The organism is Streptomyces sp. NPDC039430 (genome assembly GCF_055639435.1).
The window spans coordinates 402,331-456,591 of record NZ_JBVKAK010000001.1 but is presented as its reverse complement, the minus strand read 5'-3'; the positions used below and the strand labels follow the sequence as shown (position 1 = coordinate 456,591).

The window sequence follows — 54,261 nt, the reverse complement described above, 5'->3', positions numbered from 1 at the left end:
CGTAGCCCTGTCCGGGGATGCCCGGCTGCCCGCCGTACGGCTGCGGGGTCGCCGGCTTCGGGGCGCCGATGAGGGCGACCTTCAGGGCCGGGACGACCGGCGTGGCGACGGCGGCGCCCGCCAGGACCAGCGCGGCGATGAAGCCGAGGATCAGACCGCTGCCCGCGCTGCCGTCACCGAGCAGGTACCAGAGACCCGTCCAGGCCGCGAAGACCGACAGGGCGACACCGAACTGACCGAGGTCGAGTCCCACGACCTTCCGCGGCTGGGGCAGCGCGCGGGCGGTGACGATCAGTGCCGCGGCGATGACCCCGGCCAGATGGATGCTCATCACGACGCCCAGCAAGTCCCAGGCATTCACGCCAGTGCTGAAGCTGGACTCGTAGAAATTGAGGAACGAGGCGATGAAGAGCAACACCGCTGCTCCGATCACCACGCCGTCGCCTCGAGTGAGGGAGCGGATGTTCACGTGAAAAGTCCTTCGTCTGTCGTCAAGGTCGGGGCGGTCGTCGCGGCCGCCGGTCCGGCGGTACACGGTGCGAAGCTCGGGGGCGGCTCCCTATCGTACGGATGAATGTATCGTCTCCCCGTTCCGGGCGTCTGCCGGGTATCGGGGGCCGGTATACGCCCGTTACGCGGGTCCGTGAGCGGAGTTCACCCCTCCTGTCTCTCGTACACCGCCCGTTTCATCGCTCCCGTTCGTCTCGCCCGCTCGCTCCTCCTGTCGCCACTGTTGTCAGTTCCTGTGGTCCTTCTTGAGGAAGCCGCGGATTCCGTCCGCCAGCCCCTGTGCCGCCTTCTGCCGCCATTCCGCGTCGGTGAGCAGCTCGGCGTCCGACGCATCGCGCATATTGCCGCATTCGATGAAGACCTTGGGCACGGCCGACAGATTCAGCCCGCCGAGGTCCGCGCGTACGTCGAGGCCCGTGCCCTCGCCCAGATAGTTGGCGGGGGCGCTGCCGGTCTCGCGGACGAAATCGCCCACGATGTGTTCGCCGAGATCGCGCGAGGGGCCCACGATGGCCGTGGTGTCCGCTCCTCCGCCCTTGACCAGGGCGGGGAGGATGACATGGAATCCGCGATTGCCGGAAGCCGATCCGTCCGCGTGGACGGAGATCGCGGCATCGGCCTTCGCGGTGTTTCCGATCCGGGCGCGCTCATCGACACACGGGCCGAAAGGACGTTCGTCGTCGTGGGTGAAGATGACCCTCGCGCCCGCTTTTTCGAGCAGATCACGCAGACGGTGGGAGACATCGAGGGTGAACTCGGCTTCGGGGTAGCCGGCGTCGGTCGAGGTGCCGGTGGTGTCGCATTCTTTGCTGGTTGTTCCGATATCCACCGGCTCATTGATCTCGGCGGTGTGGTCGCGATTGCGTGGATTATGACCGGGGTCGATGACCACGACCTTGCCCGCGAGCGGCCGGGCGGGGGCGGAGGGCTCGGCCGGGACGGTGCCACCGGGGACGTCGTCGTCGCGCGTGGCACCGGAGGCGGAGGAGGGGGCGGGCGTGCTCGCCGCGGAGGATGAGGCGGCGACGCCGGCCGCCGACGCGGCGTCCGGGCCGTCCGGGCCGCTCATCCCCTGCCAGACGAGCCACCCCGCCACGGCGGTCGGCACCAGTGCGGCGACCGCGAGGGTGAGGGTGCTCCGGCCGGAACGGCCGCGGGTGGGCTGCTGACTCTCGTCGTACGACACCGTCGCGATGGTAGACCGTCGGGCGATCGGGCCGTGGCGGAAGACACGGGCCGACGGCGCGGTCGCCCGGACCGTCCCCCGATCGCCGGACGCTCCGGTGCGTGGGCCCACGAGCGGGGTGCGACGGTCAGCCGCCCGGCGCCGTACGGCGCAGGACGCGCAGCGAGTCGGTCGCGGACACCTCGGTGAACGCGCCGGAGGCCAGGGCCCGGAGATAGACACGGTACGGGGCCTGCCCGCCGGCCGCCGGGTCCGGGAACACGTCGTGGATGACGAGCAGCCCGCCCTCGACGAGACGGGGGGCCCAGCCCTCGTAGTCCCCGTTGGCGTGTTCGTCGGTGTGGCCGCCGTCGATGAAGACGAGTCCGAGCCGACCGCCCCAGACCTTCGCCACCTGCGGCGAACGGCCGACGACCGCGATCACCGAGTCCTCCAGGTCCGCCGCCAGGAGCGTGCGGCGGAACGCCGGGAGCGTGTCCATCAGGCCGGTGTCCGGATCGACGACGGACGGGTCGTGGTACTCCCAGCCGACCTGCTGCTCCTCGCTGCCGCGATGGTGGTCGACGGTGACCGCGACCGTACCGGCCTCGCGCGCGGCGGCGGCCAGCAGGAGGGTGGAGCGCCCGCAGTAGGTGCCGATCTCCAGGAGCGGCAGCCCGAGGGCGCCCGCCTCGGTGGCCGCCGCGTAGAGGGCGAGCCCCTCGTGGACGGGCATGAACCCCTTGGCGGCCTCGAAGGCCGCGAGGATCTTCGGCGCGGGTGCCGGGGGCATCGGCTCTCCTCGTGCTGGTGCGATGGACGGTGCGAACCGGGGTACGGAGCGTGGCACGCACCGTGATGCGAACCGTGGTACGGAACGTGGTCGCCCATGCTGCCGTACACCCCCGGCCCGCCGGCTGCCGGGGGTGAGGGCGGGTCAGGGGGCGACGGTGGTACGGCGCTCCCGCGCGCCCTGCCCGAGCACCAGGTCGACATCGACCGGCACGCCGTCGCCGGGATACTCCGCGGGGAGCGCGTGCGGCGCGTACCCCGTGGCCGTTCCGGCCAGCACGTACCGTCCGGCGGACGGGGGCAGCAGCGTGTAGCGCCCCTCCGCGTCGGCGGTGGCCCGGCCCGCCTGCCGGCCCCGGGGGTCGATGAGCGTCACGTTCGCGCGCGCGACCGGCGCACCGTCCGTGTCCACCACCCGCCCGCGGAACCCGCCCGACCCGGCGACCAGCGTGGGCCGCGTGGCCGGGTCGGCGCCGGCCGCCAGGGGCCGCTGTTCCGGGGACTGCCGCGCGGACCGCTGCGCCGAGGCCCGTGACGGCAGGAACGCGGCCAGCACCAGGCCGACGATCACCGCGCCCGTCGCGATGAGGAACGAGATACGGAATCCGTCCATGCTGGGGACCGCGACGCCACCCGTCCGGATCGACGTGTGCGCCAGCACCATGCCGATCACCGCGCTCGACACCGAGGTGCCGATGGAGCGCATCAGGGTGTTCAGACCATTGGCCGCGCCGGTCTCCGACGGGTCGACGGCGCCGATGATCAGGGCGGGGAGCGAGGAGTACGCGAGTCCGATCCCGGCGCCCACGACGACCGAGATGACGATGGTCTGCCAGGCCGCGTTCATCAGGCCGAGGCCCGCTCCGTACCCGATCCCGATGATCAGCATGCCGAGCATCAGCGACACCTTGGGGCCGCGCCGGGCGGAGATCCGGGCGTAGACGGGCGCGGTGAACATCATCGTCAGACCGAGCGGCGCCACGCACAGACCGGCCACCACCATCGACTGGCCCAGTCCGTAGCCGGTGGAGGCGGGCAGCTGGAGCAGCTGGGGAAGGACGAGCGAGATCGCGTAGAAGGCGACTCCGACCATGATCGAGGCGAGGTTGGTGAGCAGCACCTCACGCCGGGCGGTGGTGCGCAGATCGACCAGCGGGGCGGCGCTCCGCAGCTCCATCACGCCCCACAGCAGCAGGATGGCCACCGCCAGGCCGAACAGCCCGAGTGTGGTCGGTGAACCCCAGCCCCAGTCGCTGCCCTTGGTGATCGGCAGCAGGAGCGAGACGAGTCCGGCGGACAGCCCGATCGCGCCGAGCCAGTCGAAGGTGCCGTTGGCCCGTACCGAGGACTCCGGTACGTACCGGACGGTCAGCAGCATCGACAGCACGCCGAGCCCGGCCGCGCCGAAGAACAGCGCGTGCCAGTCGGCGTTCTGGGCGACCAGGGCCGCGGCGGGCAGCGCGAGTCCGCCGCCGACGCCTATGGACGAGCTCATCAGCGCCATCGCCGAGCCGAGCTTCTCGCGCGGCAGCTCGTCGCGCATGATGCCGATGCCGAGGGGTATCGCGCCCATCGCGAAGCCCTGGAGCGCCCTGCCGACGATCATGATGACCAGGTCGTCGGTGAATCCGCAGATCAGCGAGCCGACCACCATGACGGCAAGGCTGGCGAGCAGCATCCGCCGCTTGCCGAAGAGATCGCCGAGCCGCCCCATGATCGGGGTGGAGACGGCGCCGGCGAGCAGCGTCGCGGTCATGACCCAGGTGGCGTTGGCGGGTGCCGTGTGGAGCAGGACGGGCAGGTCCTTGATGACGGGCACGAGCAGGGTCTGCATCACCGCGACGGTGATGCCCGCGAAGGCGAGGACGGGAACGATCCCGCCGGCCTCGCGGGGCGACGGATCCGGGAGCTCCCCGGCGTACTGATCGGTCGTCGTCTGTGGCATACGTGTGTCCTCCGGGCAGGAAGTAAGGGCAGCTGGGCGGGCAGCTGTGATGTGCGTGACAGGCGGCTGTGGGTGCGAGACCGCAAGTGGATGCAGGATGAAACCTTCCATCCGGCCGCGATATTCCGGCGAACGCGATGCGAACGGCGCCGGAAGACGACTCCGGTCCATTCCCCCGCTTTTCTGACGCTCCGTCACAAACGAGACACGCGCCCCCTGCTCTGCCCTGGGCGAATCTGCCACGGGCCGAGAACCCTTGGGCGGGCACTCCGCGGGACCGAGAGTGGGACGACCGCGGTCACCACACCGGCCGCGCCGCCCGACGACCTACGGAGGACCGATGCCCGCACTCCTCACCGGTGGGAACCCCGCCCTCGACCCACGGGCCACCGCCGACGACACGCCTCCGACCCGGTTCGACGACCAGCTGGCGGACCGGCTGCTGACGCAGCGGATCGTCTTCCTCGGCACCCAGGTGGACGAGGTCTCCGCGAACCGCGTCTGCGCCCAGCTGCTCCTGCTGTCGGCGGAGGACCCGCGTACCGACATCAGCCTCTGCATCAACAGTCCCGGCGGCTCCGTGACGGCGGGGCTCGCGATCTACGACACGATGCGGCTGATCCCCAACGACGTCTCGACCCTCGCCATGGGCTTCGCCGCCAGCATGGGCCAGTTCCTGCTGAGCGTCGGGGAGCGGGGCAAGCGGTACGCGCTGCCGAACGCGCGGATCATGATGCACCAGCCGTCGTCCGGCATCGGCGGGACGGCCGCCGATATCGCCATCCAGGCCGAGAACCTCGAATTCACGAAGAGGGCCATCGAGCGGATCACCGCGGAGCACACCGGCCAGACCGAGGAGACGATCTCCCGCGACGGCGACCGCGACCGGTGGTTCACGGCCGAGCAGGCGCGGGAGTACGGGATGGTCGACCGGGTGGTCGAGTCGCTCGACGACATACGCCCGGCCGGTTCGCGGCGACGGATCGGACTCTGAGATGAGCCGGTACACGAGCGGGAGCCGGCACGCGGTGGAGATGAGCCAGTACACGATCCCGACCGTCGTGGAGCGCACCCCGCAGGGGGAGCGGGCGTACGACATCTACAGCCGGCTGCTCTCCGAGCGGGTCATCTTCCTCGGCACCGAGATCGACGACGGCGTCGCCAACGTGGTCATCGCCCAGCTCCTCCACCTGGAGTCGGCGAGCCCGGAGCGCGAGATCGCGATCTACATCAACTCGCCGGGCGGCTCGGTCACCTCGCTCATGGCGATCTACGACACGATGACCTTCGTCGGCGCGCCGATCTCGACGTTCTGCGTCGGCCAGGCCGCCTCCACCGCGGCGGTGCTGCTCGCGGGCGGCGACCCCGGGCGGCGGTTCGTCCTGGAGCACGCCCGGGTGCTGCTGGGGCAGCCGGCGAGCGCCGGCCGGCAGGGGACGGTCTCGGACCTCGGTCTCCAGGCGAAGGAGATGCTCAGGATCCGCTCGGAGATCGAGGAGGTGCTCTCCCGGCACACCCGCCACGACCCCGCGACCCTCCGCGCCGACATGGACCGCGACAAGGTCTTCACCGCGCACGAGGCGGTGGCGTACGGGCTGGCCGACGAGGTCCTGAGCAGGCGGGTCGTGCCGGTCCCGGCCGCGTAGGGAGCGTCAGGCGGCGAGGAGACGTGCCTCGTACGACACCGGGCCGCCCCGTCCCGTGCCCCGCGCCCCGGGCCGCCCCGGCTGCCCCGGCAGCCCCGGCCGCTCCTGGCCGAGGGGGGCCGGACCGATCCGGGTCTGATGGGGATGGGCTCGGCGGGTGTGCCTCCCGCCGAGCCGGGTCAGTTCGCCATGGCTCAGGGCGAGCAGATCGGCCAGCCCGAGGCCGAGCGCGCGGGCGGCGGCCGCGAGGACTTCCGACGAAGCCTCCTTGCGGCCCCGCTCCAGCTCGGAGAGGTACGGCATCGAGATCCTGGCCGCCTCGGCGACATCCTTGAGCGTGCGCTTCTGGGCGAGGCGCTCGCGCCGCAGCACGTCACCCACGAGGTCCCGCCACAGCGGCTCTCTGGGTTCCCCGGTCCGCGCGGGCGGCGAGGCGGCGCCGTCCGGGGCCGGCGCGGCAGCCGCCGCCACCGGGCGCAGGGGAATGACGCGGGCTTGGTCGGTCGCGTGGCTGCTCACCTTCCCCAGGGTGGAGGAGGGGCGCGCCCGACGGGAAGAGAACGGCGTTCCGCCTTCGGCGAATTCGCGGAATTCGCCGAAATCGGGGAGACGGGGGAGACCAGGGAGGCCGGGGAGGCCTGGCGTCCGCGGAGACCGGGGCGTCCGTGGGCGCGGCACGGGCCGGGGGCCTACGCCGAAATCCCGATGTACGGACCGTTCGACGCCTGCGACCATGACCGCCATGGTCCGAGCCCCCGCAGAAACCGACACCGTCCACATATCCGCGCCCGCGGGACCGCCCCGTACCTGGGCCGTGCTGCTCGCCGCCTGCGCCGGGCAGTTCCTCGTCGTCCTCGACGTCTCCGTGGTGAATGTCGCCCTGCCGTCGATGCGCGCGGACCTCGGGCTCTCCGGCACCGGGCTGCAGTGGGTGCTCAACGCCTACTCGATCGCGTTCGCCGGATTCATGCTGCTCGGCGGGCGGGCCGCCGATCTCTTCGGCCGCAAGGCGATGTTCCTGACCGGGCTCACGGTGTTCACCCTGGCGTCCCTCGCGGGCGGACTCGCCCAGGAGGGCTGGCAGTTGCTCGCCGCCCGCGCCGTACAGGGGCTCGGCGCGGCCGTACTGGCGCCCGCGACGCTCACCATCCTGACGTCCGCCGTACCGGAAGGCGTCGCCAGGACCCGGGCCATAGGGACCTGGTCGGCGGTCGGCGCGGGCGGTGGCGCGGCCGGCGGGCTCGTCGGGGGAGTCCTCACCGACCTGCTGTCCTGGCGCTGGGTGCTGCTGATCAACGTGCCGGTCGGGGTGCTGGTCCTGGCGTGCGCGGCGCTCTGGCTGACCGAGTCCCGTACGGAGCGGGTACGGCGCCTCGATCTGCCCGGCGCGGTGCTGGTCACGGCCGGGCTCGCCACGGTCGCGTACGGCATCGTGCAGACCGAGGAGCAGGGCTGGGGCGCGGCGGCGACGCTGCTGCCGCTGCTCGGCGGAGCGCTGCTGCTCGGCGCGTTCGTGGCAGTGGAGGCGCGGGCGAAGGCGCCCCTGATGCCGCTCGGGCTGTTCCGGGTACGGGCCGTGTCCGCCGCCAACGCGGCGATGTTCGTCTGTGGCGCGGCGTCGTTCGCGATGTGGTTCTTCATGACGGTCTACGCCCAGAACGTGCTGGGATACACGCCGTTGGACGCCGGGCTCGCGCTCATCCCCAGCTCGCTGAGCATCGTGCTCGGCTCGAAGCTGGCGCCCCGGCTGATGCCACGGGTCGGTGCCCGGAATCTGGCGGTGCTCGGCACGCTGATGGCGGTGGCGGGGTTCGGCTGGCAGTCCACGATGACCGCCGACGGAACGTATCTCACGTCGATCCTCGGCCCCGGCCTCCTGATGATGACCGGCATGGGGCTGGCCTCCACCCCGCTGGCCGCGCTGGCGACGACCGGCGCGGCGGCCGACGACGCGGGACTCGTCTCCGGCCTGATCAACACCTCCCGGACGATGGGCGGCGCGCTCGGCCTGGCGGTCCTCTCCACGGTGGCGGCGTCGCGTACGGCGGGCGGCACGAGCCCGGAAGCGCTGACCGAGGGGTACGCGCTGGCGTTCAGGACGGGCAGCGGGGTGTTGCTGGCGGGTGTCGTTCTGATGGTGCTGTGGCTGCCGCGCGGCTCCTCGAAGCCGTGACACCGGCACGACCTGCGACGCCGAACCCGGACACGGGAAAGGCCCGCGCGGGTCCGCCCGGCTACAGCCAGCCCTGCCCGTGGGCCGTGCGGACGGCCTCCATGCGGTTGCGGGTGCCGGTCTTGCCGATGGCCGACGAGAGATAGTTCCGTACGGTCGACTCGGAGAGCCGCAGCCGGTCCGCGATATCGGCGACCGTCGCCCCGTCCACGGCCGCGTTCAGCACATCCCGCTCCCGCGCCGTGAGCGGGCTCGGCCCCGCGCTCAGCGCGGCGGCGGCCAGGGCGGGATCGATGACGGTCTCGCCGGTCAGCACCCGCCGGATCGCGGCGGCCAGTTCCTCCACCGGGCCGTCCTTGACGAGAAAACCGGCGGCCCCCGCGTCCATGGCCCGCCGCAGATAGCCGGGTCTGCCGAAGGTGGTCAGGATCAGGACCCGGCAGTCGGGCACCTCGTCGCGCAGCTCCGCAGCCGCGTCGAGACCGCTGAGTCCGGGCAGTTCGATGTCCAGCAGCGCCACATCGGGCCGGGAGACGAGCGCGGCGTCCACGATGGCGTCGCCCCGCCCGACCTGCGCGACCACCTCGATGTCCGGCTCCATGCCGAGCAGCAGGGCGAGGGCGCCGCGCATCATGCCCTGGTCCTCGGCGAGGAGGACGCGTACGCACGTGGTGGGTCTGTGGTCCCGCGGCATCTCCGTCACCAGCACAGCGTAGGGCGGGGCGGACGATGCCACGGGCCCCGGAGCGCCGAGTCCCCGGAGCGCGGGGTCCCCGGCCGCTACGGGCAGCCGGGCAGCTGCTGAGGAGTGCTGGACCGGGACGGGACGCTCACCACTCCGGGTACGCCGTGTCACGCACGCGTCCGGCGGCGGACGCGGCGCCGACCGGGAGTTCGGCCGTCACGCGGAAACCCTGCCCCACCGGGTCCTTCGCCCCCGTACCGGCCCCGGCCCCCGGGCCCGCCCCCGCGCCCGCCCCCGCGCCCGCCACCGGGCCCGCCACCGGGCCCGCTTCGAGTGAGCCGCCGGCCGCCGCGAGACGCTCGGTCAGGCCCTTCAGCCCCGTACCGCCGTACGGAACGGAGTCCTCGGCCGCCCCGGTCCGTATGGCCGCCCCGGTCCCCCCGGCCGCCCCCGCGCCGTCGTCCGTGACCGTCAGCCGTATCCGCTCCGGCGAGCCGTCCACCGTGATCAGGCACCGGGTCGCGGCGCTGTGCCGTACGGCGTTGGTGACGGCCTCCCGTACGACCCAGCCGAGCAGCACCTCGGCCCATGGCTCCAGCGGCGGCCCCGACTGCCGTACGACCGGCTCGATCCCGGCGGCGGCCAGCGCCGAGCGCGCCCGGTCCAGATCCGTGGCGAGACTGCCCTCGCGATAGCCGGTGACGGCCTCCCTGACCTCGGTCAGCGCCTGCCGCCCGACGGACTCGATGTCGGAGACCTGCCCCAGGGCCGCGGCCAGATCGCGCGGCGCCACCCGGCGCGCGGCCTCCGCCTTGACCACGATCACGGAGAGGGTGTGGCCCAGCAGATCGTGCAGATCGCGCGAGAAGCGGAGCCGCTCCCGCTCCACCGCCGAACGGGCCAGCTCCTGGCGGGTGTCGCGCAGTTGGACGACGGTCTCGGACAGGGTGAGGATCGCGGCCGTCACCATCATCGAGATGAACGTCCCGTACGCGACGCTGACCGCGCCCCACCCGTCGTGGTACGCGGCGACGCCCCCGGCCGCGGCGGTCAGCGGGAGCCCCACCAGAGCGAGAGCCCGGCCGCGCAGCACGCTGCCGCAGGCGAGCCCGAACAGCGGCAGGAAGAGCAGCCAGCTGCCGCCGTACGCGCCGGCCAGCCCGAAGGTCATCAGCCCCATCGCCACGAGCGTCCAGCGGGTGGCGCGGCTGTCCCGCGCCGCCCGGTCGAAGGACCTGAACACCACGGAGACATAAAGGGAGTTGAAGACGAGCAGGCCGATGGCGCCGAACCACGGGTTGGGCGTCTCGCCGCGGATGAGGTTGGAGAAGGAGCCGAGCCCCAGCAGCAGCCACGGCAGCATCGCGTAGCCGCTGGGCGGTCCCGGCCGCCTGTCTCGGTCCTGTGGGCCCGGCCGCCCGCACCGGTCCCGTGCCGGCTTCACGCGGTCCTCGCCGACCTGCGGTACGAATACACCGCGTACGAGCCGAAGACGAGGAACCAGCCCGCGAGCACCGCGACCGTCATCCCGTCCGGGGCCGCGCCCCGCGTGGTGGACCAGCCCAGGTCGGCGAAGCGGTTGGCGGGCGTGTACTCCGCGACCGTCCGCAGCCAGCCGGGGAAGGCCTCGACGGGGAACCAGAGCCCGCCGACCACGGACAGGAGCATCAGACAGCCCACGTTCACCACCCCGGTCGTCTGCGCGGTGAGCCGGTAGCCGTTTCCGATGCCGAGCAGGGTGAAGGGAAGTGCGCCGGCCCACAACAGCACGACCAGGGCGGCCCATTCCCACAGCGCGAGCCGTACGCCGTTGACCAGACCGCCCACGGCCAGTACGGAGAGCAGCGCGGGCAGGACGGTCACCGAACCGGCCATCGCCCGGCCCAGCACCACCTGGCGGGGCGGCATCGGGGTGACGCGCAACTGGCGCAGCCAGCCGAGCGACTTGTCCTCGGCGATCCCGGTGCCCGTACCGACGGCCGCGCCCAGCGCGCCGTACGCGGCCATGCCGACCATGGAGGCGGTCTTCCAGGCCATGTCGTCCGGGCCGGCACCACCGCCGATGTTGGTGAAGAGCAGATACATGAGCACCGGCATGCCGGTGCCGAAGATGATGAAGCCGGGATCGCGCAGCGTACGGCGGACTTCGAGCTTGAAGTACTCCAGCACGGCGGGCATCACAGGCCGTCCTTCATGTGGTCCTCGGTGTCCTGGACGTCCCGCGTCGTGTGCGTCAGCGTGAGGAAGGCGTCCTCCAGGGTGGCCGGGGCGACTTCGAGGCGGCGGATCGCGTCGAGTCCGGCGAGCGCGACGACGGTCGCGTCCGAGTCGTCCGTACGGAGCCGGGCGCGGCCCGCGCGTATCTCGGCCGAGACGACGCCGGGCAGGCGCGTCAGCTCCGCCGTGAAGCCCTCCGGCAGGTCGAAGGCGACGAGATGGCCGCCGACCGAGGACTTGATCAGCTCGCTGGTGCCGTCGGCGACGATCCTGCCGTGGTCGATGACGACGATCCGGTCGGCGTTGTCGTCGGCCTCCTCCAGATAGTGCGTGGAGAAGAGCACGGTGTTGCCGCGGTCCGCGTAGGCGCGCATGGACGCCCAGAAGGCGCGGCGGGCCTCCACGTCCAGGGCGGCGGTGGGCTCGTCGAGGACGAGCAGCTCGGGGCCGCCTGCCAGCGCGACCGCGAACCTGACCCGTTGCAGCTGACCGCCGGAGAGCTTGTCGACGCGGCGGCCGGCGAGATCCGTGAGCCCGGCGAGGCCGAGCGACTCGGCGAGGGGCAGGGGGCGCGGGTAGGTGCTGGCGACGAACGTGAGCAGCTCCCGCACGGTCACCCGCCGGATCGGCCGGCCGTCCTGGAGCATCGCCCCGACCCGTCCGGCCGTGACGGCGCGCGAGGGCGCCCCGCCGAAGAGGCGCACCGTCCCGGCGTCCGGCTCGTCGAGGCCGAGGAGCAGCCCGATGGCGGTGGACTTGCCCGCGCCGTTGCGGCCGAGCAGCGCGACGGCCTCGCCTCGCGGCACACCGAGATCGATGCCGTCCACGGCCCGGACCGCGCCGAAGGTCTTGACGACACCGGTGAAGCTCACGGCGTCCGCCGGGCCGCCGGGCCGCGCGGGCACGGGCCCTGCGGTCGCGGGCCCTGCGGCCGCGAGGTGTGCGGCCGTGGGAGGTGAGGCCGCGCGGCGCGTGTCCGTGTCCGGGCTGTCTGTCGCCGGAGTACCGGCTGTCTGGCTCATGCCCATGACGCTACGGACCCGGCCCGGAGCCCGACAGATGCGTGTGTACGAACTCACGCGGTACAAATGTCCCGGCCCCATGAGGAGAGGCCGCCACGGACGTGCCGTGGCGGCCTCTCCTCAGGTGCGGACGTTCAGACCGTTCAGGCCGCTTCAGGCCGCGTAGCTGCTCTGTTCCGGGCGGCGGTGACGGCCGTGGACGGGGGATGCCGAGTCCTCCGTCGATGCCGCACCTCCCCGGTGCTTTCCGTGTGTTCCGACACCGCCGGTGTCGCCCCGGTCGGCGACCGCCGTTCCCTGCGGACGCTCCTGGGACGTGTCGGTTCGGGCTTCAGACATGTGGGAAGTCACCCCGTCGTGATCGCTTCTTGTGTGACGCAGGGCTCCGGCCGCCCCGTACCGCCACGACAGCGTTACGGTCACGCGTCCGCATCACCGTCACCGACACATCCGGTCGGTACGGCCGCGAAGCCCCGGCCGAAAGTCTATCCAGGTGCCACACGGCCGGTGAGGGGAGCCTGCTGGAGCGGCACCGGCCTGCACATCACAGGAGTACGGGGGGCGTTGGGCGGTTCCCCGTCCGGCGATTCCGCTTGTGCCGGTTCTGTGATCAGTTCGGGATCCGGGCCAGGACCGGGACACGGGCCCGCGTCCTGGCCCGGATCCTGGGGGCCGTCCGGTACGGGAAGCAGCACATCGACGGGGGCGTCGAGGCGCGCCACTCCGCACGGCACCGCCTTTGTGGCGTACGGCAGTTGGAGCACGGCGTCCCGGGTCCACACCCCGGACCCGGGCAACCACCCCTCGGGCGCCCGGCGTTGATGCAACCGCCTCCCCGCCGGCCGCCACACCCCGAGCCAGCTGCCCGCCGCCCCGTCGATCCGCAGCGCCACCGCGCAGCTCTCCGGCATCAGCACCTGCCCCGGCTGCACGGCGAACGGCGTCACCGCGCAGTCCGCGGGCCGCAGGCACTCGGGGAACCGCACCGGCCGTTGGCTCCCCAGGACACCCCACCCCAGCCGGTCGTGGCCCGGCGCGTCCGAGCGGATCAGCAGCAGTCCGCTGTCGGCGTCCGCCAGCAGCAGCCGGTCATTGCTCTCCTCGGTGATCTGGAGCAGCGGGGTCACCTCGCCGCCCCGCCCCAGATCGACGGCGACGGCCTTCACCACGCCGTCCGTCTCCCGGTCGAGGGCCAGTATCCGGCCCGTACGGTCCAGCCAGACACCGCCCGAGCAGCGGCCGGGCACCTCGGCGACCCGCTCGGGGCCGAAGGCGCCGCCCGCCACCAGCCAGACCGTGGTGGTGCGCGGGCCGGCCGACAGGGCGTACGCGCAGCGGCCGTCCGGCGCGGGCGGGAGCAGTGTCAGCCCGGCGTGCTCGTCCGTACGGCCGACCGCGCCGACCGGCAGCTGCCCCGTACCGGGGCCGGTGGGGTAGAGCAGCGAGAAGTCGTGCCGGTCCGCGACCAGCCGGCGGATGAGCACCCTGCCGTCGGCCAGCGGCAGCACGTCGGTGTCGGGGTCCTCGGGCTGGTCGAGGGGGAGGGGCACGGCGTACGGCTCGGGTCCGTCGAGAGTCCACCGCTCCGGGAACCACGCGTCGCCCTGCGCGGCCGGACCGCCCGGACGGGGCGCGCCGCGCGTCAGCCGCGCCGCGTAGGCGCCGTCCGCCGTGATCGCGAACTCCGGTCGGCGTACCGCGGGGCGCGGGCCGCCAGGACCGCCCCTTCCGCTCGGGCCGCCAGGGCCGCCAGGACCGCCAGAACCCCCGGGCCCACCAGGCCCTCTTGGACCCTCGGGACCCTCCGGACCTCCCGGGCGGCTCGGCCGCGTCCCGTCCGCCGCGTCCGTTCCGTCCGTTCCGCTCCCGCCCTCGGGATCCGTGGTCGCCGTGGTCGCCGTAGTAGCCGTCTCGATAGCACAGGCCGTCATCGGTCTGTCACCTCCGGCGAAGAAGCTAGTTTTCGTACTTCCTGCCGAACAATGCGAGACCTCGCACTTCACACATAAGGGTGGCCATCGCGCGATTCCACTGAAAGCGCGGGGGTGGGTGTGCTGCCCGGGACGGCGGTGCTTAAAGTAAGGCACGCCTTACCAACCCCGCTCGAACCCGTCTGTATCTCACCGAGCACCGCCCCCAGGAGCATCAAGATGTCCATAAGACGCCGTGGCACAGCCGCCGTCGTCGCTCTCGCCGCCGCGCTCTCCCTCGCGGCCTGCGGCAGCGGCGACTCCTCCGACAGTGGCTCCGCCGCGTCGGACGGAGGCGACAAGAAGGCCGCCGTCGCCACGGGCGGCAAGGACTTCGCCGCCGCGGCCAAGAAGACGGCCGGCTACGGGACCGACGCGAAGCCGGGGCAGTTCCCGCGCACCATCACCCACGCCATGGGCACGACGGAGCTGAAGAAGCGCCCCGAGCGGGTCGTCGTCCTGGACGTAGGCGAGTTCGACAACGTCGTCTCCCTCGGCCTGAAGCCCGTCGGGTACGCGCCGACCGAGGGCGACGAGGGCATCCCCAGCTATCTGCGGAAGGGCGCGGGCACCCCCGCGAACGTCGGCACGATCAACAACCTCAACCTGGAGGCGATCGCCGGACTGAAGCCCGACCTCATCCTCGGCAGCCAGCTGCGCGCCGCCGACAAGTACAAGGCGCTCGCGGAGATCGCCCCGACCGTCTTCTCCATCCGCCCCGGCTTCACCTGGAAGGAGAACTACCTCCTCAACGCCCAGGCGCTGGACCGCACCGCCGAGGCGAAGGCCGCGCTCGCCGCGTACGAGAAGAAGGCAGCCGCGCTCGGCACGGAGATCGGCCCCGACAAGCCGGCCGTCTCGATGGTCCGCTACATGCCGGACCGGCTGCGGCTGTACGCGAAGGCGTCCTTCATCGGCACGATCCTCGACGATGTCGGTCTGCCGCGGCCGGAGAACCAGCGGATCTACGATCTGGCCGCGGAGATCAGCCCGGAGAAGATCGACGACGCCGACGCCGACTGGATCTTCACGGGCGTGTACGGCGACCCGGAGAAGACCCAGCGGGACACCGCGCGCTCCAACCCGCTGTGGAAGAACCTGAAGGCGGTCAAGGAGGGCCGGGCCAAGGACGTCAAGGACGAGACCTGGTACCTGGGCCTGGGCGTGACGGCGGCCGGACAGGTCCTCGACGACCTGCGCGGCTACCTCGTCAAGTAGCGGGCCCCGTCGCGGCGATCCGGTGCGCGCGCCGGGCGGGGACACCCCCGCCCGGCCCCCGCCCGGCCCCCGCGCCGCCCCCGCGCCGCCCCCTCCCGGACCCCCGTGCCGCCCCTGCCGGGGTCCCCGCGCCGTCCCCTCCCGGACCCCCGTGCCGCCCCCGTCCGGCGGTATCCACAGCCATGGTGGGTGGGACACCTGGGGCAGGTAGCCTTTGCACCGTGCCCCCTGCCCCCTCAGCCGTCCCCGCCGACGCTCCCTCCGCGCCCCGTCTGGCGGATGTCCTCGCCGCGCTCGACGCCCTCTGGCCGCCCGAGCGGGCCGAGCAGTGGGACGCCGTCGGCACCGTCTGCGGTGACCCCGGCGCCACGGTCACCCGGGTCCTGTTCGCGGTCGACCCCGTCCAGGAGATCGCCGACGAAGCGGTACGGCTCGGCGCCGAGCTGATCGTCACCCACCACCCGCTCTATCTGCGCGGTACGACGACGGTCGCGGCCTCCACGTTCAAGGGGCGCGTCGTGCACACCCTCATCAAGCACGACATCGCGCTGCACGTCGCGCACACCAACGCCGACACCGCCGACCCCGGTGTCTCCGACGCCCTCGCCGGCGCGCTCGACCTGCGGGTCGTACGGCCGCTCGTACCCGATCCCACGGACCCCGCCGGACGGCGCGGCCTCGGCAGGATCTGCGAGCTGGACCGCCCCGCGACCCTCCGCGACTTCGCCGCACGCGTCGCGCACCGGCTGCCCGGCACCGCCCAGGGCATCCGGATCGCGGGTGACCCGGACGCGCCCGTCCGTACGGTCGCCGTCAGCGGCGGTTCGGGCGACAGCCTCTTCGACCAGGTCAGAGCGGCGGGTGTGGACGCGTTCCTCACCGCCGACCTGCGCCACCACCCGGTCTCCGAGGCCACCCAGCACAGCGCCCTCGGGCTGGTCGACGCCGCGCACTGGGCCACCGAATGGCCCTGGTGCGAGCAGGCCGCCGCGCAGCTCGACGAGATCTCCGACCGTCATGGCTGGGACCTGCGGGTCCATGTCTCGAAGACGGTCACCGACCCCTGGTCAGCCCACCACTCCTCCGACTCCTCAGGAGCCCCCAACTGAACGCCGCGCCCGCCGACCAGATCCGACTCCTCGACGTCCAGGCCCTCGACGTACGACTGTCGCAGCTCGCCCACAAGCGCACCGCGCTGGCCGAGCACGCCGAGATCGAGTCGCTCACCAAGGACCTCGCCCAGCTGCGCGACCTGCTCGTCGCCTCGACGACCGAGGAGAGCGACACCGCCCGCGAGCAGACCAAGGCCGAGCAGGACGTCGACCAGGTGCGCCAGCGCGCCGTACGCGACCAGCAGCGCCTGGACTCCGGTGCGATCACCTCGCCCAAGGACCTGGAGAGCCTCCAGCGCGAGATCGTCTCCCTCGCCAAGCGGCAGGGGGATCTGGAGGACGTCGTCCTCGAAGTCATGGAGCGCCGCGAGTCCGCGCAGGAGCGGGTCGCCGAACTGACGGAACGTGTCTCCTCCGTGGAGGCCAAGGCCGAGGACGCCGCCGCTCGCCGGGACGCCGCCGTCGCGGAGTTCGACCGCGAGGCCGCGACGGTGACGAAGGAGCGCGAGGTCGTCGCCGCCTCCGTACCGGCCGACCTGCTCAAGCTGTACGAGAAGCTGCGCGTCCAGCAGGGCGGCGTCGGCGCGGCCCGGCTGTTCCGGCGCCGCTGCGAGGGCTGCCAGCTGGAGCTGAACATCACCGAGGTGAACGAGGTCAAGGCGGCCGCCCCCGACGCCGTGCTGCGGTGCGAGAACTGCCGCCGCATTCTGGTGCGCACCGCCGATTCAGGTCTGTGATGCGGCAGTTGATCGTCGAGGCGGACGGAGGTTCCCGGGGCAACCCGGGGCCCGCCGGGTACGGCGCGGTCGTCCTCGACGGCCCGACCGGCGAGCCGCTCGCCGAGGCCGCCGAGTACATCGGTGTCGCGACGAACAACGTCGCCGAGTACAAGGGCCTGATCGCCGGGCTGAAGGCCGCGAAGGCGCTGGACCCGGCCGCCGACGTCCGGGTCCGGATGGACTCCAGGCTCGTCGTCGAGCAGATGTCGGGGCGCTGGCAGATCAAGCACCCGGACATGAAGCCGCTGGCGGCCGAGGCGGCGCGGATCTTCCCCGCGGGACAGGTCACCTTCGAGTGGATCCCGCGCGAGCGGAACAAGCACGCGGACCGGCTGGCCAACGAGGCGATGGACGCGGGCAGGGACGGCGGCCAGTGGGACGCGTCGGCGTCCACGGCGGCGCTGGACGCGAGCGCGGCACGGGCGGCGGCGTCTTCCGCGCCTGCCTCGGCCGTGTCCTCCGGTTCCGCCGCGCCTTCGAGTTCCGCGTCCGTGGGCTGGGGATCCTCCGCCGACCTCGGCGCCCCCGTCACCTTCGTCCTGCTGCGGCACGGCGAGACCGCGCTCACCCCCGAGAAGCGCTTCTCCGGCAGCGGCGGCGGCGATCCGGAGCTGTCGGCGGCCGGCCGCCGACAGGCCGAGGCCGTCGCCGCGTCGCTGGCCGCGCGCGGCACCATCCAGGAGATCGTCTCCTCACCGCTCAGGCGCTGCCGCGAGACGGCGGGGGCCGTGGCGTCCCTGGTCGGCCTTGAGGTCACCGTCGAAGAGGGCCTGCGCGAGACGGACTTCGGCGCCTGGGAGGGGCTGACGTTCGCGGAGGTACGGGAGCGGTACGCCGACGATCTGAGCGCCTGGCTCGCCTCACCCGATGTCGCGCCGACCGGTGGCGGCGAGAGCTTCACGGCCGTGGGCCGGCGCGTGGCGGCCGTCCGCGACCGGCTGCTGGAGCGGTACCGGGGCAGGACGGTCCTGGTGGTCACGCATGTCACCCCGGTGAAGACCCTGGTACGACTGGCTCTCGGCGCACCGCCGGAGTCCCTGTTCCGGATGGAGCTGTCGGCGGCGTCGCTGTCGGCGGTGGCGTATTACGCCGACGGCAACGCGTCGGTGCGGCTTCTGAACGACACGTCGCATCTGCGCTGACGCCGTGGGCGAGGATCGCGGCGCACGCTCACGGGAGTTACGTGTGGATCTGGAGCGAACATGACGGGAGTTCCTGTCCTCGCGGCGGACGGCGCGACGGTCGCGCTGGGCGACACCACGCTGCTCGCGCCCACGACGTTCGCGGTGATGCCGGGCGAGTTCTGGTGTGTCACCGGCGGCAACGGCTCGGGGAAGACCACTCTCCTCCGTGCCTTCCTGGGCACTCGGAGCCTGACGGCCGGTTCGTGTGCGGGGAGGGGCGAACCCGCCGACATGGCGAAGCCCGCGCACCGACGTCTCGTGGCGTCGCTCGTCGAACAGATCCCCGTCGCCCGGGACATGACGCTGCGCGAGCAGGTGACGCTGAGCTGACCTTGGTACCGCTGTTCGGTGAGCGGTGGGGCGGGACGCTCGCCCGCACGCCGGCCTGGCCGGTCGTCGCCGTAGCGGCCGGAGCCTGCCTGGGAGGCGGCCTCGCGATCAGCACCCCGATCAGCACCCCGATCAGCACCCAGTGGCCACTTCAGAGCGGGCGGCCGGTGAACGCGGTCCTCCTCTTCGCGGGGTCGCTGGTGCTGGTGCTGGTGCCAGGTTCCTGCGCGAGATGAAGCTGCGGCTGCCGCTCGAACTGCTCCTTGCGGTCATCACGCCACTCGGCGACCTCTCCGGGCCGCGCATCGTGGCGTGGCAGTTCGACGGGGTCCTCGTCGTGGTGATCGGCATCGCCGTGATGGACGCCGTCCCGTCCGCGCCGGACGGGATGGGCGCACCGGGGACTGCTCTCGCGGCTCAGCCGGGCGTAGGCCTGGTCGTGGTGGTCCCCGGGCGGACGGGCGGACGGGCACGGCACGGTCCAGTGGAGCCGTCCAGTGGCAGAGTCGACCGGCGCCGCCAGGACACCACCACACCAGTCAGGGGCACCAACACCGGCCGGGGCACCAACACCGGTCAAGACACCAACACCGGCCAGGGACACCAACACGGGCCAGGGAGCGTCTCCCCTGTGGTGCGGCCGGCTCAGGAGCGGCGCGTCTCGCGCAGTGTCGACGCCTCGCGGGCCAGCGACTCGACCCGGTCCCAGTCCTTGGCCGCCAGCGCGTCCGCCGGGAGCATCCACGTCCCGCCGACGCAGCCGACGTTCGGCAGGGCGAGATACGACGGTGCCTTCTCCGCCGTGATGCCGCCCGTGGGGCAGAACCGGGCGCCCGGGAGCGGACCGGCCAGGGACGTGAGATAGGCCCTGCCGCCCGCGGCCTCCGCCGGGAAGAACTTCATCTCCGTCACCCCGCGCTCCAGCAGCGCCACGACCTCCGAGGTGGTCGACACCCCCGGCAGGAACGGCACACCCGAGTCCCGCATCGCGGCCAGCAGCGTGTCCGTCCACCCCGGGCTGACCAGGAAGCGCGCGCCCGCCCGCACCGATTCGGCCACGGCGTCGGCCGTGATGACCGTACCCGCGCCGACCACCGCGTCCGGCACCTCCGCCGCGATCGCGCGGATCGCCGCCACCGCGGCCGGCGTCCGCAGCGTCACCTCGATCGCGGGCAGCCCGCCCGCGACGAGGGCGCGGGCGAGGGGTACGGCGTCGGCGGCATCGTCGAGGACGACGACGGGGATGACGGGGGCGAGGTCCAGCACAGAAGCCACGGGCACGGAGGTCATGGCCACATCCTGCCGCGCCGCTACCACTCCGCGCAATGACCGTTGCGCAGGGTGCAACGCGGCACGGGTGCGGGCTGGGGCGGGCTCAGTGGATTTCCGTGACCACCACGTCCAGCGCCCACGTACGCCCCGCCTTCTCCGGAGCGGTCGCCTCCACCACGTACCCCAGCTCGCGCAGCGTCCCCACCAGCTCGGCGGGGCCCTTCGGCCGGGCGCCCGCCGTCAGAAGATCCCGTACCAGCCGGCCCTTCGTCGCCTTGTTGAAGTGGCTGACCACGGACCGCTTCTCCACCCCGGTGACCGGATCGGTCTGTGCGTGCAGCACCCGCACCGTCGCCGTACGCCCGGCCAGTTCACCCTTCGGCTTCCACGCGGCGGCATACGCCGACGAGCGCAGATCGAGCACGGTCCCGCCGCCCGCCACCTCCGGCAGGACGGACTCCATCGGCCCGCGCCAGTACGCGCCCAGCGCGCCGAGCCCCGGCAGCCTGACGCCCATCGAGCAGCGGTACGAGGGGATCCGGTCGCTCATCCGTACCGCGCCCCACAGCCCCGAGAAGACGAGCAGCGACTTCGCCGCACGCCGCCGGGCAGCGGTGTCGAGCGTGGCCAGATCCAGCGCGTCGTACAGCACACCGGTGTAGATCTCCCCGGCCGGGCGCGTGCCCGCCGTACGCAGCTCCACGTTCTTCGCGATCTCGCCGCGCAGCCCCTCGCTGAGACCGAGCACGTCGCGCGCCTTCTCCTCGTCGGCGGCGCACAGCTCGACGAGTTCGTCCAGTACGGCGGCCCTGGCCGTGGCCAGGCCCGGCAGGGAGAGGGACTCCGGCTTCAGCGGAGCGCCGCGCCCGGAAGCGGCCTTTCCTTCCGACGGCGGCAGCAGCACGAGCACGGTGGTTCTCCTCGGACGACGTACGGGACAAGGCGGCCTGGGACAAGGGGGCCTGGGACAAGGCGGTGCGGTCCCCGCGCCAGCGTAGGCGACGGACGGCCCACGCCGAGCCGCCGCCCGAGGCGCTGCCGCCGCTGCCCGCACCCCCTCCGCCCGAGCCGCACAGGGCGCACGGGCGCAGGGGGTGCGGGCAGCGGGGCTTTCGCTCGCCGCGCCGCCCGCTTCCGTCCGCCCTACGCTCGATGCATGCCCCGCTGTCATCTGCACACGGCCGGCGCGGCCGACGCTCCGCTGCGGGCCGCCCTGGGCGAGCTGCGTACGGCGCTCGACGTGCCCGGGGCGTTCTCGGCGGCCGTCCGCGCCGAGACGGAGCGGGTCGTACGGGCCCCACGGCCGCCGGACGACGGCTGGCTCGCGGGCCATGACGCCACCGATGTCGAGCTGTTCACCATCGATCCGACCGGCGCCCCCGACCTCGACCAGGCGATGCGACTGTCCCGGCGCGCGGGCGGCGGCTTCCGTGTCCAGTACGCGATCGCCGATGTCGCCGCGTTCGTGTGCCCGGGGGGCACGCTCGACGCCGAGGCCCATCGTCGCGTCCAGACCCTCTACTTCCCCGACGCCAGGGTGCCGCTGTACCCCGCCGTCCTCTCCGAGGACGCGGCCAGTCTGCTGCCGGAACGGACCAGGCCCGCCCTGCTCTGGCAGATCGACCTGGACGCGGAGGGCCGGACCGTCTCGGCCGAGGTCCGCAGGGCGCTCGTACGGAGCAGGGCGCGGCTCGACTACGCGGACGCGCAACGGGAGATCGACGCGGGGACCGCCCCGGAGTCCCTCGCCCTGCTGAAGGAGATCGGACTGCTGCGCGAACAGCTGGAACGGGAGCGCGGTGGTATCTCACTCAGCGTTCCCGAACAGGAGATCGTCGAGTGCCCACCGCGACCGGGCGCACCGCGACCGGACCCACCGCAATCGGACCCACCGCGACCGGGCAGTGCGCCCGACGGCCGAACCGGCAGTGCGCCCGACAGCCGGTCCGGCGGCGTCTCGTACACCGTCGCGTACCGCGCCCCGCTCCCCGTGGAGGGCTGGAACGCCCAGATCTCCCTGCTCACCGGCATGGCCGCCGCCCAGCTGATGCTGACGGCCGGCACCGGCATCCTCCGTACGCTGCCCAGCGCCCCGGACGGCGCGGTCGGCCGGCTCCGCCACTCGGCGAAGGCGCTGGGCATCGACTGGCCGCACCACGTCGCGTACGCCGAGACCCTCCGCTCCCTCGACCCCCACAACGCCCGCCACGCCGCCTTCCTCCAGGAGTGCACGGCGCTGCTGCGCGGCGCGGGCTACACCGTGTTCACCGGCGGCCGGCCCCCCCGGCCCGCCGTCCACGCGGCCGTCGCCGCCCCGTACACCCACTGCACGGCCCCGCTGCGGCGGCTCGTCGACCGGTACGCGGGGGAGATCTGCCTGAGCGCGGTGGCGGGCCAGGACCCGCCGGAATGGGTGCTCGCGGCCCTGGACGGGCTGCCCGAGGAGATGGCCGGGGGCGCGGAACGGGCCAATACGGTGGAGCGCGAGTGCGTCGACATCGTCGAGGCGGCGCTGCTCAGGGGGCGGGTCGGCGAGCTGTTCGACGGGTACGTGATCGATGTGCGGGAGCGCGATCCGGCCGTCGGCACGGTCCATCTGGAAGACCCCGCCGTGATCGCCCGGATCGAGGGGGGCGCCGCACCGCTCCCGCTGGGGGAGTGGCTGCGGGTACGGCTCACCCAGGCCGGTCCGGGGTCGGCGAAGGTGCTGTTCGCGCCCGCGTGAGTGCCTGGTCGAGCGCCCTGACCAGCTCGGCGGGAGCGTCCGCGTGAAACCGGACCACCCGGGCCCGCCCCCGCCGCCCGAGGGGCCGTACGAACGTGACGGGTGCGGTCAGCTCCACCCGTACGGTCGTCTGGCCGCCCACGGCGAGATCGAGGACTCCGTCGTCCGCCGGATCGAATCCGATCAGCCCGCCGCTCTGCGGGTAGCGCCGGTCGACATGGACGGAAGCGATCCGCTCCGCCTCGACGGACAGGTCGAAGAGCGAGCCGTACCGGATCCTCAACGACCCGTCCGCGCCCACCACATGGGGCCGGGTCACACAGCCCGCGTGCAGGGCCAGCACCATCAGCACCGCATAGACGTCCAGCACCAGCACTATCCGGTGCACCACCGGCCAGGGGATCAGCACGGCCAGTGCCACCGTCTCGACGACGGCGACGAAGAGCAGGCCGTACATCATCGCCGTCTGCGGGCCGGTGTACGGAGCGGCGTGATCGCCCTCACGCACTCCGTGGGTACGGCGCGTAACCCACCGCCCGAGGCTGCCGAAGGCCCGCGTCTCCTGCGCGACCAGCCGGCGTACGGGCCGGGGTACGCCGGTACGGACCGCCGAGGCGAGCGGCACGGACCACTTCACGACGCTCCCCCGTCCGCTGCCGGCGTCCTCGCCGCCAGCGCCGCCATGACCAGCCGGGCGCACTCGGCCTGGGCCGGTGCGAAGTCGGCGAGCAGGGCTTCCTCGAACCCGGCGACGACGGGCTGCCCCGTCGCCTGCGGAATCGCGGCCAGCACCTCGTCCGGGATGAGGGCGATGAAGGAGTCGGCGAGGGGCGCGATCCGGGGGTCGTCGGGCGCCGCGCCGGCGAGTCCGTCCAGCTGCCGGTAGAGACCCAGAAGCTCCGGGCTCTCGGCGAGAGGGCGCAGCGCGTCGTAGAACTGTTCGCCGCCCATGGCGGCGTCGTACAGGACCAGCAGCTCGCGGTCCTTGGCGCCCATGGGGGAGTCGATCGCAGGGGCGGCGCTCAGCAGCCGCGCCAGCGCGGGCGACACCGGCCCCTCGGCGGACGGCGGGCTCTCCATCAGCTCGGCGAGCCTGGCGCGCCGGGCCCGGATCCCGGCCTCCTGCCGCGCGAGATCGGCGTCCAGCTCACCGAGCACCTCGGTGAGCTCGCGCCCGGCGTCGTCGGAGATCACGTCCCGCACCTCGTCCAGGGCGAGCCCCAGCTCGGTCAGCCGCCTGATCCGGGCGAGCAGGACGGCGTCCCGCACCGAGTAGTCACGGTAGCCATTGGCCCGCCGGGCGGGTTCGGGCAGCAGGCCCAGGTGGTGGTAGTGCCGTACCGCCCGGGTGGTGACTCCGACGAGGGCGGCGATCTCCGCGATCCGCATGGCCCCAGTAGAAACCCTGACGTAGCGGCAAGGTCAAGCCCCGCCCTCCGGCGCCGGGACCCCCTCCCGCCGGGTAACATGACGGACACGGCAGACGAGCCGGGCGGACGGCCGCGTCAAGATCTCCGATCTTGCCGAGGAACGTCCGGGCTCCACAGGGCAGGGTGGTGGCTAACGGCCACCCGGGGTGACTCGCGGGACAGTGCCACAGAAAACAGACCGCCCGGCGCTTCGGCGCCGGGTAAGGGTGAAACGGTGGTGTAAGAGACCACCAGCGCCTGAGGTGACTCAGGCGGCTAGGTAAACCCCACCCGGAGCAAGGTCAAGAGGGGCCATCGGCTGATGACCCTGCGCGGACGACCGAGGGCAGCCCGCCCGAGTCCGCGGGTAGACCGCACGAGACCGGCGGCAACGCCGGTCCTAGATGGATGGCCGTCTCCCCGGCCGCCGCGAGGCGACCGGGCGACAGAACCCGGCGTACAGCCCGACTCGTCTGCCGTCCTCGCCCGCCGCACGGCGGGAAGGGGGGCAAGGAGCCATGCATGGGCCCCTGATCAGTCCCCGGGACGGCGGCCACCAGGTCAGGGTCCGCCGATTCCGCACGATCGACCAGCTGCTGACGCCCCCGGGGCAGCTGCTGACGCCCCCGGCCCCGGACCGCTCCGGGGCCGGGGCCTTCCCGGGCCCCGGACTACTGCCGGCGTAGGACCGTGTCACCCGACTGGCAGGCGGAAGCCCTCCGGCGGAGGACAGCCCGCCTCCGGCGTCGTAGTACAGAAGCCATGAGCGAAGTGATGAGCGACCAGTTGCAGGACGTGTCCGAGGCCGAGGTGGAGTACGCGATGGAGCGCTGCGTCGTCGACCACGCGCGCTTCCCCGCCGCCCGGCGGTGTCTCGCGAGGGATGTGATCAGGGCTCTCCTGCTGGCCGGTCTGTCGACCTGGGACCGGAACAATCATGGCGTCGGGCACGCGGGTGCGGCTCTGTCGGCCCGTCCGGACGGGACCGTGGCCGTGCTGTGGATGCAGCATCCCGCGGTCGATCAGGCCGTGCCCCGCGATGTGCGGACCACGCAGCAGAGCGCCATCTACCGGGCTCTCCGCACGATCCTGGAGGTCCACGGCTTCCCGCTGAGAGAGGCCGGTCCCGAGCCGGCCCCGATCCTGCTCGGGCGCGCCGCCTGAGCGGGACCGGTCCGCCGCGAGGTCCGATGCCGGCGACCGGTCCGCCGCGAAGTCCGGCGTCGGCACGGATAAACGGTCGAGCTACCGCGCTCACGGGTGACGTGGGGGCGATTCGCTGACGAGGGCCGGGCGCGGCGGCACACTGGCGGACCGGAGGTGGTCGGCTGTGTCGATTCATCAGGTGTCGTGTCCCGGGCGGATTCTCTTTCTCGACGACGAGATGGCCGCGCTCGGCAGGCTTGAGGGCGGGTTCCGGTCCGAGCGGTTGCTGTGGTGTGCGCTGGAGTCGGGGCATGAGGGGCTGCACCATGTGATCGCGCAGTGCGTGCGCGGCACGGAGACGGTGGCTCCGTGGGTCATGTGGGCGCGGTGGCCGGACACGGAGGAGTACGGGCCGGAGCGTGAGCTGCTGCGGCTGGAGTCGTGCCCGGAGAAGTTCCTGGCCGGGAACGTGTCGGAGGAGAGCTGCTGTCTTCCTGAGGGGCACGCGGGACGGCACGGGTTCGAGTTCGGTCCGCCCATCCGGGAGGCGGACGTGATGCCGGACTGGCTGCTGCGCCGGTTCTTCGGATGACACCGCGGGCGTCGCCGGGGGTGGGGCAGCCGGGGGTGCCGCCGAGTCGTGTGGCACCGCTTGTCCTCGCGTGCGCTCCAACTCCTAGCGTTCCCCCATGGATTCCATGGAGAGCAGAACACTGGCGAGCAGAGCACTGGGACGCGGCGGGATCACCGTCGGCGCGCTCGGCTTCGGGTGCTGGGCGATCGGCGGTGAGTGGCAGGACACCGCCGGTCGTCCGCTCGGCTGGGGCGCGGTCGACGACGAGGAGTCCGTGGCCGCGATCCGGCGGGCCGTCGAACTCGGGGTCACCTTCTTCGACACGGCCGACGCGTACGGCACCGGCCACAGTGAGCGGGTGCTCGGGCGCGCGGTGCGGGGGCGGCGGGACGAGGTCGTCATCGCCACCAAGTGGGGGAACGTGTGCGACGAGGCGACCAAGACCCTGACGGGCGCCGATGACACGCCCGCGTACGCCCGGCGCGCGCTCACCGCGTCGCTGCGCCGGCTCGACACCGATCACATCGACCTCTACCAGCTGCATCTGTCCGACGCGGCGCTCGACCGGGCAGCCGAACTCCGCGACCTCTGCGAGGAGTTCGTACGCGAGGGGCTGATCCGCGCGTACGCCTGGAGCACCGACGACCCGGAGCGCGCGGCGCTCTTCGCCGAGGGGGAGCACTGCGCGGCCGTGCAGCACGCGTGCAATGTGCTCCAGGACGCGCCGGAGATGCTCGCGCTGTGCGCGGAGCGCGACCTCGCGAGCGTCAACCGCAGTCCGCTCGCGATGGGGCTGCTGGCCGGGAGGCCGGGGGCCGGGAGCGGTGGCCGGGGTGTGACCGGCGGCGGGCGGGACATCCGTGCCGTACCGCCCGCCTGGCTGCGGTGGTTCGCGGAGGGCGGGGTGCCGGCGCCCGAGTGGGCGGCGCGCGTCGAGTCCGTACGGGACGTCCTCACCAGCGACGGCCGCACCCTCGCGCAGGGCGCGCTGGCCTGGCTGTGGGCGCGCAGCCCGCGTACGGTGCCGATCCCCGGTTTCCGCTCGGTCGCCCAGGCCGAGGAGAACGCCGGCGCTCTCGCGTACGGGCCGCTGCGCGACGGCCAGATGAAGGAGATCCGCGACCTGCTGGCCGCGTAGCCCTGCCGCCGGACGGCCTGCCGGCCGCGTAGCGCTGCCGCCGGACGGGTCCGGTAGGGACTGCCTGCCCCACCCCGTCCGCGTCGGCCGTCCGGACGGGGTGGGGCACCGGCCCGGCGGGCACGGTACGCGGCTGCCCCGCTTCCCTCAGCCCCGGCCCACGAACGGCATCCCCGTCGCCAGCACCGTCGCGAACTGCACATTCGCCTCCAGCGGAAGCTCCGCCATGTGCAGCACCGTCGTGGCCACATCCGCCACATCCATCACCGGCTCCACCGCCAGCTCGCCGTTAGCCTGCGGTACGCCCCGCCGCATCCGCTCCGTCATGTCCGTCGCCGCGTTCCCGATGTCGATCTGCCCGCAGGCGATCCGGTACGGACGGCCGTCCAGCGACAGCGACTTGGTGAGCCCGGTCATGCCGTGTTTGGTGGCGGTGTAGGCGACCGAGTCGGGCCGGGGCGCGTGTGCCGAGACCGAGCCGTTGTTGATGATCCGGCCGCCCTGCGGGTCCTGCGCCTTCATCAGCCGGAAGGCCGCCTGCGCGCACAGGAACGTACCGGTCAGATTCGTGTCCACCACCTTCCGCCAGGCCGAATACGGCAGATCCTCCAGAGGCACACCACCGGGGCCGAACGTGCCCGCGTTGTTGAAGAGCAGATCGAGGCGCCCGTACCGCTCGCCCACCGCCGCGAACAGCGCGTCCACGTCGCCCGGTTCCGACACATCGGTCCGTACGGACAGCGTGTCGCCCTCCAGGGCGCGGGCCGTCTCCTCCAGCGTCTCGGGGTGGCGGCCCGCCAGTACCACCGACCAGCCCGCGCCGCTCAGCGCCTTCGCGACCGCGCGCCCGATGCCGGAGCCGGCACCCGTCACCACGGCGATTCGCCCCTTGGTGTTGATGTTCCGCATGGCGTCCATGGTCAGGCAGGGTACGCGCGTTACGTGGGGTACAACTTGGCGCAGCACGCGGTCCTCATCCAGTCGCCATGCGTATGTTGTGCGCACGACAACAGGGCGCCTTCGCCCCCGACTGCAATGCGAGTTGACAGCCGCCGTCAGGGGAGGGGCACATGACACCTGTACTTCGTCACGCACCGGCCACCCGTACACCGGCCACCCGTACACCGGCCACCCGTACACCGGGCAGCAGCCATTCCGCCGAGTTCAGAGCCGCCGCCGCACACCTCGGCCGCCGTCGCTTCCTCACCGGCACCGCTGCCGCCGCCGCGCTCGCCTTCGCCGTCAATCTCCCCGGCACGGGTGTCGCGAGCGCCGCCGAGCTGGACGCCAGGAAGATCACCGAGGATCCCTTCACCCTCGGCGTCGCCTCCGGGGACCCGGGCCCCGACAGCGTGTTGCTCTGGACCCGGCTCGCGCCCCGCCCGTACGAGGCCGACGGCGGCCTGCCCGCCAACCGCGTCTCCGTACGGTGGGAGCTGGCCCACGACGCGGCCTTCGGCCGGATCGTCAAGCGCGGCGAGACCGACGCGCACCCGGAGTTCGCCCACAGCGTGCGTGTCGAGGTCCCCGGCCTTGAGTCCGGCCGGGTCTACTACTTCCGCTTCCGCACGGGCAGTTGGATCAGCGCGGTCGGCCGCACCCGTACCGCGCCCGCCGCGAACGCCAGGACGAGCGCGCTGAGTTTCGCCGCCGTCTCCTGCCAGGCGTACCACGACGGCTACTTCACCGCCTACAAGCACCTCGCGGCCGAGGACCTCGATGTGGTCTTCCACCTCGGCGACTACCTCTACGAGTACGCCGTCAACTCCGCGGGCGGCGCCCGCGCCTACCAGGACCGCGTGCTGCCCGCGCACTTCAACCGCGAGACCGTCACGCTGGACGACTACCGGATGCGCTACGGGCTCTACAAGTCCGACCCGGATCTGCGCGCCGCGCACGCCGCGCACCCCTTCGTCGTCACCTGGGACGACCACGAGACCGAGAACAACTACGCGGGGGACGTCCCCGAGAACGACGTACCGCCTCAGGAGTTCCTGCTGCGCCGGGCCTCCGCGTACCGCGCGTACTGGGAGAACCAGCCGCTGCGCGCGCCGCAGCGGCCCAACGGTCCCGACATGCGGCTCTACCGCAGGCTGCGCTTCGGACGGCTCGCGCAGTTCGACATCCTCGACACCCGCCAGTACCGCGACGACCAGGCGTACGGCGACGGCTGGCAGTTGCCCGGCCCGCAGTCCGAGGACCCCGGGCGCACGATGACGGGACCGGTCCAGGAACGGTGGCTGCTGGACGGCTGGAAGAAGTCCACGGCGACCTGGAACGTCGTACCCCAGCAGGTGACCTTCGCCCGGCGCCGCGATCTGCCGACGGCCGGCTACAAGCTGTCGATGGACTCGTGGGACGGCTACCCGGCCTCGCGGCAGCGGCTGTTGAACGGGGTCGAGGCGGCCGGTCTCAAGAACTTCATGGTGCTGACCGGGGACGTGCACACCGGCTACGCCTACGACCTGAAGAAGGACTGGGACAACCCGGAGTCGCGCACGCTCGGCACCGAGATCGTGGCCACCTCCATCTCCAGCGGCAAGGACGGCACGGACCGGCCGTCCAACTGGGCGACGTTCATGGAGGCCAACCCGCACATGAAGTTCTACAACGGGCGGCGCGGCTACGTCACGGTGACGCTCGGCGAGCGGCAGGCGCGCGCGGACTTCAAGACGGTCAAGGTCATCACGACGCCCGGCGCCCCGGTCACGACGGCGGCGTCCTTCGTGACGGAGACGGGCGACCCGGGGCTCAAGCCGGTCTGAGGGGGCTGACGACGGCGCGTTCGGAACGGCCGGGCGGACGGCGCGTTCGGACCGGTCCGGGGGACGGCGCTTCCGGACCGGTCCGGCGGGTCGCCGGACCGGTCCGGCGGGTCCGGCGGCAGGCCCTGTCCCGGCCGGTCCCTACGGGCTCAAGCCGGTCCGGCGTCGTCGGCGGGGAAGCGGACGCCGATACGGTCCCGTACCGCGTCGAGCGTCCGCATCACCGCGAGCGTGCCGTCCAGCGGCACCAGCGGGGATTCGGTCGCGCCGGCCCGCAGACAGCGCATCGCCTCGGCCGCCTCGTACTGGAGGCCGTGCATCGGCCCGTCCGCTGTGTAGGTTGTGGGATCCGCGCCGTCCCGGTGCAGTACGAACCGGTCCGCCGTGAAGAAACCGGACGGCACCTCGATCCGGCCCGCCGTGCCCGTCACCATCGCCGTCACCGGAGTCCCGGCCGTCACCGAACAGGTCAGCAGCGCCGTCGCCCCGGAGTCCCAGCCCAGCAGCATCCCGGTGTTGAGGTCGACGCCCTCGGGCGAGAGCAGCGCGTCGGCCTGGACGCGGTCGGGCTCGCCCAGCAGCAACTGCGCGAAGGAGACCGGATAGACCCCGAGATCGAGCACCGCGCCACCGCCGAGCGCCGGATCGCGCAGCCGGTGGCCGGCGTCGAACGGGCCCTGGAGGCCGAAGTCGGCCTGGACGGTACGGATCCTCCCGATCGCGCCGTCCCGGACCAGCTCGGCCAGCCGCAGGATGACGGGATTGCAGTACATCCACATGGCTTCCATCAGGAAGAGACCGCGCTCCCGGGCGAGCGACACCAGCTCGCCTGCCTCGCGCGCGTTGAGCGTGAACGCCTTCTCGCACAGCACCGGTTTCCCGGCGGCCAGGGCCAGTCCCGCGGCGGACCGGTGCGCGGAGTGCGGAGTCGCCACGTACACGACGTCCACCTCCTCGTCGGCGAGGAGCCCGGCCCAGTCGCCGTACGCCCGGGGGATCCCGAACCGGCCCGCGAACTCCTTCGCGGCCGCGTCGGTGCGCGAGGCCACCGCCACCACCTCGGCGTCCGGCAGCTCCTGGACGTCCGCGGTGAACCGCGCGGCGATCCCGCCCGTCGCCAGCACACCCCACCGGACGGGCCTCCCGTCCGATACCCGCGGTGTCGCCTGCGATGACACCCGCGGTGTCGCCTGCGGTGGTGACGTGTGTCCTGTTGCCATGGCTGCCCCAAATAAAGGTCTCGACCGCTCCCGCTGAGCTGAGAGCATAGGTACGGATTCAACGACATGGAGACAGGAATGCCGGACGGCGGCCGAACCACCGAAGGACGTAAAGGACATATAACGCCCGAGCAGCGTCGCTCGGCACCGATTCCGGAACAGCGGCAGACGCCTCCGCGGGCGCCGCAAGCAGCCCAGCAAACTCTGCGAGCAGCCCAGCAAGCCTCGCAATCCCAGCAAGCTCCGCAAGCGGCCCCGCAAGCCCTGCAAGCCTCGCAATCCCAGCAGACGGCCCCGCAGGCCCCGGGGGCCGGCCCGCCCGTACCCCCGCAGGAGCGCGCCGCCACCACGCGCCGCGCCGGGCTTCTGGTCACCCTCGTACTCGGCGGGCTCACCGCGCTGCCCCCGCTGTCCATGGACATGTACCTCCCGGCCCTGCCGGAGGTCACCCGCGCGCTGAACTCACCCGCGGCGACGGTTCAGATCACCCTCACCGCCTGCCTGGCGGGCATGGCGCTCGGCCAGATCGTGGTCGGACCGATGAGCGACAAGTGGGGACGGCGCCGGCCGCTGCTGCTCGGCATGATCGTCTACGTACTCGCCACCGCGATCTGCGCCCTCGCGCCCACCACCGAACTCCTCATCGGCTTCCGCCTCCTCCAGGGGCTGGCCGGAGCGGCGGGCATCGTGATCGCCCGCGCGGTGGTGCGTGATCTCTACGACGGCGTGGAGATGGCGCGCTTCTTCTCCACCCTGATGCTGATCTCCGGCGTCGCGCCGGTCATCGCGCCCGTGATCGGCGGACAGGTACTGCGCCTCACCGACTGGCGCGGCATCTTCGCCGTCCTCACGGTGGTCGGCGTCCTCCTCACCCTCGTCGTCTGGAAGTGGCTGCACGAGACGCTGCCGCCGGAGAAGCGGCACAGCGGCGGCACCGTCGCGGCGCTGCGTACGATGCGCGGGCTGATCGCGGACCGGATCTTCACCGGCTACATGCTGGCGGGCGGTCTGGCCTTCGCGGCGCTGTTCGCGTACGTCGCGGCGTCGCCGTTCGTGGTGCAGGAGATCTACGGCGCCTCGCCGCAGACCTTCAGCCTGCTCTTCGGCGTCAACTCCATCGGTCTGATCACCGTCGGCCAGATCAACGGCAAGGTGCTCGTCGGCCGGGTCAGCATGGACCGGGTGCTGGGCTTCGGGCTCATGGTCATCACCGTCGCCGCGCTGGCCCTGCTGCTGATGACGTCCGGGGTGTTCGGGTCCGTGGGGCTCTTCCCGGTCGCGGCGGCGCTGTTCGTGCTGATGTCCGCGATGGGGCTCGCGATGCCCAACACCAACGCCTCGGCGCTGATGCGGACCCCGCACGCGGCGGGCTCGGCGTCCGCGCTGATCGGTACGTCGTCGTTCCTGATCGGCGCGATCGCCTCGCCGCTGGTGGGGATCGCGGGGGAGGACACGGCCGTTCCGATGGCGGTCGTGCAACTGGTCTGCGCGGTCGGCTCGCTCGGCTGCTTCCTCGGTTTCGTACGGCCGTGGGAGCACCAGCGGCCGATGGAGCGCCCGGCCGCCGACGCCTGATCCGTTCCCCGGCCCCCTATCCGTTCCCCGGCCCCGGACCCCCTGGCCCCTCGGCCCCCCCCCCGGCCCCTCGGCCCCCCGGAGGCGGGCCCTAGAGGTCCTGGGGCCGGGGGCAGGGGCCCGGGGCCCGGCCCCCGGCCCTCCGTCCGTCAGTCCTGGCGCGGATAGCCGATCAGATGCGGCCGGTCCTTCGAGTCCGTCCAGCGGAAGAGCCCGACTCCCGACGCCTCCGCACTGGGCAGCCGCACATTGGTCTCCAGGGCCTCGGGCGTGGCGGTCGTGAGATCCACCGTGACCGGGTTGCCGCCGCCCGCCAGCGCGTCCGCCGTGTTGCGGGCGCTCACCGCGCCGTACGCCGTGCCGTCGTCCGACACGGTGGTCAGGGTCAGCGGCTGGGTGCCGTCCGACTCCTCGAAGCAGTACGCCTTCTTCCCGTCCAGGTCGAAGGCGAGCCTCCCGGCGATCAGGAAACGGCCGTCGGGGGAGGCGACGAGACGCGGGTCCTCGGCCGGTTTGATCGCCGGCTTACGGCACCGCGCCTGCGCCACCGCCTTGCCGGTCGCCGCGTCGTGCACCGCCCACACCTCATGCGTACCCGCGTCCTTGGCGCCCTTCTTCTTCTGCCACTTGGCGAGGATGTAGCCGCTCGCCATCGAGGCGGGCACGCCCGAGGCGGTCTCGGTGTCCTTCGGCGCGCCCTGCCTGCTGAACCAGCCGCCGCGTACCCAGAACTCCTTGGCCCCGCCGACCAGCAGCCCCTTCGTGGTGACCCCGTGCACCTCGGTCAGCTTGCGGCACTCCTTGCAGCCCTTGGGGTAGCCGAGCGACCCCGGCGGGACCTTGACCACGTCGCCGGTCGCCGGATCGATGACCGCGCTGGTGGCCTTGCCGTCGCTGATCAGAATGGCGGGTCCCGTGGCGCTCACCTTCGGCGCGTCCGCCCAGGGGGTCTCGACCCGCAGGCGGGAGCCGTCGGCCGCGTTGTAGATGTCGAGCGAGATGATCGAGTCGGCGGGGCGCAGCGCGTCCGGGTTGAGCCTCCCGTACGACCAGGTGACGAAGTACTCCTGGTCGTCCTTGCTGACGGACAGCAGCCGGGGGAACCGGTCGGGGGTGAACAGCGGCCGCCAGGGCTCCCCGTCCCAGCCGCGCTCGCCGGTCTCGGGGTCGAGCGTCCGCAGCCGGAACCGGTCCGCGCCGGCCCGCTCCAGATAGGCGACCCTGTTCGTGTCATGGGCGATCGCGAAGTCGGGGGAGCCGTCGACGACCTCCCAGCCGCGCGCGGCGTCGTATCCGTCCGGCACGCTGAGCCGTGGCGCCCGGTCCGCGACATTCGCCACGGGCTTCTTGGGCGCGTTGTCTTCCTTCGTCCTGGCGGGTTTGTTCCCGCCGCAGGTGGCGAGCAGGAGCAGCATCGCCAGCACGATCACCCCGACGACCAGAGTCATACGTACGACCCGCTGCCGTACGGTCCCCTCACCGCCCCCGCGCGAGAAACCGCTCCCACGGGAGAAGCGGTTTACGCGGGAGAAACGGCCTCCGCCGGGTACGCCGACCCGTCGGGGCCCACGCACGAACCTCAGTTTCATGGTTCCCCTGCTGTCTCACGGCTGTCTCATGAGCCGACTCAAGTTTTCCCCCGTGAGAGCGGCTGCCGGACAAGAAGCGCCAGCGTAGCAACTGAGGCTGTGCCCGCCGCAGTTTGTGTCGCCGTTGTGACGGCCCGCTTCGGCGGGCACGCCCCGGATCGGGCCGCATGTCAGAATTCCACGGTGAACCCCGCCGATTCTGCCCTTCCCACCGCCGAGGCACTGCGCGCGGCGCTCGCCGGAGTGCTCGAAGGGCTGCCGCCCAAGCAGGCCGCACAGGCCGTCGATCGGCTGATCGCCAACTACCGGGGCACCACACCGACCGACGCGCCCGTACTCCGTGACCGTTCCGACGTCGCCGCGTACGCCGCGTACCGGATGCCGGCCACCTTCGAGGCGGTACGGGCCGCGCTGGAGGCCCTCGCCGACGCCGCGCCCGGCTGGGCGCCCGGCAGCCACGTCGACGTGGGCGGCGGTACGGGAGCGGCGGTCTGGGCGGCGGACGCGACGTGGGCGGAGCCCCGTACCACCACGGTCCTCGACTGGGCGGAGCCCGCACTCGCCCTCGGCCGCGAACTGGCCGCCGCCTCGGGAGCGCCCGCGCTCCGTGCGGCGGACTGGCGGCAGACCAGGATCGACGCGGCGCTGAAGCTGCCGGAGAGCGATCTCGTGACGGTCTCGTACGTACTGAAGGAACTCACCGGACGCGACCGCACCGCGCTCGTCACCGAGGCCGCGCGCACCGGACAGGCCGTGGTGATCGTGGAGCCCGGTACGCCCGACGGCTATCTGCGGATCATCGAGGCGCGCGATCAGCTCATCGCGGCGGGCTACCGCGTCGCCGCCCCCTGCCCGCACGACGGCGCCTGCCCGATCGAACGGGGCGCGGACTGGTGCCACTTCGCGGCCCGGGTCAGCCGCTCCTCCCTGCACCGCCAGGTCAAGGGCGGCTCGCTGCCGTACGAGGACGAGAAGTTCAGCTATGTGGCTGCGGTACGGTCCGACGCGCACCCGGCGGGAGCCCGGGTGACGCGGAAGCCGCAGATCCGCAAGGGCCAGGTGCTGCTGGACCTGTGCACGAGGGACGACGGCCTGCGCCGCGACACGGTCACCAAGCGCCACGGCGCGCTCTACCGGGCGGCGAGGGATGTGGCCTGGGGCGACAGCTGGCCGCCGTACGAAAGCTAGTTGTCGTTGGCGGCGAAGACGACGAAGTCGCTCCAGGCGGCGGGGGTGAGGAGGAGGACGGGCCCGGTGGGGGACTTGCTGTCGCGTACGGGGACGATGCCGGAGGGGACGAGGTTGCGGGCGAACTCGACGCACTCGCCGCCAGTAGTGCTGCTGTAGCTGGATTTTTCCCACTGAGCGCCGGAGAGATCGAACATGCTCATTGCTTCCATTCCTCCATTGTCTTGCGCACCATGTCGACCGACGCTTCCGGTGAGAGGGCGTCGGCCCGTAGCCGATCGTAGAGCACGCTCGCATCCGCCACGATCTTCCGGGAGTCGGTCACATGGCCCGCTCCCAGCGTTTCCTGGTAGAGCATGTCGGGCTCATCATCGGGGAACTTCAAAAGCGTAAACCCCAAATGCCAAGCGGATACCCCGGAATCGAACGGGAGCACCTGAAGGGTGAAGCGAGGGGATTCTGCTTCCGCGATCAGGTGTGCCATCTGTTCAGCCATCGCCGCCGGACTGCCGACCATGCGCCGTAGACAGGACTCGTCCAGGACGACCCACGCCAGCGGGGGATTCTCGCGCTCCAGTACCTGACGGCGCTTCAATCGTTGCCCGACTTTCCCGGCGGTCTCCTCTGGGGAATCGGTCGGGTTCCCCTTCCGGAAGACCGCGTGAGCGTACGCCTCGGTCTGCAACAGACCCGCGACCAGCCCGTTGCTGAAGTTCAGGATCGCGGACGCCTGCCGTTCGAGCAAGACGTACGGCTCGAACCAGTCCGGATACCCGCCCTTCTCGGCACACCGATCCCGTAGCCGGGCGAACGTCCTTGGCGTACCGAAGACTTGATCGCAGCCCGCGGCGAACTCCGGGCTCGCCATCCGGTCCCCGGCCTCCACCTTCGCCACGTACTGCTGTGCGTACCGCGCCGGTGCGCCCACCTCCCGCTGGCTCAGTCCTCTGGCCAGCCGCCACTCCCGCACCTCGTTGCCGAAGTAGGCAGCTCCGCTGACCGGTCCCACCGGCCCTTTCGGTTCGTCCGCCATAGCTCTTCCTCCCTCACCCCAGGCCCGTTGACGTGCGTTCAACCCTGTTCGGCGAAGGCACGCATGCCGAATCTTGAACACACACAGTAATGCCACGACGACGGAGGGGCGCACCAATGGCGGAGAGGGAAGCACTGGCCTCGGCCACCGAGGACTACGAGGTGATCACACTGATCCCCGATTGGGTGCCGGGTGAATTCGCCCAGCCGACAGCGGAGTTGACGCGGCGCGTGGAGCGGGGACTGCGGAGGCTGGCCGATGAGGCGAAGTGAGGCGCGCAGGCGTCTGTCGCTGATGATCGCCGCGTACGGGGTGGACGGTTCGCTCGTCGTACCGACCTACGCGTACGACCCCGGCGCCGAGGGCGCGGATGTCGCTCCCGGTGACGCGCTCAAGTGGCCGCCGTGCGTCTGCGGTCACCCGTCGTGCCCCGACTCGGCACCCCAGTCCGGCGAGGACGAGCGATGACCGTGCCGGTACCGGCACTTGAGCCGGCGCCCGCGGCCGGGTGCGACGTGTGCGCGGCGCTCTGCCGCCAGCGTGAGGAGGCGCGGGCCGTCGGCGATGGCCCCATGGTGCGGGACTGGAACGACGAACTCCGCAATCATCCGTCCCGCCGCTCGGGGGACTGGAGGTGAGCGCTCTCAAGCGAGCGCTGCCGCGACCGCCGCCGGTGTCGCGGCCGGGGCCGGGCGAACTCCGCGTCGGTATGGCGGTCTTCGACCGTCACTACGACATGCCGGCGGAGATCAGCGGCTTCGCCGGCCCGATGGTCCTCCTGACGCGCCCTACCGGCCTCCGCTGGCAGGTCCGCCACATCTCGCTCCGCCCCGCCACGCCGTACGAGAAACGCCAACTGCTCGCTCTCGCCCGGCTCCACCGGACCCGCCTGAAGGGCCTCTGACTCCGTTCTATGCGACTTGGTGACTTGAGAGCGCGCCCGTCTTGTGGCGTGGGTGCGACCGTCCGTAACTTTCGGAGCACATAGACCGGAGGAGGTCGCAGTGGAAGAACTGCGGGTGATTGCGGGAGGGCTGTTCGAGTGGTGCATCCCGGGGAATGTGGCAGCCGGAGAGAACTACCAAATAGTCGATGTGACGGAGCAACCGAACCCCGACTGCCTGAGCAGGACTTCTGGCTTTTCGACGAGGCCGTCGTGGTTCATCTGAACTATCGCCCTGACGGGACGCAGATCAATCGGGAACTGATCCAGGACCCGCACATCGACGCGTATCTCGTATGGCGGGATCTCGCCCTGGAAAGCGCAGTACCGTTCAGTGCCCATAGAACCTGAAAATCAAGCACGCGAGCGCAGAGATCTGGCGGAGGCCCTTCGGGGCCTTCGCCGTGCTTCCGGTCTGAGTGGCGAGCGGTTGGCGCTTCGCTGCAACATGAGCCAAACGAAGATCAGTCGCATTGAAACCGGCAGAGCGCTACCGACTGTTCTGGATGTCGAACGTATCCTCAAGGCGCTTGCCGTACCCCATGAAGTCGTCGAAGGGATTCTTGGTCTGGCGCGTAGGGCAAACGTTGACTACGTGTCCTGGCGTGCTCACGCGCGTGTCGGTCTCTACCACAAGCAGGCGGAACTCAAAGCCCTTGAGTGCTCGGCCCGTGTGATACGGCATTTCCTGCCGGCTGTTCCCACGGGCTTGCTGCATGTCCGTGAGTATGCGACAGAGACACTGTCGCCGACCGTCGCCGGTGACCCGAGGAGGGACGTTGCGCGAGCGGTACAGGCCCGCATGGACCGTCAGGCCATCCTGGACGACGCGTCGCGGTCCTTCTGGTTTCTGATGACTGAGCAGGCTGTCAGGTGGCGGCGTGCACGTGCTGAGACCATGGCGGCCCAGTGCGCGCACATGGCCGAGGTCAACGGGAAGCCCAACGTGGAGATTGGGATCGTTCCCGAAGCGGCCCAGGTTCCGGGCACCCCGATGAATATCTTCGTCGTCTATGACGACCGCTTGGTGACTGTCGAACTGTTCTCCGGTGAAGTGGTGCTGCGCGATCCGAGAGATGTAATCCAGCATCTGAATCTGTTCGATCTTTTTTGGGCGCACGCGCTAACGGGTGGTGATGCTTCCGCCTACTTGGAAGAGGCGGCAGCCACCTTTATGCGTCAACGCAACTAGCGCTCCGTATATGCCTGGTCGGGCGCGATGATGGATCCAACCACTCGGTATTTCCCCTCACCAGGAAGGCGTATCGATGCTGAATGGAACCGACCTGTACGCGCTCGACATCGACGGAGCCACGTTCGCCAAGGCGTGCGGCGGAAACACACACCCGGACGGGGAGTCACGCGTAACCCTCGCCCGGATCGGCGAGGACGCTTGGGCGCTGGGTGACAGTAAGCGACCGGGCGTGGAGCCGTTGCGGTTCTCCACGGAGGAGTTGAGCACGGCCGGTATCGACCCCGCGCGATTCGGTGTCCCGGTCTGACGGCCTCACGGACTCGCCCCTGCCGGTCCCGGCCTCCTCCGAGCGTCGGGGCCGGTGGGTCCTCCCCTCTCATCCGAGTCGAACGGAACGACCGTTGCACCACCATGCCTACCTGTGGACCGGCTCGAAACAACGCTTCGACGAGGAAGGTCTGCGGCGCCCACCGCATCCCGAGCCGCCCCCGGCGGCAGCACCGGGCGACGGGGAACGGTTACGGCTACAGGAGCGGTACCGAGAGGTCGTGGTCGAGTTCCCGCGATCCAACCTGCCGCCCATTGAGACGGCGCACTGGCTGATGAAGTCCAGGTCTTCCATCCTTGGCACCTGGGAGGAGCCGAAGGAGGCGGCGGCCTGGCTCGGCGACCGACTGGCCGAGTACGCGCCCCGCTTCGACTCCGACGCGGTCCGGGAGACCACGCATGTGAGCATGCTCGTCAACTCCGCCGTCGAACGGCTCGGGTGGGGTGGCGACGTGTCGTTGGGTATCTACCTCGAACGTCCCTCGTTCCTGTCCCTTGCGCTGGTGACGTGCTCTCCGAACCGTTCGGTTCCTGAACTGGTCTGCCCTCGCCGACTGGCTGGTGACGACCGGTGAGCGCCTGCCTTGCTGAACTGGTGCGACGATCCGTAACGCCCGGTCGATCGCCTCGCCCGGCCCTGGGCCAGCCGCCTTCCGCGAGGGGGCAGGCGGACGTTCGCGCGTCGACCGCGTTGCGACATCGCATGGCGCCAGGTGATGCGGCTTGGCGGTAGTGGCACCACCCGGCGTCACCCGGCACCATCCGGTGCCATCCGGCGCCACTCCGCGCTCCCGAAGGTGCGGGAGCGCGTGTGGTGCCACAATCGCGCAGCTGGGTGCCATCGCGTTTTTGCAGGTCAGGCGCGCCGTGTCGGGCGCTGGCGGGGTGGTGTCACTTCATGGGTTGCGCGTGGAGCCATTGTGGTGCCATCATGGCGTCATGGACCTCACCCCGTATGTCGACACCCTCCGCCGCGAACTCGCGGTGGCCGCTGAAGCCGGCGGCGACGAAGCCCGTGAGCTGGCCGAGAGGCTCACCGCTCCTCTGGAGTCGGCGACCCGGCTGATCATGCTCAATGTGCTCTCCGCCGCGATGGATGAGATCACCCGTGAAATCGCCCCCGGCTCGGTCGACGTACGGCTGCGAGGGCTCGACCCCGACTTCGTGGTGACGCCACCGCCCACCGACGGCGGCGCCTCCGCGGAGCCGGCCGCTCCTCTCGAACCACTCAAGGCGCAGACGCTCGCCGACGGCGACGAGGGCGGCACCGCCCGCGTCAATCTGCGCCTTCCGGCCCACCTCAAGGCGCGCGCGGAGGAGGCGGCAAGCCGCGAGGGCCTGTCGGTCAACGCGTGGCTGGTGCGGGCCGTGTCGGCCGCGGTCGACGGCGGAACCCGGCCGCGTACGACGGAGAAGGCCCGGACCCTCGGGCAGAGCTTCACGGGCTGGGTGCGCTGACCGCGCCCCCGCCGGCACCGCTTCACTCACGGCTTCACTCACACGGCTTCACACACACGACTTCAGTCACACCGCGTCCCACCAGCGGGGACGTCCCAGAGACCCAAGAGGACGGGACAACCATGCCTTCTTTCGACACTCCCGAACCGATCTCGGTCACCGCGCATGTGGAGGCCGGTTCCCTCCAGTTCACCGCGGGCGACCGCCTCGACACCGTCGTCGAGGTGCGCCCCCGCGACACCAAGAAGGACCTGGACGTGCGTACGGCCGACCAGACCGAGGTCACGTACGCGGGCGGCGTTCTGACCGTCAGGACGCCCAAGTCCAATCTGTTCGGCCGCACAGGCGCCGTCGACGTGACGGTCGAACTGCCCACGGGTTCGAGCGTCGACATGACCGGCGCCTGGACACAGGTGCTCGGCGAGGGCCGGCTCGGCGAGGTCCGCGTGAAGACCTCGTCCGGCGACGTCCGCCTCGACACGACCGGGCCGCTGAGGCTGACCGCGTCGCACGGCTCGATCACCGTGGACCGGGTCGAGGGCAAGGCCGAGATCACCACCAGCTCCGGCAGCCTGCGCCTCGGCCTCGTCAACGGCCCCGCCGTCCTGAAGAACTCCCACGGCACCACGACCGTCGACGCCGCGACCGGCGAGCTGCGAGTGAGCGGCGCCAACGGTGACATCGAGATCCGGCGCGCCGAGGACTCGGTCACCGCCACCACCGCCCACGGCACGCTGCGGGTGGGCGAAGTGGCCCGGGGCACGGTCCAGTTGGAGACCTCCTACGGCGCCATCGAGGTCGGCGTCCGCGAGGGTACGGCCGCCTGGCTCGACGTCAGCTCGGGCTCGGGCCAGGTGCGCAACACGCTCACCGCGTCCGAGACCCCGGAGGAGACCGAGGACACCGTCAAGGTCCGCGCCCGCACCCGGCACGGCAACATCGACGTACGCCGCGCCAAGGTCTGACCCGCGAAGGTCGACCCGCCAACGTCTGCCCCGCCAAGGTCTGCCCAGTCCAGGTCCGACCGGTCCAGGTCCGACCGGTCCAGGTCCGACCGGTCCAGGTCTGACCCCGGACGGACCGACTTCAGCTCCCTCAGCTCACTCCACCCCAGCCGCTTTCAGCCTTCGAACGGGAGGGCTCCATGCCTTCTTCTGTCATGTCCATGTCCGCATCCCGTCAGGGTGACGATCACCCGTCGCCGGTCGCCATCTCCACCGTCGGTCTGCGCAAGTCGTACGGCGGCAAGACCGTTCTCGACGGCATCGATCTGCGTATCCCGGCCGGGTCCGTGTTCGCGCTGCTCGGCCCCAACGGCGCAGGCAAGACCACCGCCGTGAAGATCCTGTCCACACTCATCGCCGCCGACGGCGGCCAGGCCCAGGTCGCGGGCCACGACATCGCCACGTCACCGGACGGAGTACGCGCCGCGATCGGTGTCACCGGGCAGTTCTCCGCGGTGGACGGGCTGATCACCGGTGAGGAGAACATGCTCCTCATGGCGGACCTGCACCACCTGTCCAAGCGCGAGGGGCGGCGGGTCACCGCCGAACTCCTGGAGCGGTTCGACCTCGTCGACGCTGCCAAGAAGCCCGCCCAGAGCTACTCCGGAGGCATGAAGCGCCGCCTCGACATCGCCATGACCCTCGTCGGCAACCCGCGAATCCTCTTCCTCGACGAGCCGACCACCGGTCTCGACCCGCGCAGCCGCCACGCCATGTGGGGCATCATCCGCGAACTGGTCTCCGACGGCGTCACCGTCTTCCTCACCACCCAGTACCTGGACGAGGCCGACGAACTCGCCGACCGCATCGCCGTGCTCAATAACGGCAAGATCGCCGCAGAAGGGACAGTCGACGCGCTGAAGCGGCTCATCCCCGGCGGACACATACGACTCCGCTTCTCCGACCCGTCCACGTACCAGAGCGCCGCCGTCGCGCTGCGCGAGGTCACCCGGGACGACGAAGCGCTGACGCTGCGGATCCCCAGCGACGGCAGCCAGCGCGAACTGCGCTCCATCCTCGACGGGCTGGACGCCGCCGGCGTCGAGGCCGACGAACTGACCGTGCACACGCCCGACCTCGACGACGTGTTCTTCGCCCTCACCGGCCCGGCCAATGTCCCCAACCAGCCCAACCAGCCCAACCAGCCCAACCAGCCCAAGGAGAACGTCCGATGAGCGCCCTCTCCCTCGCCGTACGCGACTCGTCCACGATGCTGCGCCGCAACCTCCTGCACGCCAGGCGCTACCCGTCCCTGACGCTGAACCTGCTGCTGACGCCGATCATGCTGTTGCTGCTCTTCGTCTATATCTTCGGCGACGCGATGAGCGCGGGCATCGGCGGCGGAGCCGACCGCTCCGCGTACCTCGCGTACCTCGTCCCGGGCCTCCTGCTGATGACGATCGGCAGCACCACGATCGGGACCGCGGTGTCCGTCTCCAATGACATGACCGAGGGCATCATGGCCCGCTTCCGCACGATGGCGATCCACCGCGGGTCCGCGCTGATCGGGCATGTCATCGGCAGCGTGCTGCAATCGGTGGCCAGTGTGGCCCTCGTCGGTGCCGTCGCGGTGGCCATCGGCTTCCGCTCCACCGACGCCACGGCCCTGGAGTGGCTCGCGGCGTTCGGGCTCCTCACATTGTTTGCTCTGGCGCTCACCTGGATCGCGGTCGGGATGGGCCTGTCCAGCCCGAACGTCGAGGCGGCCAGCAACAACGCCCTGCCGCTGATGATCCTGCCGCTCCTCTCCAGTGCCTTCGTACCGCTCGACGCGATGCCGGGCTGGTTCCGGCCGATCGCCGAGTACCAGCCGTTCACCCCGGCCATCGAGACCCTGCGCGGGCTGCTGCAGGGCAGCGAGATCGGCCACAACGGGTGGCTGGCCGTGGCCTGGTGCCTGGGGCTGGTCGTGCTCGGCTACTTCTGGTCCACGTCGCTGTTCAACCGCGAACCGAAGTAACGGAGAAGAACCGGTCAGCATCAACGGCCCTGAGGCCCACGGCCCGCGACTCGCTCTCTCAAGGGCGGCCAAGGGCGGCGTACCCCGACCCCCCGTCGGCGTACGCCGCCCTGAGGTCTACCTGCAGATCCCTTTTCTCGCGCACATGTGCCGTCTCGCTGTCGCGCCCCAGCTCGTCCGGTAGTTCGCGCGTCACTCGAACTTGTGGACGACAATCCCCGGCGACCCCCGGCGACTCTTGTACCGCAACGGTCGGCTCGACGTCGATTCCCGTTACCGCTTGGATGGCGGTGAGGACCGGTGGGGCCGAGGAGGGAACTTCGCCGTCAAGGACGGTCAGACCGCAGGCTTCGAGGGCTTCCGCCCAGCGTGGAGTGCTGGATGTCGCCATCAAGGCCTCGTGTGAACGTAATGTCCTTGTCGGCGGGGCCGTTCCATCCCTGGATGGAACGGTTGCCGCACATCGGAGAACGTGAGACAGAACTCGAATGAATTGGCGCTCGCGGAATCCCACTCGTGGCGTCCGTGTTGTGGCATGTGCGGGGTCTCGAATCCCAGAGTAATGCTGGTCCCGCGTTCATCCAGGAGGAAAGAGAACAGGTCACACGAGTTGAGATCCGGTTCCTGGTCGTACAGGGCGTTGATGCTCTGCGGATTGTCCAGAAAGGACGGCCAGTCAGAGGTGCTCATAGAAGGTCTTCTCGTGAGCGTCGGGAAGGGATCGGAAACGTCGTGAGTCGACTCGCCCCAGGAAGTTGCGTGGACCGGTGTCCCATCCCCTGTCCGAAGCAGTGAACGCGCTCAGGTGGCCGACCAGGATTGAGTCGCTACTATCGCGGTTTCGGGGTCGAAGTACTGGCCGGGGAAGCGCAGTGGCGTCCGCGTCCTCAGGTCCGTAGCTCCTGCGTGCAGCACTTCACGCTGCCACCGCCCTTGAGCAGCTCCCCAAGGTCGATGCCCAGCGGCTCGAACCCACGGTCGCGCAGCGGGGCGAAGAGTCCGGCGGCGCTCTGCGGGAGCAGGACATGGCGGCCGTCGCTCACCGCGTTCAGGCCGAGTGCCGCCGCGTCCGGTTCCTCGGCGATGAGGGCGTCGGGGAAGAGGCGGGCGAGTACGGCCCGGCTGCCAGGGGAGAAGGCGTCGGGGTAGTACATGATCTCGTCGGCCGCGTCGTCCAGTACACAGAGGGCCGTGTCCAGGTGGTAGTAGCGGGGGTCGACCAGATCGAGGCCGATCACCGGCCGGCCGAAGAACTCCTGTGCCTCGTCGTGCGAGAGCGGGCTGGACCGGAAGCCGCGTCCGGCCAGGAGGTACGTGGCGGTGACGGCGAAGTCGCCCTCGCCCTCATTGATGTGCACCGGCTCGCGGATGTCGGCGTAGCCGTGGGCGCGGAACCAGTTCAGATGCGCCTCCGCCTCCTGATGCCGCTCCGGGTGGGCGAAGCGGGCGCCGAGGACGCGGCCGTCGATGACCGTGGCGCCGTTCGCGGCGAAGACCATGTCCGGCAGGCCGGGGTCGGGGTCCAGCAGCGCGACGGTGTGGCCGAGCGCCGTATAGCGGTCGCGGAGGTCCTCCCACTGGGCCAGGGCCAGCGGCAGGTCCACCGGCTTCGCCGGGTTCATCCAGGGGTTGATCGAGTACGTCACCGCGAAGTGGTGCGGCGGACACATGAGATAGCGGCGGGGCGAGGCGTCACGAGGCAAGGGGGGCTCCTCACGAGCTGCGTTGCTGCGGGGGGTGGGGGTGGGGGTGGGGCGACGGGGGGTGGGGTGCGGGGGTGCGGGGCTGCGGGGCTGCGGGGCTGCTGGGCACCTGTGGTGTGTGTGCGTGTAGGGGGACGCGTGATGTGCGTGAAGCCATGGTCCGCTTCCCGGGGCCCATGCGCTGTCAACCGTTCGGGTGGTTCCCCGCGCCGGTCCGCGCCTGTACGTGCCGGTACACGAGACGATACGTACCGCCTCCCCGGTTGTAGATTGACGTCATGGCTGACAGCGGGGCACCCGACTCCACCCGGCGCAGTGAGCGTTCACGCCGGGCGATCTATGACGCGGCCCTCGCCCTGGTGGGCGAGGTCGGCTACGGCAGGACGACGATCGAGGGCATCGCGGCCCGCGCCGGCGTCGGCAAACAGACGATCTACCGCTGGTGGCCCTCCAAGGGCGCCGTGCTGCTGGAGGCTTTCCTCGACCTCACCGAGCAGGCGGCACGCGCGGCGGACGGCGGGGAGGAGGTCCACGAGATCCCCGACACGGGCGATCTGGAGGCCGATCTCAAGCTGGTCCTGCGCGCCACGGTCGACGAGATGAACGACCCGAAGTACGAAGTGCCCTCCCGCGCGCTCGCCGCCGAGGGGATCATCAACGCCGAACTGGGCGTCGAATTCGCGAAGACGATGCTCGAACCGCAGCTCCAGCTCTATGTCAGGCGGCTGCGTGCCGCCCAGGAGGCGGGGGAGGCGCGGCAGGACCTCGATCCCCGTATCGCCCTGGAGCTGCTGGTCGGTCCCGTCGCCCATCGCTGGCTGCTGCGGACGCTTCCGCTGACGCACGAGTACGCCGACACGATCGTCGAGTACGCGCTGCGCGGGCTGGCCCCGAGGCCGTCCACGCGGCACTGAGTGCCAGGGTGCTGCCGGGGGTCGACGGGGGGCTTTCCGGGCGCCCGGAGCCGTCCGAGCGCCGGGGGGCGCGCGGGGGCGCGTCGATGCATCCGGGGCGGATGTGGTGAAAGCCACCGGTCCCGAAGCCTCCACACGGGGCCATATATCGCCTCGTAAGCCGCGATTCGCCCCGTGGTGGCGGACTCCTGCCCAGACCCCGGTGGGGGCTCGCGGCCACCCGGGGAGCAGGATGGTGGGAGCATGGGGAGAGTCCGCAGGGACGAGCATGAGGTGTGAGGGGATCGATGGGCGACGATTTCGGCCGCTACCGCGGCACGGAGAGCAGGATTCCCCAGTGGCTGCGCAGGCGCCCCAAGAAGAGCGCCGGCGGCTCCGCGTTCGACGGGGACGTGGCCGGCCGGGAGGCGCTGCTGCTCGCTGTCGCGGCCGCCGGTATGCCCGTCTCGCCCGCCGCCCACCCCGTCGGTTACCGATGTTCCTGTGAACGGATCGGCTGTCCCACCCCGGCCAGGCACCCCCTGTCCTTCGCCTGGCAGACGCAGTCCACGACCGATCGCGCGCAGATCGAACGGTGGGCGCGCAACCAGCCCGAGGCCAACTTCATCACCGCGACGGGCATGATCCACGACGTTCTCGACGTGCCGCTCGAAGCGGGCAGCCGGGCGCTGGAGCGACTGCTCGAACAGGGCATCGACGTCGGGCCGGTGGCGGACTCCGGCGGCGACCGGATGCTCTTCTTCACCGCGACCCGGGGCACCCCCGAGGACGAGGACGAGTGGTGGCCCTGTGAGCTGGACTGCCACCCCGAGACGATGGACGAGCACCCGGGGCTGCGCTGGCACTGCCGGGGCAGCTATGTGCTCGTCCCCCCTGCCCAGTTGCCCGGCGAGCTGTCGGTGCGGTGGCTGCGCGGCCCCGAGCATCCGCTGCCGGATCCGCTGACGCTGCTGGAGGCCCTGACCGACGCGTGTGCCCGGTACGCGGGCGAGAATGGCGAGCTGGACCCGCACGCGGTGGCCTGGCCGCTGGGCCGCTGACCGACCGGTCGATGTCCGCCGACCGACCGGCGACGTCCGCCGACAGCCGCCGGGCCGCTGGCGACCGCGACGACCGTCGGCAGCCGCTGAGCCGCCGACAGCTGCGGGGCTGCAACGACCGCCGGACAGCTGACCGGCCGACGCCCGCCGCCACAGCCGCCGGACAGCTGACCGGCCGACGACCGCTGGGCCGGACCGCTGGCCTGCCGACGACACGAAGCGTCCCGGCCGTCCCGGCCGGCCCGCCCGCATGACAGGTCCCTACTGACAGGTCCCTACGACCCCTTCGCCGCCGTGACCCCCTGAAGGCGGCTCGCCACCTCCACCGCCGGCGTATCCGCCCCGGCCCGCGGGACCAGCGCCACCTGGCTGGAGACCCACTCCTTGGTGAGCGTGTTCCGTATCTGGCCCGTCATCAGCGCCCGCACGTCCGCGTTCACCCGTGGCGCGACACCCTTCGCGCCCGTCTGCCGCTCGAAGTACCGCGTGGCGAAGAAGACCAGCGCGCCGCCGTCCTTCGTCGTCAGCCCCAGCGGGGCGAAGTCGCCCTTGTCGAGCGGCTGGTCGACGTACTGCGTGACCAGACCGGGCAGCCGCGCGTTCTTCTCGCGGGTCTCCCGCCATCCGTCCGTGTGCGGCCCGTCCGCGAAGGTCTTCGCCGTACCGTCCGTACCGCCCCGCAGATACGCGGCGTACGCCTCGCTCAGCTTGCCCGGTGCCACCGCCAGCGCCTCGCTGTCCGGTGCCACCGGTTCGCCCCAGCCGTCCTTGTCGGTCGCGAACTCCGGGACCTCGCCGGCGGCCAGGATCGTCAGATACGGCACCTTCCACCGGTCGTCGGGCCCGTTGCGTACGAAGACCAGCACCCAGCGCGTGTCCTGCGGGCCGCTGTCGTCCGCGTCGCGGTTGCTGTCGGTGTCCGCGACGAACCAGCGCGGCCAGCCCGCCTTCTTGGGGATCGTGAACGTCGCGTCGGTCAGCTCCAGCGGCTGATGCGCCGGGTTGCCGTCCGGGTCCGTGATGCTGCGCGCCTTGAGACCGGCCTGGTTGATCGCGCCCAGCGCGCCGGTCACCCGGGCCGCGTCGAGCGCCGGATCGTACGCCTTGTCCGCCGCGTTGTACGCGTCGGTGAAATCCTTCAGCGCGCGCGTGGCCTCACTCCGGTCCGCCGACGGCAGTACCGCCAGCTCCCCGTGCACCGTCACGCATCCGCTCGCCGTCAGCGACAGCACGATCGCCGTCGCGAGCCCCGCCGCTGCCCGAATCGGCCTTCCCCGCCTGCTCATCGGCCGCCTCTGCTCCTTGACCCCGACTGACCGGCCCCAACCCTACCGGCGCCAGGAACAGCGCGAGCGTCGGGACCAGATACAGGCACCAGACGGTGACCTGAAGGACCGTCGGGTCCGGCTGGAAGTTGAAGACGCCCTTGAGCAGCGTGCCGTACCAGCTGTCCGGCGGGATCGTCGTGCTGATGTCGAACGCCTTGCTGGACAGGCCGCCCAGGAAGCGCGCCTCCTGGAGGTCATGGACGCCGTACGCGAGCACACCGGCCGCGACGATCACCAGCATCCCGCCGGTCCAGGTGAAGAACTTGGCCAGATTGATGCGCAGCGCGCCCCGGTAGAAGAGCCAGCCGAGCACCACCGCGGTCGCGATACCGAGCAGCACACCGATCAGCGGCGCGTGGCTGCCGTCCGAGGAGGCGCGTACCGACGCCCAGACGAACAGCGCCGTCTCCAGGCCCTCCCGGCCCACGGCCAGGAACGCGGTCGCGACCAGCGCCCCCGTGCCCATCCGGAGCGCCGCGTCCAGCCGGCCGTGCAGCTCCGACCTCAGATGCCGCGCCGTACGCCGCATCCAGAAGACCATCCAGGTCACCAGCGCCACCGCGAGGACCGACAGCGAGCCGCCGAGCGCCTCCTTCGCCTCGAACGTCAGCTCCTGCGAGCCGAATTCGAGCCCGAAGCCGAAACCGAGCGCGATGAGGACCGCGACCCCGATCCCGAGCCAGACGGGGCGCAGCGCGTCGCGCCGCTCCGTCTTGACCAGATACGCGACCAGGATGCAGACCACGAGACTGGCCTCAAGGCCCTCGCGCAGACCGATCAGATAGTTTCCGAACACGCCGGAACTCCCCTTCCGATATTCCGATGTCAGGCGATCAGGGCCCGGCCCCACCAGTCGTCCTTGTCCCGGACGCCCGGCGGGATCGCGAAGACCGCTGAACCCACGTGCTGGATGTATTCGTTGAGCGCGTCGGAGCGTGCCAGGGAGCGCTGTACGGGGATGAACGCGTCCCGTACGTCGCGCTGGTACGCCAGGAAGAACAGCCCCGCGTCGAGCCGGCCGAGGCCGTCCGTACCGTCCGTGAAGGAGTAGCCGCGGCGCAGCATCCGCGCCCCGTGGTGGGAGTCCGGGTGCGCCAGCCGCACATGCGAGGTCGGCAGCATCGCCTTCAGGTTGGGCTTGTCGTGCTCGCGTGCCTTGCCGACCGCCGCGCCCTCGCCCTTGTCCCGGCCGAAGACGTCCTCCTGCTCCTGGAGGGAGGTACGGTCCCAGGTCTCGATCCGCATCGAGATCCGGCGGGCCACCAGATACGAGCCGCCCGCCAGCCAGCCGGGGCCGTCCGCGTCCGACACCCAGACGTGCCGGTCCAGCGCGGCGGTGTCCGTGCCCGCGATATTGCTCGTGCCGTCCTTGAAGCCGAAGAGATTACGGGGGGTCTGGGCGCCCGGCGTCGTCGACGACGTCTTGCCGAAGCCGAGCTGCGACCAGCGCACCGCGACCTTCCCGAAGCCGATCCTGGCCAGATTGCGGATCGCGTGCACGGCGACCTGCGGATCGTCCGCGCACGCCTGGACACAGAGATCGCCGCCGCCGCGCGCCGGATCGAGGTTGTCACCGGGGAACTTCGGCAGTTCGACCAGCGCGGCCGGGCGCCGCTCCGCCAGCCCGAACCGGTCCTTGGCGAAGAGACCGGGACCGAAGCCGACGGTGAGCGTGAGCCGGGACGGCTTGAGGCCGAGCGCCTCGCCGGTGTCGTCGGGCGGGGCCTCGGGGAGACCGCCGTACGCGCCCTCGCCGACCGCGTGCCCCGCCGTCATCCGCTCGGCGGCGTGGGTCCAGTCCTTGAGCAGCTGGGCCAGTTCCGCGCGGTCCTCTGTCGTCACGTCGAACGCGGCGAAGTGCAGCCGGTCCTGGACGTCGGTGGCGATCCCGGCCTGGTGGCGGCCGTGGAAGGGGACGGCCGCGCCGGACTCGGCGGCGGGCGCGGCGGTGTCGTCGTCCCGTACGGCCGCCATGGCGCCACCGGCCGCGGCGGCGCCGAGCGCGAGCCCGGCACCGCCCCAGCCGAGCAGGGCGCGGCGGGACGGCGGGGACGGTGGGGACGGCGGGGACGGCGCCTGGGCGTGCTGCTTTCCGTCCGGTGCGGTGTCGTCGGAGTGCATGGCGCGCCTGCTACTTGACGACGGCGGCGGCGAGCTTGGAGAGCGGCTCGGCCAGCGCGTTCACACCGTCCGAGAGCTCCTTGCGCTCCGCCTTGCCGACCTTCTCGTACGAGGTGAAGGTGTACGAGTCCGGGCCGTCGCGGTACGTGTCCAGCAGCTTGTCCAGCGCGGCGAACCGCTTGTCCAGCTCCGTCACCAGTGCCGGGTCGTTCTTCGAGGCGATGGGCTTGAGCAGCTCGTACGAGTGGAGCGCGCCCTCGACGTTCGCCTTGAAATCGACCAGGTCGGTGTGGCTGTAGCGCTCTTCCTCGCCGGTGACCTTGCCCGCGGCGACCTCGTCGAGCAGCTCCTTGGCACCGTTGGCCATCGAGGTCGGGGTGATCTCGGCCCTGCCCACCCGCCGCTGCCAGTCGGCGAGGTCCTTGTCGAGAGCGTCCGCGAGGGCCTTGGCGTCCGGGCCGAGCTTCTTGTCCTGCCAGAGTTCCTTCTCCAGCCGGTGCCAGCCCGTCCACTTCTGGCCGGTCTCCAGGCCGTCCGCGCGTACGTCGACCTTCGGGTCGATGTCACCGAAGGACTCGGCGACCGGCTCGGTGCGCTCCCAGCCGATACGCGAGGGCGCGTACGCCTTCTTCGCGGCTTCGAGATCACCGGCGCGCACGGCGTCGGTGAAGACCTTGGCCTTCGGCAGCGTCTCGTCGGCCTGCTTCTGGACGTACGTGCGGTACGCGGCGACCGCGGCGTCCATTTCCGGGCTGCGCTTGGCGGCGGCGGTGTCGCCGGTGACCGTGACCTTCTGGCGGATGCCGTCGCCCTTCATACCGGGCTTGCACGCGATCTCGTACGCGCCGGCCTTCACCTCGGCGGTGATCGTGGCCTTCGTGCCGGGGCCGATGTTCTCGCGCTCGGTGACGATCCGGTCGTCCGGGAAGAGCAGGTAGACCTCGGTGACCTTGGAGCCCTTGTTCTCGACGGCCAGCTCCACATGGCCGGCCGGGAACTCCTTCTTGGACACCTCGCAGGAGTCGTCCGCCGCGGTGACCTGGACGGCACCGTCACCGGACTTCGCGGCGTCGCTCTTGTCGGCGCAGCCCGTCACGGCGGTGAGGGCGGCCACCGCCGCGGCGGCGGTGACGACGGAGAGACGGACAGGTCGCATGCGGGGCTCCACGAGGGCTGGGATCGAGCGGGGGCATCGGGCGGGAACGCGGTGGGAACACGGTGGAACGCGGTGGAACACGGTGGAACACGGTCGGGACATGGGAGTGAGGCGGCCCTAACTTAACTGAGCCTTACCTGTGCTGTGACCGGTCGCGCAGTGATTCACCTCTCACTCCTCGCTCTGAATACGAGCAGGTCACAGCAGCCCCTGGAGCGCCCCAAGACCGGGTCAAGCACTGGTCAAGAAGCGGGCTTCCGGCCGGCTCGCGACGGGCTTCCGGCCGGCTTCGGGTCAGGACGCGCGCGCTTCGGGACCACCAGCGGAACGCCGGTGCGGGGATGCGGAAAGACCTCGACGGGCTGGCGGTAGACCCGGCTCAGCACGTCGTCGCGGAAGACCTCGGCGGGCGGTCCCACGGCGGCGACGGCCCCGTCGTGCAGTACGGCCGTACGGTCCGCGTGAGCGGCGGCGAGCCCCAGATCGTGCAGGACGACCACGACGGCGTCGCCCGCCGCCGCCCGCTCCCGGCAGACCCGCAGGACCAGTTCCCGATGGCGCAGATCGAGCGCGGCGGTCGGCTCGTCGAGCAGGAGCAGCGGGGCGCGCTGGGCGAGGACGCGGGCGAGCGCGACCCGGGCCCGCTCGCCGCCGGAGAGCGCGGAGAAGGGGCGCGGCGCGAACTCGGTGGTCTCGGTGGCCGCCATCGCGCCGGCGACGGCGGCGTCGTCCTCGTCCTCCAGCGCCGTGCCGGCCCAGGGCGCCCGGCCCATCCGTACGACCTCCGCCACCGGGAAGGGGAACGAGAGGGCGGCGGCCTGGGGGAGTACGGCGCGGCGCAGGGCCAGTTCGGGCGCGGACCAGTCGAGCGCGGGGCGCCCGGCGATCCGTACCTCACCGCGGTCGGGCCGCAGATCCGCGGCGAGCGCGGCGAGCAGGGTCGTCTTCCCGGCCCCATTGGGCCCGACGAGCGCGAGCACCTCACCGGCGCGGGCGTCGAGACCGACGCCCCGGAGCACGTCGCGCTGTCCGAGCCGGACATGGAGGCCGCGGACCTCGGCGAGTGGGGTGCCGGGGGCGGCGGGTGCGGGCAGAGCGCGCATGCGCGCGGCGAACAGACTACGGATGCTCATGCCCAGCCTCCCTGCCTGCGCCGGGTCCTGCGCAGCAGCCAGCTGTGCTGATCCGGGGGGCAACCCCCGGACCCCCGGCCGGGAGGTGCGTCGTGGTTCATGCCCAGCCTCCTTGCCTGCGCCGGGTCCTGCGCAGCAGCCAGAAGAAGAACGGGCTGCCGAAGAGCGCGGTCAGCACGCCCAGCGGGAGTTCCGCGGGGGCCGCGACCGTACGGGCCGCCAGATCGCCGGCGACCAGGACCAGCGCGCCGCCGAGCGCGCTGCCCGGGACCAGGAAGCGGTGGCCGGGGCCGTTCGCCATCCGCAGCAGATGCGGCACCAGCAGACCCACGAACGTGATGATCCCGGCCACCGCGACCGCCGCCGCCGTGAGCAGCGCGACGACCAGCACCAGCACCATACGGAGCCGCTCCACGTCCACCCCCAGATGACGGGCCGGCCGCTCGCCGAGGGCGAGAAGGTCCAGCCGCCGGGCGTAGAACGGCGCCAGGACCAGACCGGCCAGCGCGCACGGCAGCACCGCGAGCACCTTGGGCCAGGTCGCCTGGGCCAGCGAACCGAGCTGCCAGAAGGTGATCTGGGTGATCCGCGCGTTGTCCGCGAAGAAGATGAAGAGCCCGATCAGCGCCCCGGCGAACGCGTTCACCGCGATGCCGGTGAGGATGAGCGTGACCACTTCCGTACGGCGGCCCGAGCGGGACAGCGCGTACACCAGCAGCACCGTCGCGAGCCCGGCCACGAACGCGCAGACCGTCACCGTCCAGTTGCCGAGGAAACTCAGCCCCAGCGCGATCGAGGCGACCGCGCCGACCGCGGCGCCCGACGAGATGCCGATGACACCGGGTTCGGCGAGCGGATTGCCGAACACGCCCTGGGCCAGCGCGCCCGCGCAGCCGAGCGAGGCGCCGACGAGGAGTGCGAGGACGACGCGGGGCAGCCGTACGTTCCACAGGACGCTCTCGCCGACGCGGTCGAGCGCGGTTCCGCCGAGCCCGGTCCTGTGCTGTACGGAGGCGAGGACGTCCCCGAGAGGGATGTGGTAGGCGCCGATCCCGGCGGAGAGCAGACAGAGGAGGACGAGCGCGCCGAGCAGTCCTGCGGTCAGCAGGGTGGTGCTCCCGGGCAGTCGCCGCCGCCGTCGTCCCCTCGCGGGGGTCCCGGCGTCGAGCGGACGGTCGCCGGGATCCGCTTCCATGGGTGACGGCTCGTGCGCGGTGAACGCTGACATCGGGTCACTTCCCGTTCGCGTACAGCTGCTTGATGATCGAACGCAGTACCTCGTCCGTACGCGGGCCGTAATTCAGCAGCACCCCGTCATCGACCGTGACGACCCTGCGGTCCATTCCCGCCGGTGTCTCGGCGACCCCGGGGATCTTCACCAGGCCGTCCGTCCCGCCCACCGAGTCGAGCCCCTTGGTCATGACGAGGATGGCGTCGGGCGCGGCCTTCGCCAGTGCCTCGCTCGTGATCGCGGTGAAGTCCTTGGTCGGCCCCGACTCCTTGCCCGCGTCGACCGCGCCGGCCGCCTCCAGCAGTGAACTCGCCCCGGAATCAGCGCCGCCGAGCAGATAGACGGAGGCCGTGCCGCGCAGATAGA

The 54,261-nt window shown here is 71.6% G+C and carries 58 protein-coding genes, 1 other RNA gene and 2 pseudogenes (2 of these 61 cut by a window edge); 31 read left to right on the top strand and 30 right to left on the bottom strand.

Annotation, left to right across the window (positions count from 1 at the left end; genetic code table 11):
• The 4 genes from ACZ7LS_RS01970 to ACZ7LS_RS01955 form a co-directional block, all read right to left on the bottom strand.
• On the bottom strand, positions 1 to 469 hold the 5' portion of the coding sequence (locus tag ACZ7LS_RS01970; RefSeq protein WP_382664267.1) for a hypothetical protein. The gene continues 326 nt to the left of window position 1, outside the view; the window shows 469 of its 795 coding nt (coding positions 1–469); its start codon is at positions 467 to 469; its stop codon lies off the left edge, out of view.
• A gap of 267 nt (positions 470 to 736) precedes the next feature.
• The gene (locus ACZ7LS_RS01965; protein ID WP_385130041.1) at positions 737 to 1,696 is read right to left on the bottom strand and encodes an N-acetylmuramoyl-L-alanine amidase; all 960 of its coding nucleotides are present in this window, start codon (positions 1,694 to 1,696) and stop codon (positions 737 to 739) included.
• Between the two features lie 127 nt (positions 1,697 to 1,823).
• The gene (locus ACZ7LS_RS01960) at positions 1,824 to 2,468 is read right to left on the bottom strand and encodes a class I SAM-dependent methyltransferase (protein WP_385130043.1); all 645 of its coding nucleotides are present in this window, start codon (positions 2,466 to 2,468) and stop codon (positions 1,824 to 1,826) included.
• Between the two features lie 144 nt (positions 2,469 to 2,612).
• On the bottom strand, positions 2,613 to 4,412 hold the full coding sequence (locus ACZ7LS_RS01955) for an MFS transporter (protein WP_382875208.1): 1,800 nt from the start codon (positions 4,410 to 4,412) through the stop codon (positions 2,613 to 2,615).
• 340 nt (positions 4,413 to 4,752) lie between these two features.
• On the opposite strand from ACZ7LS_RS01955, the gene ACZ7LS_RS01950 reads away from it, so the two are divergent.
• Both ACZ7LS_RS01950 and ACZ7LS_RS01945 read left to right on the top strand, forming a co-directional pair.
• Complete coding sequence (locus ACZ7LS_RS01950) at positions 4,753 to 5,406, top strand: ClpP family protease (RefSeq protein WP_382875210.1); 654 nt, start codon at positions 4,753 to 4,755, stop codon at positions 5,404 to 5,406.
• A gap of 40 nt (positions 5,407 to 5,446) precedes the next feature.
• On the top strand, positions 5,447 to 6,058 hold the full coding sequence (locus ACZ7LS_RS01945) for a ClpP family protease (protein WP_382518790.1): 612 nt from the start codon (positions 5,447 to 5,449) through the stop codon (positions 6,056 to 6,058).
• Positions 6,059 to 6,064: 6 nt separating this feature from the next.
• On the opposite strand, the gene ACZ7LS_RS01940 is transcribed toward ACZ7LS_RS01945, so the two are convergent.
• Complete coding sequence (locus ACZ7LS_RS01940) at positions 6,065 to 6,577, bottom strand: helix-turn-helix domain-containing protein (RefSeq protein WP_382518425.1); 513 nt, start codon at positions 6,575 to 6,577, stop codon at positions 6,065 to 6,067.
• A 214-nt stretch (positions 6,578 to 6,791) separates the two neighbouring features.
• On the opposite strand from ACZ7LS_RS01940, the gene ACZ7LS_RS01935 reads away from it, so the two are divergent.
• Positions 6,792 to 8,231, top strand: coding sequence for an MFS transporter (locus ACZ7LS_RS01935; RefSeq protein ID WP_382518427.1), 1,440 nt, complete (start codon positions 6,792 to 6,794; stop codon positions 8,229 to 8,231).
• 61 nt (positions 8,232 to 8,292) lie between these two features.
• Here ACZ7LS_RS01935 and ACZ7LS_RS01930 read toward each other — a convergent pair whose 3' ends face one another.
• From ACZ7LS_RS01930 to ACZ7LS_RS01910, 5 genes are all read right to left on the bottom strand, one after another.
• Positions 8,293 to 8,925, bottom strand: a complete 633-nt coding sequence (locus tag ACZ7LS_RS01930) for a response regulator (RefSeq protein WP_385130186.1) — start codon at positions 8,923 to 8,925, stop codon at positions 8,293 to 8,295.
• Positions 8,926 to 9,061: 136 nt separating this feature from the next.
• A complete protein-coding gene (locus ACZ7LS_RS01925) occupies positions 9,062 to 10,279 on the bottom strand; it encodes a sensor histidine kinase (RefSeq protein ID WP_385130046.1) in 1,218 nt (405 codons plus the stop codon).
• 77 nt (positions 10,280 to 10,356) lie between these two features.
• Positions 10,357 to 11,094, bottom strand: coding sequence for an ABC transporter permease (locus ACZ7LS_RS01920; protein ID WP_385130048.1), 738 nt, complete (start codon positions 11,092 to 11,094; stop codon positions 10,357 to 10,359).
• Positions 11,094 to 12,005, bottom strand: coding sequence for an ABC transporter ATP-binding protein (locus tag ACZ7LS_RS01915; protein WP_382518798.1), 912 nt, complete (start codon positions 12,003 to 12,005; stop codon positions 11,094 to 11,096). Before ACZ7LS_RS01915 ends, ACZ7LS_RS01920 begins: the two co-directional genes overlap by 1 nt.
• A gap of 635 nt (positions 12,006 to 12,640) precedes the next feature.
• The gene (locus ACZ7LS_RS01910; protein ID WP_385130050.1) at positions 12,641 to 14,086 is read right to left on the bottom strand and encodes a hypothetical protein; all 1,446 of its coding nucleotides are present in this window, start codon (positions 14,084 to 14,086) and stop codon (positions 12,641 to 12,643) included.
• A 219-nt stretch (positions 14,087 to 14,305) separates the two neighbouring features.
• On the opposite strand from ACZ7LS_RS01910, the gene ACZ7LS_RS01905 reads away from it, so the two are divergent.
• From ACZ7LS_RS01905 to ACZ7LS_RS01885, 5 genes are all read left to right on the top strand, one after another.
• Positions 14,306 to 15,343, top strand: a complete 1,038-nt coding sequence (locus ACZ7LS_RS01905) for an ABC transporter substrate-binding protein (protein ID WP_385130052.1) — start codon at positions 14,306 to 14,308, stop codon at positions 15,341 to 15,343.
• A gap of 221 nt (positions 15,344 to 15,564) precedes the next feature.
• Positions 15,565 to 16,452, top strand: coding sequence for a Nif3-like dinuclear metal center hexameric protein (locus tag ACZ7LS_RS01900; RefSeq protein ID WP_382518436.1), 888 nt, complete (start codon positions 15,565 to 15,567; stop codon positions 16,450 to 16,452).
• Positions 16,449 to 17,192 carry a zinc ribbon domain-containing protein gene (locus ACZ7LS_RS01895; RefSeq protein ID WP_382518801.1) on the top strand — a complete coding sequence of 248 codons (744 nt, stop codon included), beginning with the start codon at positions 16,449 to 16,451 and terminating at the stop codon, positions 17,190 to 17,192. The genes ACZ7LS_RS01900 and ACZ7LS_RS01895 overlap by 4 nt, the downstream gene beginning before the upstream one ends.
• Positions 17,192 to 18,376 carry a bifunctional RNase H/acid phosphatase gene (locus tag ACZ7LS_RS01890; protein ID WP_382873972.1) on the top strand — a complete coding sequence of 395 codons (1,185 nt, stop codon included), beginning with the start codon at positions 17,192 to 17,194 and terminating at the stop codon, positions 18,374 to 18,376. The genes ACZ7LS_RS01895 and ACZ7LS_RS01890 overlap by 1 nt, the downstream gene beginning before the upstream one ends.
• A gap of 60 nt (positions 18,377 to 18,436) precedes the next feature.
• Positions 18,437 to 18,748 (top strand): ABC transporter ATP-binding protein, encoded by a 312-nt coding sequence (locus ACZ7LS_RS01885; RefSeq protein ID WP_385130055.1) that lies wholly within the window; start codon positions 18,437 to 18,439, stop codon positions 18,746 to 18,748.
• A 151-nt stretch (positions 18,749 to 18,899) separates the two neighbouring features.
• Here the strand turns inward: ACZ7LS_RS01885 and ACZ7LS_RS01880 are convergent, their stop codons facing one another.
• The 3 genes from ACZ7LS_RS01880 to yaaA all read right to left on the bottom strand — a co-directional run bounded on the left by ACZ7LS_RS01880 (position 18,900) and on the right by yaaA (position 20,930).
• Positions 18,900 to 19,226 (bottom strand): hypothetical protein, encoded by a 327-nt coding sequence (locus tag ACZ7LS_RS01880; protein WP_385130057.1) that lies wholly within the window; start codon positions 19,224 to 19,226, stop codon positions 18,900 to 18,902.
• Between the two features lie 167 nt (positions 19,227 to 19,393).
• Positions 19,394 to 20,038: a bifunctional 4-hydroxy-2-oxoglutarate aldolase/2-dehydro-3-deoxy-phosphogluconate aldolase gene (eda, locus tag ACZ7LS_RS01875; RefSeq protein ID WP_382518447.1), complete on the bottom strand. Its 645-nt coding sequence runs from the start codon at positions 20,036 to 20,038 to the stop codon at positions 19,394 to 19,396.
• 85 nt (positions 20,039 to 20,123) lie between these two features.
• Entirely contained in the window at positions 20,124 to 20,930 is an 807-nt protein-coding gene (gene yaaA, locus ACZ7LS_RS01870) for a peroxide stress protein YaaA (RefSeq protein WP_382518450.1), read from the bottom strand.
• A 246-nt stretch (positions 20,931 to 21,176) separates the two neighbouring features.
• Here yaaA and ACZ7LS_RS01865 point away from each other — a divergent pair, with 246 nt between their 5' ends.
• Entirely contained in the window at positions 21,177 to 22,745 is a 1,569-nt protein-coding gene (locus tag ACZ7LS_RS01865; RefSeq protein WP_385130060.1) for an RNB domain-containing ribonuclease, read from the top strand.
• Here the strand turns inward: ACZ7LS_RS01865 and ACZ7LS_RS01860 are convergent.
• Positions 22,696 to 23,382, bottom strand: a complete 687-nt coding sequence (locus tag ACZ7LS_RS01860) for a hypothetical protein (RefSeq protein ID WP_385130062.1) — start codon at positions 23,380 to 23,382, stop codon at positions 22,696 to 22,698. The two genes, ACZ7LS_RS01865 and ACZ7LS_RS01860, sit on opposite strands and share 50 nt — an antisense overlap.
• Positions 23,379 to 24,134 carry a MerR family transcriptional regulator gene (locus ACZ7LS_RS01855; protein ID WP_385130064.1) on the bottom strand — a complete coding sequence of 252 codons (756 nt, stop codon included), beginning with the start codon at positions 24,132 to 24,134 and terminating at the stop codon, positions 23,379 to 23,381. The genes ACZ7LS_RS01860 and ACZ7LS_RS01855 overlap by 4 nt, the downstream gene beginning before the upstream one ends.
• 95 nt (positions 24,135 to 24,229) lie before the next feature.
• Here ACZ7LS_RS01855 and rnpB point away from each other — a divergent pair.
• The 5 genes from rnpB (at position 24,230) to ACZ7LS_RS01830 (ending at position 27,012) form a co-directional block, all read left to right on the top strand.
• Positions 24,230 to 24,630, top strand: an RNA gene (rnpB, locus tag ACZ7LS_RS01850) — RNase P RNA component class A.
• Between the two features lie 42 nt (positions 24,631 to 24,672).
• Entirely contained in the window at positions 24,673 to 24,840 is a 168-nt protein-coding gene (locus tag ACZ7LS_RS01845) for a hypothetical protein (RefSeq protein ID WP_385130066.1), read from the top strand.
• Positions 24,841 to 24,916: 76 nt separating this feature from the next.
• Positions 24,917 to 25,318 (top strand): hypothetical protein, encoded by a 402-nt coding sequence (locus ACZ7LS_RS01840; protein ID WP_382518459.1) that lies wholly within the window; start codon positions 24,917 to 24,919, stop codon positions 25,316 to 25,318.
• Positions 25,319 to 25,484: 166 nt separating this feature from the next.
• Complete coding sequence (locus ACZ7LS_RS01835) at positions 25,485 to 25,892, top strand: hypothetical protein (protein WP_382518462.1); 408 nt, start codon at positions 25,485 to 25,487, stop codon at positions 25,890 to 25,892.
• A 97-nt stretch (positions 25,893 to 25,989) separates the two neighbouring features.
• Positions 25,990 to 27,012 carry an aldo/keto reductase gene (locus tag ACZ7LS_RS01830; RefSeq protein WP_385130069.1) on the top strand — a complete coding sequence of 341 codons (1,023 nt, stop codon included), beginning with the start codon at positions 25,990 to 25,992 and terminating at the stop codon, positions 27,010 to 27,012.
• 147 nt (positions 27,013 to 27,159) lie between these two features.
• On the opposite strand, the gene ACZ7LS_RS01825 is transcribed toward ACZ7LS_RS01830, so the two are convergent.
• Entirely contained in the window at positions 27,160 to 27,930 is a 771-nt protein-coding gene (locus ACZ7LS_RS01825) for an SDR family oxidoreductase (protein WP_382518467.1), read from the bottom strand.
• Positions 27,931 to 28,082: 152 nt separating this feature from the next.
• Between ACZ7LS_RS01825 and ACZ7LS_RS01820 the strand changes: the two genes are divergently transcribed.
• Positions 28,083 to 29,777, top strand: coding sequence for an alkaline phosphatase D family protein (locus tag ACZ7LS_RS01820; protein ID WP_385130071.1), 1,695 nt, complete (start codon positions 28,083 to 28,085; stop codon positions 29,775 to 29,777).
• 149 nt (positions 29,778 to 29,926) lie between these two features.
• Here ACZ7LS_RS01820 and ACZ7LS_RS01815 read toward each other — a convergent pair whose 3' ends face one another.
• On the bottom strand, positions 29,927 to 30,901 hold the full coding sequence (locus tag ACZ7LS_RS01815) for a Gfo/Idh/MocA family protein (protein WP_385130073.1): 975 nt from the start codon (positions 30,899 to 30,901) through the stop codon (positions 29,927 to 29,929).
• 174 nt (positions 30,902 to 31,075) lie between these two features.
• Between ACZ7LS_RS01815 and ACZ7LS_RS01810 the strand changes: the two genes are divergently transcribed.
• Entirely contained in the window at positions 31,076 to 32,572 is a 1,497-nt protein-coding gene (locus tag ACZ7LS_RS01810) for a Bcr/CflA family multidrug efflux MFS transporter (RefSeq protein ID WP_382664233.1), read from the top strand.
• Between the two features lie 149 nt (positions 32,573 to 32,721).
• On the opposite strand, the gene ACZ7LS_RS01805 is transcribed toward ACZ7LS_RS01810, so the two are convergent.
• A complete protein-coding gene (locus tag ACZ7LS_RS01805) occupies positions 32,722 to 34,020 on the bottom strand; it encodes a hypothetical protein (RefSeq protein WP_382518474.1) in 1,299 nt (432 codons plus the stop codon).
• A 324-nt stretch (positions 34,021 to 34,344) separates the two neighbouring features.
• Here ACZ7LS_RS01805 and ACZ7LS_RS01800 point away from each other — a divergent pair, with 324 nt between their 5' ends.
• Complete coding sequence (locus ACZ7LS_RS01800; RefSeq protein ID WP_382518477.1) at positions 34,345 to 35,349, top strand: small ribosomal subunit Rsm22 family protein; 1,005 nt, start codon at positions 34,345 to 34,347, stop codon at positions 35,347 to 35,349.
• Here ACZ7LS_RS01800 and ACZ7LS_RS01795 read toward each other — a convergent pair.
• Positions 35,346 to 35,552, bottom strand: coding sequence for a DUF397 domain-containing protein (locus tag ACZ7LS_RS01795; protein ID WP_385130076.1), 207 nt, complete (start codon positions 35,550 to 35,552; stop codon positions 35,346 to 35,348). The genes ACZ7LS_RS01800 and ACZ7LS_RS01795 overlap by 4 nt on opposite strands.
• A complete protein-coding gene (locus ACZ7LS_RS01790; RefSeq protein ID WP_382518482.1) occupies positions 35,549 to 36,382 on the bottom strand; it encodes a helix-turn-helix domain-containing protein in 834 nt (277 codons plus the stop codon). Before ACZ7LS_RS01790 ends, ACZ7LS_RS01795 begins: the two co-directional genes overlap by 4 nt.
• A gap of 116 nt (positions 36,383 to 36,498) precedes the next feature.
• On the opposite strand from ACZ7LS_RS01790, the gene ACZ7LS_RS01785 reads away from it, so the two are divergent.
• From ACZ7LS_RS01785 to ACZ7LS_RS01740, 10 genes are all read left to right on the top strand, one after another.
• Positions 36,499 to 36,654 carry a hypothetical protein gene (locus ACZ7LS_RS01785; protein WP_385130078.1) on the top strand — a complete coding sequence of 52 codons (156 nt, stop codon included), beginning with the start codon at positions 36,499 to 36,501 and terminating at the stop codon, positions 36,652 to 36,654.
• Positions 36,641 to 36,850, top strand: a complete 210-nt coding sequence (locus ACZ7LS_RS01780; RefSeq protein WP_382664225.1) for a hypothetical protein — start codon at positions 36,641 to 36,643, stop codon at positions 36,848 to 36,850. Before ACZ7LS_RS01785 ends, ACZ7LS_RS01780 begins: the two co-directional genes overlap by 14 nt.
• Positions 36,847 to 37,020 carry a hypothetical protein gene (locus ACZ7LS_RS01775; RefSeq protein WP_385130080.1) on the top strand — a complete coding sequence of 58 codons (174 nt, stop codon included), beginning with the start codon at positions 36,847 to 36,849 and terminating at the stop codon, positions 37,018 to 37,020. The genes ACZ7LS_RS01780 and ACZ7LS_RS01775 overlap by 4 nt, the downstream gene beginning before the upstream one ends.
• Positions 37,017 to 37,286 (top strand): hypothetical protein, encoded by a 270-nt coding sequence (locus ACZ7LS_RS01770; protein ID WP_382518487.1) that lies wholly within the window; start codon positions 37,017 to 37,019, stop codon positions 37,284 to 37,286. Before ACZ7LS_RS01775 ends, ACZ7LS_RS01770 begins: the two co-directional genes overlap by 4 nt.
• A 138-nt stretch (positions 37,287 to 37,424) precedes the next feature.
• Positions 37,425 to 37,676: a DUF6879 family protein gene (locus tag ACZ7LS_RS01765; RefSeq protein WP_471063445.1), complete on the top strand. Its 252-nt coding sequence runs from the start codon at positions 37,425 to 37,427 to the stop codon at positions 37,674 to 37,676.
• On the top strand, positions 37,660 to 38,517 hold the full coding sequence (locus tag ACZ7LS_RS01760; RefSeq protein ID WP_385130084.1) for a helix-turn-helix domain-containing protein: 858 nt from the start codon (positions 37,660 to 37,662) through the stop codon (positions 38,515 to 38,517). The genes ACZ7LS_RS01765 and ACZ7LS_RS01760 overlap by 17 nt, the downstream gene beginning before the upstream one ends.
• 76 nt (positions 38,518 to 38,593) lie before the next feature.
• The gene (locus ACZ7LS_RS01755; RefSeq protein ID WP_385130086.1) at positions 38,594 to 38,827 is read left to right on the top strand and encodes a DUF397 domain-containing protein; all 234 of its coding nucleotides are present in this window, start codon (positions 38,594 to 38,596) and stop codon (positions 38,825 to 38,827) included.
• A gap of 94 nt (positions 38,828 to 38,921) precedes the next feature.
• Complete coding sequence (locus ACZ7LS_RS01750; RefSeq protein ID WP_382874674.1) at positions 38,922 to 39,422, top strand: hypothetical protein; 501 nt, start codon at positions 38,922 to 38,924, stop codon at positions 39,420 to 39,422.
• Between the two features lie 364 nt (positions 39,423 to 39,786).
• Positions 39,787 to 40,305, top strand: a complete 519-nt coding sequence (locus ACZ7LS_RS01745; protein WP_382518498.1) for a hypothetical protein — start codon at positions 39,787 to 39,789, stop codon at positions 40,303 to 40,305.
• 122 nt (positions 40,306 to 40,427) lie between these two features.
• Positions 40,428 to 41,270, top strand: a complete 843-nt coding sequence (locus ACZ7LS_RS01740) for a DUF4097 family beta strand repeat-containing protein (RefSeq protein ID WP_385130088.1) — start codon at positions 40,428 to 40,430, stop codon at positions 41,268 to 41,270.
• A 35-nt stretch (positions 41,271 to 41,305) separates the two neighbouring features.
• Here the strand turns inward: ACZ7LS_RS01740 and ACZ7LS_RS01735 are convergent.
• Positions 41,306 to 41,368: pseudogene (locus tag ACZ7LS_RS01735) on the bottom strand (hypothetical protein); the annotation flags it as partial.
• A 102-nt stretch (positions 41,369 to 41,470) separates the two neighbouring features.
• Here ACZ7LS_RS01735 and ACZ7LS_RS01730 point away from each other — a divergent pair.
• Entirely contained in the window at positions 41,471 to 42,484 is a 1,014-nt protein-coding gene (locus ACZ7LS_RS01730; protein WP_385130090.1) for an ATP-binding cassette domain-containing protein, read from the top strand.
• Positions 42,481 to 43,269 (top strand): ABC transporter permease, encoded by a 789-nt coding sequence (locus ACZ7LS_RS01725; protein ID WP_382664212.1) that lies wholly within the window; start codon positions 42,481 to 42,483, stop codon positions 43,267 to 43,269. The genes ACZ7LS_RS01730 and ACZ7LS_RS01725 overlap by 4 nt, the downstream gene beginning before the upstream one ends.
• A gap of 390 nt (positions 43,270 to 43,659) precedes the next feature.
• On the opposite strand, the gene ACZ7LS_RS01720 is transcribed toward ACZ7LS_RS01725, so the two are convergent.
• Both ACZ7LS_RS01720 and ddaH read right to left on the bottom strand, forming a co-directional pair.
• Positions 43,660 to 43,959 (bottom strand): Imm50 family immunity protein, encoded by a 300-nt coding sequence (locus ACZ7LS_RS01720; RefSeq protein ID WP_385130093.1) that lies wholly within the window; start codon positions 43,957 to 43,959, stop codon positions 43,660 to 43,662.
• Between the two features lie 197 nt (positions 43,960 to 44,156).
• Positions 44,157 to 45,005, bottom strand: a pseudogene (gene ddaH, locus ACZ7LS_RS01715) (dimethylargininase); the annotation flags it as partial.
• A 245-nt stretch (positions 45,006 to 45,250) separates the two neighbouring features.
• On the opposite strand from ddaH, the gene ACZ7LS_RS01710 reads away from it, so the two are divergent.
• On the top strand, positions 45,251 to 45,886 hold the full coding sequence (locus tag ACZ7LS_RS01710; protein ID WP_382518511.1) for a TetR/AcrR family transcriptional regulator: 636 nt from the start codon (positions 45,251 to 45,253) through the stop codon (positions 45,884 to 45,886).
• A 287-nt stretch (positions 45,887 to 46,173) separates the two neighbouring features.
• Positions 46,174 to 46,926 (top strand): bifunctional DNA primase/polymerase, encoded by a 753-nt coding sequence (locus ACZ7LS_RS01705; protein WP_382518514.1) that lies wholly within the window; start codon positions 46,174 to 46,176, stop codon positions 46,924 to 46,926.
• Positions 46,927 to 47,201: 275 nt separating this feature from the next.
• On the opposite strand, the gene ACZ7LS_RS01700 is transcribed toward ACZ7LS_RS01705, so the two are convergent.
• The 7 genes from ACZ7LS_RS01700 to ACZ7LS_RS01670 form a co-directional block, all read right to left on the bottom strand.
• Positions 47,202 to 48,158 carry an SCO2278 family lipoprotein gene (locus tag ACZ7LS_RS01700; RefSeq protein ID WP_469448240.1) on the bottom strand — a complete coding sequence of 319 codons (957 nt, stop codon included), beginning with the start codon at positions 48,156 to 48,158 and terminating at the stop codon, positions 47,202 to 47,204.
• Positions 48,082 to 49,050, bottom strand: coding sequence for an iron uptake transporter permease EfeU (efeU, locus tag ACZ7LS_RS01695; RefSeq protein ID WP_382518520.1), 969 nt, complete (start codon positions 49,048 to 49,050; stop codon positions 48,082 to 48,084). Before efeU ends, ACZ7LS_RS01700 begins: the two co-directional genes overlap by 77 nt.
• 29 nt (positions 49,051 to 49,079) lie before the next feature.
• Positions 49,080 to 50,375, bottom strand: coding sequence for an iron uptake transporter deferrochelatase/peroxidase subunit (gene efeB, locus ACZ7LS_RS01690; protein ID WP_382873883.1), 1,296 nt, complete (start codon positions 50,373 to 50,375; stop codon positions 49,080 to 49,082).
• A 10-nt stretch (positions 50,376 to 50,385) separates the two neighbouring features.
• Positions 50,386 to 51,531, bottom strand: a complete 1,146-nt coding sequence (gene efeO, locus ACZ7LS_RS01685; RefSeq protein ID WP_382518526.1) for an iron uptake system protein EfeO — start codon at positions 51,529 to 51,531, stop codon at positions 50,386 to 50,388.
• A 242-nt stretch (positions 51,532 to 51,773) separates the two neighbouring features.
• The gene (locus ACZ7LS_RS01680; RefSeq protein WP_385130097.1) at positions 51,774 to 52,664 is read right to left on the bottom strand and encodes a heme ABC transporter ATP-binding protein; all 891 of its coding nucleotides are present in this window, start codon (positions 52,662 to 52,664) and stop codon (positions 51,774 to 51,776) included.
• A gap of 97 nt (positions 52,665 to 52,761) precedes the next feature.
• On the bottom strand, positions 52,762 to 53,859 hold the full coding sequence (locus ACZ7LS_RS01675) for a FecCD family ABC transporter permease (RefSeq protein WP_385130189.1): 1,098 nt from the start codon (positions 53,857 to 53,859) through the stop codon (positions 52,762 to 52,764).
• 37 nt (positions 53,860 to 53,896) lie between these two features.
• Positions 53,897 to 54,261, bottom strand: the end of a protein-coding gene (locus tag ACZ7LS_RS01670; protein ID WP_385130099.1) for a heme/hemin ABC transporter substrate-binding protein. 607 nt of this gene lie beyond the right edge of the window; the window shows 365 of its 972 coding nt (coding positions 608–972); its start codon lies off the right edge, out of view — the gene reads right to left on this strand; its stop codon occupies positions 53,897 to 53,899.

Coding starts and splice junctions, on each gene's coding strand:
- ACZ7LS_RS01960 (WP_385130043.1), bottom strand. CDS start 2,468: ATGCCCCCGGCACCCGCGCCGAAGATCCTCGCGGCCTTCGAGGCCGCC.
- ACZ7LS_RS01755 (WP_385130086.1), top strand. CDS start 38,594: ATGCTGAATGGAACCGACCTGTACGCGCTCGACATCGACGGAGCCACG.
- ACZ7LS_RS01680 (WP_385130097.1), bottom strand. CDS start 52,664: ATGAGCATCCGTAGTCTGTTCGCCGCGCGCATGCGCGCTCTGCCCGCA.
- ACZ7LS_RS01820 (WP_385130071.1), top strand. CDS start 28,083: ATGACACCTGTACTTCGTCACGCACCGGCCACCCGTACACCGGCCACC.
- ACZ7LS_RS01790 (WP_382518482.1), bottom strand. CDS start 36,382: ATGGCGGACGAACCGAAAGGGCCGGTGGGACCGGTCAGCGGAGCTGCC.
- ACZ7LS_RS01810 (WP_382664233.1), top strand. CDS start 31,076: ATGCCGGACGGCGGCCGAACCACCGAAGGACGTAAAGGACATATAACG.
- ACZ7LS_RS01805 (WP_382518474.1), bottom strand. CDS start 34,020: ATGACTCTGGTCGTCGGGGTGATCGTGCTGGCGATGCTGCTCCTGCTC.
- eda (WP_382518447.1), bottom strand. CDS start 20,038: ATGACCTCCGTGCCCGTGGCTTCTGTGCTGGACCTCGCCCCCGTCATC.
- ACZ7LS_RS01785 (WP_385130078.1), top strand. CDS start 36,499: ATGGCGGAGAGGGAAGCACTGGCCTCGGCCACCGAGGACTACGAGGTG.
- ACZ7LS_RS01845 (WP_385130066.1), top strand. CDS start 24,673: ATGCATGGGCCCCTGATCAGTCCCCGGGACGGCGGCCACCAGGTCAGG.
- ACZ7LS_RS01905 (WP_385130052.1), top strand. CDS start 14,306: ATGTCCATAAGACGCCGTGGCACAGCCGCCGTCGTCGCTCTCGCCGCC.
- ACZ7LS_RS01920 (WP_385130048.1), bottom strand. CDS start 11,094: ATGCCCGCCGTGCTGGAGTACTTCAAGCTCGAAGTCCGCCGTACGCTG.
- ACZ7LS_RS01720 (WP_385130093.1), bottom strand. CDS start 43,959: ATGAGCACCTCTGACTGGCCGTCCTTTCTGGACAATCCGCAGAGCATC.
- ACZ7LS_RS01955 (WP_382875208.1), bottom strand. CDS start 4,412: ATGCCACAGACGACGACCGATCAGTACGCCGGGGAGCTCCCGGATCCG.
- ACZ7LS_RS01945 (WP_382518790.1), top strand. CDS start 5,447: ATGAGCCAGTACACGATCCCGACCGTCGTGGAGCGCACCCCGCAGGGG.
- ACZ7LS_RS01830 (WP_385130069.1), top strand. CDS start 25,990: ATGGATTCCATGGAGAGCAGAACACTGGCGAGCAGAGCACTGGGACGC.
- ACZ7LS_RS01855 (WP_385130064.1), bottom strand. CDS start 24,134: ATGCGGATCGCGGAGATCGCCGCCCTCGTCGGAGTCACCACCCGGGCG.
- ACZ7LS_RS01675 (WP_385130189.1), bottom strand. CDS start 53,859: ATGGAAGCGGATCCCGGCGACCGTCCGCTCGACGCCGGGACCCCCGCG.
- ACZ7LS_RS01705 (WP_382518514.1), top strand. CDS start 46,174: ATGGGCGACGATTTCGGCCGCTACCGCGGCACGGAGAGCAGGATTCCC.
- ACZ7LS_RS01745 (WP_382518498.1), top strand. CDS start 39,787: ATGGACCTCACCCCGTATGTCGACACCCTCCGCCGCGAACTCGCGGTG.
- ACZ7LS_RS01710 (WP_382518511.1), top strand. CDS start 45,251: ATGGCTGACAGCGGGGCACCCGACTCCACCCGGCGCAGTGAGCGTTCA.
- ACZ7LS_RS01890 (WP_382873972.1), top strand. CDS start 17,192: ATGCGGCAGTTGATCGTCGAGGCGGACGGAGGTTCCCGGGGCAACCCG.
- ACZ7LS_RS01795 (WP_385130076.1), bottom strand. CDS start 35,552: ATGAGCATGTTCGATCTCTCCGGCGCTCAGTGGGAAAAATCCAGCTAC.
- ACZ7LS_RS01865 (WP_385130060.1), top strand. CDS start 21,177: ATGCCCCGCTGTCATCTGCACACGGCCGGCGCGGCCGACGCTCCGCTG.
- ACZ7LS_RS01775 (WP_385130080.1), top strand. CDS start 36,847: ATGACCGTGCCGGTACCGGCACTTGAGCCGGCGCCCGCGGCCGGGTGC.
- ACZ7LS_RS01780 (WP_382664225.1), top strand. CDS start 36,641: ATGAGGCGAAGTGAGGCGCGCAGGCGTCTGTCGCTGATGATCGCCGCG.
- ACZ7LS_RS01930 (WP_385130186.1), bottom strand. CDS start 8,925: ATGCCGCGGGACCACAGACCCACCACGTGCGTACGCGTCCTCCTCGCC.
- efeB (WP_382873883.1), bottom strand. CDS start 50,375: ATGCACTCCGACGACACCGCACCGGACGGAAAGCAGCACGCCCAGGCG.
- efeO (WP_382518526.1), bottom strand. CDS start 51,531: ATGCGACCTGTCCGTCTCTCCGTCGTCACCGCCGCCGCGGCGGTGGCC.
- ACZ7LS_RS01935 (WP_382518427.1), top strand. CDS start 6,792: ATGACCGCCATGGTCCGAGCCCCCGCAGAAACCGACACCGTCCACATA.
- ACZ7LS_RS01725 (WP_382664212.1), top strand. CDS start 42,481: ATGAGCGCCCTCTCCCTCGCCGTACGCGACTCGTCCACGATGCTGCGC.
- ACZ7LS_RS01840 (WP_382518459.1), top strand. CDS start 24,917: ATGAGCGAAGTGATGAGCGACCAGTTGCAGGACGTGTCCGAGGCCGAG.
- ACZ7LS_RS01950 (WP_382875210.1), top strand. CDS start 4,753: ATGCCCGCACTCCTCACCGGTGGGAACCCCGCCCTCGACCCACGGGCC.
- ACZ7LS_RS01885 (WP_385130055.1), top strand. CDS start 18,437: ATGACGGGAGTTCCTGTCCTCGCGGCGGACGGCGCGACGGTCGCGCTG.
- ACZ7LS_RS01910 (WP_385130050.1), bottom strand. CDS start 14,086: ATGACGGCCTGTGCTATCGAGACGGCTACTACGGCGACCACGGCGACC.
- ACZ7LS_RS01925 (WP_385130046.1), bottom strand. CDS start 10,279: ATGCTGCCGTGGCTGCTGCTGGGGCTCGGCTCCTTCTCCAACCTCATC.
- ACZ7LS_RS01730 (WP_385130090.1), top strand. CDS start 41,471: ATGTCCGCATCCCGTCAGGGTGACGATCACCCGTCGCCGGTCGCCATC.
- ACZ7LS_RS01740 (WP_385130088.1), top strand. CDS start 40,428: ATGCCTTCTTTCGACACTCCCGAACCGATCTCGGTCACCGCGCATGTG.
- ACZ7LS_RS01825 (WP_382518467.1), bottom strand. CDS start 27,930: ATGGACGCCATGCGGAACATCAACACCAAGGGGCGAATCGCCGTGGTG.